This window comes from Delftia acidovorans NBRC 14950 (genome assembly GCF_001598795.1).
GTDB lineage: Bacteria > Pseudomonadota > Gammaproteobacteria > Burkholderiales > Burkholderiaceae_C > Comamonas > Comamonas acidovorans.
On sequence record NZ_BCZP01000038.1, the window covers coordinates 1 to 41,634 of the forward strand.

The following is a 41,634-nucleotide window of genomic DNA, read 5'->3' on the forward strand; positions in this document are numbered from 1 at the left end:
GGTTGGCCACGATGGCGCGCATGCCGTCGGCCTCGCGGTACAGCGTTGCGCACGCGCCCGAGGCCTCCATGGCGATGTGCTCGGCCTGCAGGTTGACCAGCGACCCGTCTGGCCGCGCCGAGACGATGCCGCGCGTGCTCATCCAGTGCGCGCCGTCCGTGCCGCCCGTGGCCGCGAGCCGATACCCGGCCTGCTGCTGCAGCGCGCCGTACGGCAACACCGCGCGCGTGGACTGCGCCGGCAGGCCACCGGCCAGGAAATAGGTCTTGTCCGCCATCACGAACACCCCGGCCTCCACGGCCGCGATGCAGGTGATGGGCGCCGGGAAGATCTCGAAGCCCCTCGACTCGTCGCGCAGGCCCGGGGTGAACGGCTCGCTGTAGATCAGTGCCGAGCCCACGGCCACCAGCAGCCGGCCGCTCTGGTAGGCGATGCTGCTGCCCGCAGGCATCTGGGAGAACTGCACATCGCCCACGACCTGCGGCTGGGCATCGAGCCAGCGCGGCGTTGGGCCGGGCACGGGGTGATAGGACCCGACGCGGATGCCGTCGGTGAAGTACACGGCCTCGTTGACCTCGCAGTACACGACTGGCGTGACCCGGCCGTAACCCGCTGCGACCTGGGTGCGCGTGGTGGTGCCGGCAGCGTTGACGTCAAGACGGAAGATATCGCCGCTGTCGCAGTACAGGCCATACGAGCCATCGAGCGGCGACCAGCCCGAATGGCAGTCGAGGCCCTGCTCAGCCAACGCATACCCGGCCCGCGTCTTGAGCGAGCCCTGGGCCGTCACATCGACGTTGAGCGCATCACGGAGCAGGTGGCCGGCACCCTCGGGCAGCCCGAGCTTGAAGTCGGGCGCGCGGTTGTCCATTCCGAGGGGGAACGGGCCGATAGGCTTGGGGGTGGATGGCATGGCCCGATGTTCGCGGGCCGGCCCTCATTGGTCGAACCCTCCTGGGGGGTCGTGCCGCGCCGCGTGGATTGCTTTGTCACGGGCGGGCCCATACGATCCCATCATGCCCGGCATCATCTTCTGGCTGCTGGTGATCGCAGCCATCCTCTTCTTCAAGCTGACCACGTCCGCCGAGCGCCGCTCGATGATCGAGACCTACTGGCTGATCATCATCGGGCTCGGCGCCGTGGGCTTCATCTGGCAGTTCCTGCGGCAGGGCACGCTCAGTTCGTGAGCCCGGCCACGCGCTCGGCAATCGCGTTGCGGCGCTGCTCAATCTCGTTCAGGCGCTCGCGCTTCGCTTCCGCCGACAACAGGCGATCCCCGTCGATCTTCTTCGCGCGCTGACCCAGCTCGGCCATCTGTTGCTTGGCGGCGCTGATGGCCATGCGGTTGCGCAGCTTCGGTCCTTCCTCTTCCTGGATGCTGCGCGCCAGCTCCACGTCGCCGGACTTGATCGCGGCCTGGTAGCTGGCCCAGGCCTGCTCCACGTCCTTGGCCTGCTCGTACATGGTGGTGACGTAGCGGCTGGAGCCTGTGGGCAGCTCCTCGACGAAGTTGCCAGCCACGAAGGTGTCGCGCAGGCGCATGGCCGGGCGCTCGCCCCGGTCAAGCATGGGGCGCGCGATGGCGTCCGTCGCACTGGTGCTGACCGTGGCCAACCAGCCGAAGTACCCGCGCAGCAGAAAGTCCACCTGCTTGGGGCTCAACCCGGAATACTCGCCCTTGGCAAGGCGCACCGGGTCCGGCAAACCCCAGGAGCCCAGCAGGCGCGCCACCTCCGAGGTGCGCTCGTTGTAGCGATCCTGCGGGCGCAGGCGCTCGTCGGCCATGCCCTCGATGGCCCGGCCGCTGAAGCTGTCCTTGTTGGCATAGACGTCCAGGAAGGGCTTGATGGCCTGGGGCGTGGGGTCCATGGCGAAGGTGTTGAACACCATGTCGCTGATGCGCTGGCCGAAGCGCTTGCCCGTCATCTCCTCGCTCATCATCAGCTCGGCCGTTCGCTCGGCCACCGTGCCGATGGCGCCCACCTCGAAGGGCTTGGGGATGCGGAAGGCCTTGTCGCCGATCTTGAACCACCAGAAGTTGTCCCGGTCGAAGTCCTCGCGCTTCTTCCAGTCGTCGTCATCGGCATAGGCGGCCAGCAGGCCCAGGCTGGCCATGGACACGGCGCCGGCCATGGCAGCGAAGCGGCGCGGGTCCTCGCCGGCAGCACGGCCCAGCTTGTACAGGCCCTGCAGGCGCGCGTTCAGGAATGGCACGGTCTGGGCCAGGAAACGCACCGTCTCCCATTTGCCGGACATGCTGAAGTCCATCAGGTCCCGGGCCTGGAAGCTGGCCTCGGCGTGGCTCAGGCCCTTGGCGCGCAGGCGCTCGTACAGCGCCGTGCGGTTCACGTTCTCGGTGCGGTCGCCGAATTCCTCGTACACCTCCCACAGCGAGCGCATCTGGTCCTTGAGCTTGTCGAAGCCCTGCTTGTCCAGCATGGTGCCGCCCAGGCGCTCGATCTGCCCACGCAGCTGGTTGGTGTTCTCCTGCGTGCCGAACTTGATGATGCCGCCGCTGGCCAGCATGGAGGCGTAGGTCTGGCTGTCCTTGGCCGTGGCCTTCCAGCCCTTGGCGACGTTCTCCAGCGGGTTGTAGCTCAGGTCGCTCTGGGCGATGGCCGAGAGGCTGTCGCGGATCAGGTTGCGGATCTTGAAGGTGGGGTTCACCGTCACACCGAAGGTGAGCAGGCGCTTGAACGGCGCCATGGCCTTGACGATGCCCGGTGGCGTGTAGCTCATGGCCGAGATGGCATCAACAAGGTACGGGTCCTCGACGGCCCAGTGCTCGGCCACGCCTTCGCGCATCACCTTCACGGCGCCCTTGGTGTCGGCGGGCACTCGGTACGCCACGCCCATTTTCTCGGCCGCGTCCATGGTCGCCTGGGAGGCCCGGTTGCGCGCGGCGGCGGCATACAGGTGGCTCCAGTTCATGAGCGTGTTCTGCAGCAGATCGGCGTTGAGCTGCTGGCTCCCGCCCTTGAATTTCTTCCAGGCCTGCTGGTTCACCAGCCCGGAGCTGAAGCGCGGGCCGCGCATGCCGCCGTCCTCCTCCATGAGGCGGTAGAACGGCACATAGGGCTGGTCCTTCATCAGGTCGTAGGCGGCCTGGTCGATCAGGCCCGAGTCCCGCGCCACCTTGAGGCTGGCCTCGTTGAAGGCATTCAGCTCCCGCAGCGCGGCGGCGTACAGCGGCATGCGCGCCGTGCCATCGGCCATGCGGCCGGCATCCAGCGAGCGCAGGGCCGTAATGTCGCGGTCGGTCAGCAGGTTTTCCTTGCCTTCGGCCTTCAGGCGCTGGGCACGCTGAGCGGCCACCCACTGGAAGAATCGGTCGTGCTCGCCCTTGAGGCTGGCCAGCACCTTGGCGAAGCCGCCGTCCTTGATGTCCACGTCATAGACGCCATCGCGCAGGTAGATCTTGCCGTAGAGCAGCGTGGCCTCGACGGCGCCGTCCGTGCCTTTGGACATGCGCGCCAGGATGTAGGCCTTCTCGCTGATCTCCTTGAGGGGGGCAAACTGGTCCACAAGCCCCTGGCGCAGTTTCGTGCCGATGTTGTGGCGCATGGCCTGTGCGCGCTCGGCCCAGGTTTGCTTCACCTGGACGCCGAAGGCATGCTCTGCGGCGCGGGCCTGCTCGGCGGTGTAGTCGCTGGCCGTGGGCGCGGCCGGCGCGGCGCGGCTGAACTGCACGCCCTGGCGGGCAGGCGCTGGCGCGGGCGCCAGTGCAGCCGGGGATGCAGCTGGAATAGAAGCCTCCTGGGCTGTGGCAGCGCCGTCCAGCTCGCCAGCGAACGCGGGGTTCTCCCGCTGCGCGATGCCGAAGGCCAGGTTCACCAGGTCCTGGCTGGCGAAGTCGCTGCGGCTGCCCGCGATCTTGGCCCAGACCTGGCGCAGCACCTTGCGCACTTGGTCCAGCCAGCGCGCCACGGTGCCAGGCTTGGCCAGGGCATTGGGGCGCACGCCCATCTCCAGCGCGACCTGCACGGCATAGGGGAAGAGCTCCTGAGTGGACAGCTCCGGGCCGGAGGCCTGCACGCGGGCCGCTGCCTCGTTGTAGACCGTTCGCTCCAGGCTGCCCTCTGGCGCGCTGGCCCAGCCGCCGATGGCGCCATGCAGCTGGTTCCAGCCCTCCTCGCCCAACACCGCTGGCCCGTGCTTGTGCATCAGCTCGTGCGCCACCACGCCCAGCTCGTCGCCGGCCACGATGTGGTCGGAGATGATGAACACGGTCTTGGTGTTGGGATCGTAGAAGCCCTGGGCCTTGCCGCCACCCTCTGCACCCATGGCCACGGGGCCGATCAGCGGCTCCCAGTTGGCGCGGATGTCGTCCGAGGTCGTGACCACGATGCGGCCCAGGCTGTTGGGCAGCATGCCCATGCCGCCGACCAGCTGGTTCACGGCCTGGCGCACAGAAGCGTTCGTGGCCGGATAGACCGGCGGGCGCAGTTTGCGGATCTCCCGGGCCAGTTCCTCGGGCATGTTGCGGCTGAATTCCTGGGTGCCGCTGGAGCCGGAATTGCGACTCTCAACCGACTGCGCTAAACTGAGCACGTCCTCTGCAGAGCGGCCCGGGGTTACACCGCGGGGTTGCGCGAGGGTCGTTTTAGGGTCGGCATCGCCGGCTATCTCGACGGCCCACTCCCGCTGCAGGGGATTTTTTGCGTCTAGAGCCAGCCCATCCTCACGGGCTGCTGCCTCCAGCCAGCGCTGCCCTGACGAGCTCTCACTGAGGTCCACCGCCTCCAGCGTGTAGAGCGGATTCGACAATCCCTCCAGAGCCATTTCCTTGACGGTCAGCTTCACCAGCTTGGAGCGGCCATCCACATCCATGGGCGCGAAGAAACGGTGAATGGCCACGATGTTGGGGTCGCCACTTCGATCTGCCTTGCTCCATCCGTATGTAGCTGCGGCGAACAGACGATCAGCATTGGCCACGGCGCGGGCCTGGATCGAAGGTGATTCCGACTTGGAGACGGCCTTCCCGCTCAGCATCTTGTCCAAGTTCTTGCGCGAAACAACTGCCTGCAGGCCAGTCTGTGCATTGGTCAGCGGCTGGCCCTGAAACGCCTTGGCCGCCAGGCGCGCCTCGGCGAACGTGGTGGCACGGCGCATTGCCGGCGGCTGCGCTGCAGCGGACGCCGTTCCTTCGCTGTCCGGGCCAGGCCCACGGCTGAATTGCAGGCTGGCCTGCTGCTGGCCGGCACGCGCCGCATCAGCAGCATCCACCTCAGCCAGGATCTGCGCCAGCCTCTTGCCCTTGGGATCTATTCCCAGACCCCGGGCCACGCGGCCGGCAGGTAGCGCGCTGGATCGCCAGTTGGCCGGGCGGGCCGCTGCCCCCTGCGCTTGTCCTTGCGGGCCTGGCGCCGCGCCGCCTTGCGCGCCATTGTTGAAAGTCGTGGTGCTGGCATTCGTCAGACCTTCCTGCGCTGCAGCAGCACCAGCAGCCGGCGCGCCTGGCGCTCCAGTTGCTTGCGGAGGTTGCGCGCCAGCTTGCTGGGCTTGATCGGCTTGCGGGGCAAAGGTGGCTCCTGTGGTTTGGGTCAGGGGGCCAGGCCCAGCGGCTTCCAGGGCGCCGGGTCCGGTTGGGGAAATGGCTGCTGGGGCGGCCACGGCGGCAGCCTGTGCCTGGGCACCTTGGGCATTTGCGATCTCCTGAGCCTGCAGGGCGGCCTGCTGGGCTGCATCGAAGCCGGCATCCACGGCCATGGCAGCGCCGCGCGACAGCGGGCCGTCTGCGGGGTTGATGCCCATGCGCTCGGAAGGACGCTGCAGCGGACGCTGGGGGATCAGCGCCTCCATGGCGGCGTTGTCCGCGAAGGGGTCCACGGCTGGTGCACGGTCGGCCGGCAGCGGCGCCGGCTCGCCCACACCCCGGAAACCCATGTAGGCATCCACCATGCGGCGCACGCGCTGCGTCTCGGCGGTGTCCAGCGGCTGCTCTTTGATCCGGGCCAGGCCCTCGTTCAGGCCGCCCAGCACCTGGGCCGTGTTGGCAGCACCACCGTCCAGCAGGTTCTGCAGCCCAGACAGGACGCGGCCGGTGCGGACACGCGCATCCACGGCGGCGATACCGGCATCCTCGCTGGCCTGCTGGAACTGGCCTTGCAGCTGCACGCCCATGGCGTCTGCCGCCTGCAGCCCAGCACCAGGGGCTGGTGCACCAGCAGGATCAGCGCCCACGTTCTGGGCCAGCCACGCGTCTTCCATGGCATCGCGCACCGTGTCCACCGTCTGCTGGGTGGAGAACTGCGTGCCGTTGCGCACGGCGGCCTGGACTTCGGCCACGTAATCGGGGCTCTGCGCAGGCTGCTGGCCGTCGCCGTAGTTCTCCCACCAGCGGCGGGCCTGCTGCGCGGCAGGGTCGTTCACCTCGCGGATCGACTGGCCCATGATTTTGGCCCGCACCTCCTCCCGCTGGTCCTCGGGCAGGTTGGCCAGGTAGCTCTCCACCTCGCCCACGCGGCCGACGCTGCCGTCAGGGAAGGAGATCAGGCGCTCGGGTGTTTGGTTGCCCAGCAGCAGCGGCGCCTGCGTGGCAGCTTCCTCGGCGGGGGCCTGCTGCTCATCCTGCTGTGGCTGCTGGCCGCGCGAGTGCCCACCCGTCAGCAGCGACGTACCGGCACCCGTGACGCCTCCCAGGGCCGCGCCCATGCCGGCCGCAGCCGCCACGCCCTTCGAGGGATCGATGCTCGGGTCGAACGGCATGGCCGCCCGCTGGCCCTCGTACTGGGTGACGCCTTCCTCGACAGCTTCCTGCGCCGCCTCGCTGGCACCAGTCTTCAGGGCGCGCGCAGCAGCACCGCCAGCAAAGCCCTTGCCGCCGGCCAGCAGGCGCTCGGCACCGAAGGCACCGCCAGCACCGCCGATCACGGCCGGCAGCACGCTGGCACCGCGCGCCGCAGAAACAGCCTGGTCCTCCGTGGCGCCGCCCTGCTTCGCCAAGTCGTAGGCCGTGCCAGCAGCATCGCCACCAGCCATCGCAGCACCAGCAGCGACACCGCCCGCGCGGCCCGCCATCTCCACCGCCTTGCCACCAAGGCCAGCAGCGCGGCCGACCAGCCCCGCACCCTTCACCGCCAGGCCAGGACCAGCGAACGAGCCCGCAGCCTGCGCCGCAGCCAGCAGCGGGTTCTGCGCCACGTACTTGCCCACGGCCGCCAGCTCGCCGCCAACACCATCAGCGTCCTGCACCTCCTGCCGGAACTGCTGCTTCGAGGCCTTGACCACATCGCTCTGCGCAGCCTCGCCGGCCTGGATGATGTTCTTGTCGATCCAGCCCGAGACATCGTTGCCGGGCTTCACGAAGTTCGCAGCAGCCGAGACACCGCCGGCCGCCGCGTTCGCAGCCTCGATGGCCGTGTCGTTCAGGACGGCCAGGGGGTTGCGGGACTTGGGCTTCTCGCCATCCAGGGTGCCGTTGAAAGGCTTGAGTCCAGAAGGGTGTGCTTCAGGTGGATCAAGCTCGCCAGTGAAAGGTTTGAGGGTAGCCATGCCCCCAGTGTTCCCACGCAGGGGCTGGGGCGCGAACCCTGGGCGGGGGCGTGAAGCCCTACACGGGAAGCGACGGTCAAGGCCTACCTCAGCGCCTCAACCCATGAGATGGGCACCAGCCATTTCAAGCATCTCTCTGTCGATCGCCAAGCCAGAGGCCGATCCAATCACCACGCTTGTCATCCCGCACTTTGGACAGCACGCAGTGGCACCGTCATCCCACCATTGGGTGATCTGCTCAGGCGGATAGACTTCACCGCAGCCTATGCAGCCGCAAGCTTCACTGCACAGCACGACATCTTTGTGGTCTTCAGCGGCTCGTTGGTAGGAATAGGGATCAATGCCTGGATCCCAGCTGCGTCCGCTCTTGAGGGTGATGGTCATAGCACTTCGGATTCTGCGCGATCCGCCAACGCGTACTGCGCAGTGCACAGGCAACTTCACACGGGCCGCGTCCGCACCTCAGCCGTCCAGGCAGACTGCCCTCTGGGCTGCAACGAGCCCTGATCCGTTGCAGCGATGTGGAGGTATTCGCCCTCTCCCAACGCGCGAGCCTGCTGCGACAGCTGCTCGCGCACGTCATTGGATTCAGCGCGGAGCTTGCTGATCACCATCTTGTTCACCTTCAGCTCGCGACAACAGCGGCAGGAAAAGTGCATCCACTTTCCATAGTCTTCGAGGAAGGCAGTGCACTGGAGGTTGCATAGGGGGCACGGGGCTTGGATGGAGTCTGGCATGGCTGCACCCTGAAGAAATACTGAGCGAAAGAAACTCTGAACCTGTTGTACCGCACCTGTGCGGTCCAAAACGAAATGACGAGGTAGGGGTTGGCCTAAGAGCGGCGGGCATGCTGATTGCCGCCTGTACAGCCTCACAGCCTGGAAGAAGATACATATTGGTACAAGACCCGAAAGAACGGTAGCATGCGCTCACATTTAACCAATAGAAAGCGTAGTGACATGCGAGTATCAATAACTCCTGCCGTTGCCAATTCGGCAGAGGGTCCACATGGATGAGTGCAAGCCGGGCCAGGACAGCGACCAACAACCCCAGTGGTCGCCTACGGGAGCACTGGCCCTGCTTATTTTGGGAGCGCTTGCGATAGCTGCGGCGATTTGGCTCATGGCAAAGCAGCACCGCACCCTGCCTTGGCAACTGCGAGCCGCAGCCATTGCCGCACCGGCAACAGAAGCTTCGCCGCCAGCCGCAGCTGCCGAAATGCAATGCCCAAATCAGAACTGGACTGCAGGCCAACGCACGTGATGAGCTTCTGGCGCAGGGCTGGGTCCAGAAACGACGAAGCCCGCGCGAGACACCCCCAGGATGGTGCCGCCCGGGTCCTGAATAGAATGGCGGCAATCAGCGGCCTGGCGCCGCGACGACTGGAGGGGATCCTGGCCGCGTATCAACTGCAACCGAAAAAACTGAACGTCTGGGCTGCACTGGTCTATTTCCTGCTTTTCATGGACCAGAGGTACATCAAGGCAGCGACCCAAAATTCCATTGAGGTGAGCATTCGTTCAGCCGACTATAAGCTGAAGCACGATGCTGGAATCTACCCTTCAGACGAGGAAGTAGAGCACCTCAACACATTCAATGCTTTTCAGCTGAAAAAGATGCGCAAGGAGTTTTGGTCCGCAGCGGCATGGACTCTGCTGATCATCGCCTTTTCCATCGGAGTGCTCGCCCTATTGTCGAAGGCCCCATGTGCCGGACTCACGGCGCCCAAAGTAGTTTCCTCAATCGGAGGAGCGTTGGCGGCATGGGGGACTATGTTCCAGTTGATCCGTGCGGATGCCACATTCAAAGCTGCGCAGGCACACGAATTGATGCGCCCGCCCCTCTTCCTGCTCCTGTTCGTGCCAGGCTCTGTGCTGGCTATCGCCGGCACGCTGGCGTAGGCCGGTGCCCGTCCGGGCGTGGAGTGGTACGCTCTTGGCACTGCCGCATAAGCAGCTCAGAAAAAAGCGCATTCGCCGAGTGCGCTTCGTTTTTGTTCACTGCCGCATAGGCAGCTCAGAAATGTGCTCTACGACACGGCCGTGCATGCTGTCGGTTTGCTGCCGCATAGGCAGCTCAGAAACTCCTCCTTCGAGTGCTTAGCCCTGCACCCAAATTCACTGCCGTATAGGCAGCTCAGAAATGTGATCTGTCGGCAGAAGCAAAAGGCAGGTGGTTCACTGCCGTATAGGCAGCTCAGCAACTCTCCGCCAAGATGCAGGCCGCTTGAGCCCTCTTCACTGCCGCACAGGCAGCCAGGCCCGCCCAGCGGGCCTTTTTCTTGGGCGCAGCTCACACGGGCCGCGTCCGCACCTCAGCGCTCCAGGGCGTCTTGCCACCGTGCTGCTCGGCCTGCTGACGCTGCAGGTGCGCGGACAACCTGGAGACTCAGCGCTTGGCCTCGTCCTCCAGCGTGTATGCGTAGAACATGAGGTGCTCCAGCGCTACAGCGTGCGGGTCACGACCTTCCAAGGGCGATTCCCTGGCAGAGTCGTCCGGCAAGAAGACCAGAAGCACGTCGCCACAGGCTTCGTAGTCTGCGCTGAACTCAACGCCGTTGTGGGTGAAGACGCATTCGTGCATGCGGGGCATTGTCACAGGTGCGAGCTCGTGGCACCAGCGCCCAGAAACGACGAAGCCCGCACGGGGCGGGCTTGGTTGGAGTGCGGATTGCTACTTGGCAGGCTGTGTCGCAACAGTAGCAGGAGCCGCCGGCGGAGGCGGGTTCTTGGCCAGGTCGTACTGCATGAGGCCAATGATGATTGCAGCTCCGCCAACTACTACGGTACCGACCACAAACTGGAGCATGTTGATCGAGGACTTCAGCCCATCAACCTTGCCTTCCAGGCCTTCGACTTTTCCGCCAACGTTCGCAACAGCCACGCCAGTGGCTGACATTTCCTTGGTGACGTCCTTCAGCATGTGCGCGAAGTCAGCACGCAGACCCTGCATCTCGGTCAGCATCTGCCCTTGCATGGTGGCCATCTGCGTGTTGAGCTGGCCCATGGCTGCGACGGTCTCCTTGGATGACTCGGCGATGGACGCGCGGACCTCAGCGCGCACGCTATCGAGCTTGGCGTCGAGGAGTTCACGGGTCACGTCGGTCATAGGTCGATTGTGCGCTGTTTCGGGTTGAAGTGGTGCCTCAGACTTGGAGGCGGTCGTGTGGTTTTTCAATTCCCCAGAAGAAGTATTGCCTCGCACGCTTCCGCTAGGTTCAGCTATATTGCGGCTTTGGGCAGTGTGGCGTGGGTACACGCCTTCAATGTGACTTCCGCCCTCAAGCGCCATATCACTTGTTTTCCGGATGGCATCCTCACGCGAATACCCCTGGCGCATCACCATGGAGGCGGCATCTAATATGCGCTTTTCCGAATCAAGTGCACTCGAGCTGCCAGAAAATTTAGAGGCCATTTGCCGTCCACGAGCAAGATGTTTCTCTTGCCGACGTAGGCTCTCCTCCAAGGACCTAACTGTTTCTGCAAACAAGCCCGCCACGGTGAAATCTGTGTAAGCGACGTCTCCAGCAACAGTGTTTCCCCCACTGATGGTTCGTACCTGTTGGGCAGGTTCCCGCTCGGTGCTCTCCGATTCCGCGCGAATCCTTACAAGTGCCAATTTTGGTCGAGGCTGAGAACTCATAGCTTCAGACATTTTTTGAAGCGTCAGCGGCAGGCGCCCCTGCGCTGCGCCGTTCGATGTCAGTTACAGCTATGGTCAGCATGTTCAAGAGACTTCTTGCACATGACGGGTGGATTGAGAGCGTTGCCAAAGCTCTCCGAACATACCTAATGCCATCTTCCCCAGCTGGAGGAGCGAAGGGTTCAACTTGATTCTCAAAAACACTCAGTATCAGACGCTCATCATCCGGACCAGATCCGACGAGGCCGAGAGTCAAAGAGTCTACGCGCAAGTACTTGAAGTCATTGGCCAACTCGATCGGCTCAAGATCCACTTTTTGCAGCTCTATGTTTCCTGGCTCAACGTTATTCATACTTGGTGCTATCGAGGATTGATTGATACTAAACATTACACCATCACAAAACGCTCTCGTCCAATGCGCCGCACCCTCATGCTCCCCGGCCTCATCCTCTCCGCCCTACTCCTCGCCGGCACCGCCCTCACCTCCTGAGTTCTCCTGCGCGGTAGTACACCTCGCTCCCCATACATGCAGCCTACTGCTACATTGCCGCCAGGAGGTTCCACCTATGAGCACCCCCGACATCAGAGCGATGGAGGACATGCTGGACCATCTGCGAGCGAAGAAGGCGTTTGCAGAGGCGCAGCTGCAGGCATCCGAAGCCGAGGACCCCGACCTCAAGCTGGACTTGCGCCGCATCGAAGGCCGAATCGATGTGCTCAAGGAGATGCTGCGGGAAGCTCGTGAGTGAGCACGGAAGGCCCTGATGCGGGCCCTGCTACATTTCCGCTCAGGAGGCTCTTATGAGCGAGAACACATCCCCCGACGCATCCCCCGACGCATCCCCTGAATTGATCGAACGGTATCGCCAACGGGCGCGTGAACTGCGTGAAGACGCCATTCGTATCGAGGACGAACTGCGGGCCGTCGAAGAGAAGAAGGCCGAACTCCAGACAGCCCTCGCGCGAGTCCGTGGAGCGGTGCAGGTGCTGGAAGAAATCATTGACGAGAAGACCAGATGATCCTCCGCGCTCTCTTCCTCGCCGCCGGCCTCTGTATCGCAGGCCCTGCTCTGGCCGCCAACATGGCCACATGCCTGCTGGACAAGCTCCCGGGCACACAGAACGATGTCGCGGCCCAGGCCGTGTTCCAGGTCTGCAGCGCTGAGCACCAGGGCGGGATTCAGGCCGTGCCCCAGGGAGATGGCCGGGGCATGCTGGGGTTCAAGTCCGGGCCAGAGTGCACGGTGAAGAAGGCAGGCGACACGCGCAGCAACAGGGCGGCGGAGCTGATTGGGGTTGCGTGTCGGCGGCTGTATGACGAGCCCATGAAGCTGCGCCCTTTCAATGGCCCGCTGGATGGCGAGCCTGCGCCTACTCGCCAATAAACCGATTGCCTTTGGCATCCTCGTAGACGGGCTTGCCGCCTGACATTCCAACCTGGCGCGACATTCCTGGCGGCACCTGCCCGCCACCCTGCCCCGGCTGCTGCACAAACAGCCCGCTCTGCCGATTGAACACCGTGGATGGGGTGTTGTAGGCCCGCTGGGACACCGGATCGATCTGCTGCCCCCCAGGCACCACCAGATACGGATCGGCCTGCGGCGTGCCGCCCTCGATATCCCGCATGTACTGCACCAGGCTGCGGCGCTTGGTCGGATCTTGTTCTCCGGCCACCTGGTTGCGCGCGGCCTCCACAAGCCGGTTGGTGCGGTTGCTGTATCCCTGCGTCTCGCGGTCCATGTCCAGGCGCTGCTGGGTCAGACCGGCCTGCATGCCGGCGCGCTGGTTCTGTCCCTGCTGCTCCATGGCTGCGCGCACGAGGGTATTGCCCTGGCGCATGCCCTCTGCCTGCAGGCCTGGGGCGGCCTGCTGCAGCGCCTGGTCCGTGGCCAGCATGGCCTGGTACTTCTGCACATCCGGGCTGTTCTCCGCGCCACGGCCGCCGAAGCGCCGCGTGTTGGTGATGGAGCTGGCCGACACCTCGGCATTGCGCAGCGCGTTGCGCGAGGCCCAGTCGTTGCCGCTGTGGGCAATGGCGGCCTGCACCAGGGGGTTGCCCAGCGAGGTTGACAGGCCGGGGGCGATGCCCTGCATCTGCGACCCTGGCACAGCACCAGCAGGCATCGAGTTCATGGTGCCGCCAGGAGGTTTGCCGTTGATGGTGATGTCGCCGCTGATACCAGCGGGGCCGCTGTAGCTATTGCCATCGCGCGTGATGTTGGCCGGGCCAGGAGGTGCGGCTGGTCCAGGCATGGGCGCAGCTGCGGCGCCAGGGGAGCCCGGAGCGCCGGGTGCGCTCGCTTGCTGCTCCATCGCGGCGGCTACCAGCGGATTGGATTGGCGCGTGATCGGGCTGGCAGGTGCTGGGCTCTGGGCACCAGCAGCAGTCGCCAGCGCAGCGCCACCACCCACCACGGGCGCATAGGGCGCTGCGGCCTGGGCGGCCTGGCCCAGCCCCGACATGGCCGGCTGCGATGCACCGAAGGCCCGGGAGATGAGGCCGGTACCGCGCAACGCGGCGCCAGGGATACCGCCCGCACTGGGCAGCGCGGCCAGGTTGCGGCCGAAGTCGTTGTTCAGGGGATTGCTCTGGGAGCCGTCGGCAGCGGGCGCCTGCGGATTGCCGCCCACCGGGATCTGGTTGATCAGCGCGTCACGCCGCTGGGCTGCTTCGAGAAGGGGATTCGTGGCCATGAGTGTTCCTTGCGGAGTTGCTCATGGCAGTGTGCGGATATGCTGTCGGCGCGTCGAACCCCAGTGGGGGCATCACATCATCAGAGAATGGAATGACAATCTTCAACTCGGCACATCTTCAAGTTTTGCAGCCCTGGGCATCTGTAATTGCTGCTTTCATAGCTGCGTCAGTAGCCATCATTTTTGGTGCAGCCCAGGTTTGGATTGCATGGCAGCAATCCAAAACGACAAGAAATAAGCTAAAACTTGACCTATTCGACCGCCGCCTTGAAGTCTACAAAGCTGCATCTGAAGCAATAGCTACTGCCATACAAACCAACGACTTCACAGCCTCCGACGAGCGAGCATTTTTTCTGGGAATTCGAGGATCACGCTGGCTGCTTGATGCGGTTGCCGACGACTACTTGCGAAGCGACCTATTTCACGCTTTTGATAGGCTTGAAAAAATTCGCCTCAATAAGGGGAAAGTAAAAGCCGATGAGCATCAAAGGCTCGTGTCCGAAGCCACCGACGCTGTCAGGAAGGAGTTGGCCCGGCTGGACTCTATGTTCGAACGATTCCTCCGCATCGACCACTAGGCGAGCGAAAACTCATGCCAGCGGCCCCGGCACACCCACCTCCCGCGACCTCACCCACTCCTCATTGCGACCACTGGCCTTGCGCCCGAACTCCGCTTCGAACTTGGCCAGGGCCACGGCGGCCTTGGCATCGTTGTGCATGTCGGTGTCTTCGCGACCATAGGCCCGGTACAGCATCCAGTGCACCAGAGCGAAGTGCAGCTCCGGCCGGATCTCGGGCTTGTCCACGCAGGCGCGCATGGGCTTGAGCGGTAGCCGCTGCACGGTCAGACGCAGTTCACCGTCTGCTGCAGGCCTGGGCCACAGGTGCAGCTTGCCGGTGGTCATTCCGGCCACCAGGCGCTGCGGCACGTCCTGGCGCTCCTGGAACTGCCAGCCCGGGTGGTAGCAGTCCATCTCGTCCACAGAGATCTCGCAGACCTCCTGGCCGTTGATGAAGGCGCGCAGGATGCGCACCACCCTGCTGTCCAGGTCCACCGTCTCGGCGCCGGCCAGGAAGGCGATGCGGCAGATAGGTGAGACCGAATCGCGCAGCAGCTGGCCACGGCGGCAGGCCTCGACCTGGGCCTCGTTGGCGTAGATGGTCAGGAGGTCGTCCGAGCAGTACGGCTTCTGGTCATCCAGGTCGAAGCAGTCCTGACGGTACTGCTTGATCAGGTCGTCGAGGGTCATGGCGGGCCTTCAGGTCAGGAGGCGAGGATCGAGCGCAGCCAGGCCTGGCCCAGCCGGTTGTCGTCGCGGTTCACCTGGAACGGGTAGCGCAGGCTGTTGATGGGCTGCACCACGTTCATGCGCTCGCCCAGGCGGTCGTCCAACTCCTGGTCGTAGCCGGTCTCCTTGGCGCGGGCCAGACGCTCGACGAACTTGCGCTTGACCACGATGGGGCGGTTGCGGCGGAACATCTGGATGACGCCGTTCACCGAGACCTGCACGAACGGTGCCTCGTTGTCGCGGCCGCCGGACAGCACCGTGACCATCACGGGCTCGTTCATGAAGGCTTCCAGCTCAGCGTCCTTGAGCGTCACCGGGGTGTCGATGATCTCAGCCGAGAAGTCGGGCACGATGCCGAACTCCATGGGAGGCGTGGCGCCCAGGTACTCGTTGGTGGCGTCCGTTTCGTTCTTGCGGGGGGTGGTGGCCATGTTGATGTCCTTGCGGGGATGTGAGGTGGCCCGGGGCGGATACCCCAAGGCCACGGGGGTGCGTCAGGTGCGCGCTTCGTAGACGCAGGTCTTGGAAGCCAGGACGGCCGCCAGAGTGGCGTTCTGCGACACGCGGAAGCCGCGTTCATCGACCGTGATGCCGTTGGCAGCGTCCAGGGTGCGGACGCCATCGGCACCGGTCTTGAGGCACGAGCCAGCGGCCATGCCCTCGAACCACTCGATCTGCACGCGGTCGGTGACGTTGATCCAGCGGACTTGGCTGGGCTTGAAGCCGGTCTCGACGCGGGTGGTATCCCCTGCGACGATGGCGGTGGCGTCGTAGACCACCTTGCCCTGGGCGGAACTCTGGGAGTCCTGCTTGTCGGTCTTGGTGCGGGTTTGGCCCGCGGTGTTGTCGGCCATGATGGGTTCTCCGTGGGAGTTGAGGTTCAGAGTGGAGGGAGGGCCGAAGCCCTCCCCGGCCTTACAGCGCGGTCACCCCGGCTTCGGCCACCGCCATCCAGCCCTCGTTGAGCATGGTGCAGGCCATGTAGAACTTGGCGCCAACGTAGCCGCGCTGGCCCAGCGGATCGCTCTTGTCCTTCACCCCGGGCGGGATGTAGGTCGGGTCGATGGAGTCCGAACCACGCAGTGCCAGCTGGCCCCAGGCGTCTTCGCCGACCATGATGAACGGGTAGACGTCCACGTTGGTCGCGCCCGTCAGGCCGGTGCTGCCGATAGCTGCGCCTGCGCCGGCATAGGGCGCCAGTTCCGCACTGGTGATGAAGCGGAAGTTCTCGCAGGAACCGATTTCCTGGGCGTGCACAGGCTTGCGGTTGCCGTAGGCGCTGACGTGCACGAAGCCCTGCAGGTCACGGATATCGGCCTCGGCATCCGTGTGCACGAAGACCAGGTAGCTGGCTTCCACGGGCTTTGTGGCGATCATTGCCGAGGGCGACAGGATGCCTGTGATGCGCTTGGCGTGGTTGGCCTGCAGATTGCGGCTGATCTTGCGCAGCAGGTTCAGGCTGATCTTCGCGTTCACAGCAGCGCGGCTGGCACCGCCACCGGCATAGAACACGTTGGTACAAGCCTTGAGCACGCCGTAGCGGATCATCTCGCGGACCAGGGCAATGCGCTCGCCGCACTGCTTCTTCATCTCGGCGGGCACGTCGTCCTCGTACGTGTCCACCGTCTGGTCGGTGAGCTGGTAGAGGCAGCCGTATTGCTTGATGGTGACCTGGATGTCCTGTGGGACCAGCGTGTCTGCGCCAGGCGTGACGCCTTCGGTCAGCTCGTGGGCCACCGGGTCCGCCTTGGGCCGGTTGCGGGTGTTCCAGTCCGTGTTCGCCGCACCCCAAGGGAGGTAGCGGCGGTGCACGATGGTCTTGCCCTGGTTCTTGGGAAGCGCGCGCTGCTGGCCGGTGATGCCCAGCACTTCGCTCGCCACGGCGTGGGCGAGGATATCGCCCTTGATCTTGCCGATCCGCGGCGCCGGGTTGCCGCTTTCGTATTGAGCCATGATGTTCTCCTTCGGGCCTGGCTATCTCAGCGCTGGCCCATGGTGGCCTGGAAGGCGGCCAAAAATTCTTCCTCTTCAGTGGGCGCGGCCTGGGGGCGCGGCGCGTTGCCGCTGGGCGTGACGGCCGCCTTGAGCCGTGCCTGCCCCTTCGCGGCCTTGTCGGCGGCGGTGGCGCGGGCGGTGGCCCATGCGTCGTATTTACCCAGTACGGAGCCCATGCTGTCGGCCGTGACCGCGTCAGCAAACTCCTGCTGCACCTGCTCCCCTTGCGCGGTGAGCCACAGGTTGAACTCCTGCGAGCCCACCTTGTCGCGCCAGCCTGTGTGCATGCGGTCCATCACGGCCAGCTCCAGCGCCATGGGGTCGTGCCCGGCCTGGACCTGCGGCGCTTCGCCCGTGGCCACGGGTTGCTGCGCTTCGGCTGGTGGGGCTTCCTGGCGAGGTTGCTGGTTGTGGAGACCGATCAACGCCCGGGCGTACTCGGCAACGTCGGGATAGTCCTGCTCGAACTGCTTGAGTTGAGGTGGCAGCTCGGGCGTCACTGCGGGCGCCGGGGCTGCTGGGGCCGCAGGAGCTGGCTGTTGCGACTTGCGTAGCAGATCGCCAATGCTCCCGTGTGCTTTGTCCAACTGGCGTTTGAGCGTGTCCACCTCGGCAGCGTTGCCCAGCAGGCGGCGCAGCTCACTGCGCTTGAAGCCGGCGAACTCGACAGGATCGTCGTCCTCGGTCGTGGCCGGCTGCTGCTGGGCGGGCTGCCCTTCAGCACCGGCGGCGGCCGTGGCCTCCTCCTGCTGTTGCTCGCTGGCTTCTTGCGTCACCGCCTCCTTGCCGCCGTGCTCGGCCGCAGCACTTACCGGCGCTGCAGTGGATACGGGCGGCTCGGTGCCGGACGTCTCAGCGAAGGCGCGATGGAAATCGGCCTCCTCTTGAGCACGGGCCTCGGCCTGCTGTTGAGCCTGCTGTTCCTGCTGTTGTTGCTCGTCCATGCGTCATGCGCTCCTGTGTGTCGTGCCGAGGTCAGTAGCCGGGGCCACCGATGTCGGCGGTTTGTGCCGGGTCTGGTTTGTCCAGTGCCAGCAGTTCTTTCCAGGCCGCGATGCGCCCACGCAGTTCGGTGGTGCGCAGCGCGTCCATGGTTAGGCTGTCGTTCTTCTTGCGCAGCGTGTCGATCTGCGCGTTGGCATGGCGCTCAATGGCACGCCATGTCGGTGAGGTGAAGTCCAGGCCTGGGTTTGTCATGGCTGCAGTTTCCAGAGGAACGCCCTCTGGAGCGAACCCTGGCCGGGGGTCAGCCCCGCGCGCCGTCAGCGGCCGGCGTCTCGATGCCCTGGCGCACGCCCAGCAGCGGGCTGTCGGGGCGCAGCGGCGTCAGCGGGTCGGTGTTGTTGGGCACGGCGCCAGGGTCGGGCTGCTGCTGGGGCGTGATCCAGCCCGAGGGCTGCGGAACGATGGGCGCAGCATCCTGGTCGACATAGCCGCCCGAGCGCAGCAGCCCGTCGGCGACTGGCGCCGCGCCGGGGTTCAAGGCGAGGACTTGGGCGGCCTGGGTGCCGCTGTACAAGGTGTCCACGTTCACGCCCACGGTCTGTGCACGCGCCCTGCCCGCCTCTGCATCGGTCTTGCCGGCCTGAGCCTCCAGCAGCTTGGCCTTGGCCTGCAGCGTCGGGTCCTGGCCCTGCTGGGCGCGCTGAGCCTTCTGCTCGTCCGTGTACTGGAAGTTGGTGGGGTCCAGGCGCTGGCCCTTGCACAGCTCGGCCGCCAGCTTCGCCGGGTCCAGCTCGTAGACGGGATTGGCCGACACCTGCAGCAGCGTCATCAGGAACTGCTGCTGGGCGTCGCGCTCCACCAGAGCCGAGCTGGCGCGCACGTCGATCTGGAAGTCGCCCTTGATGCTCTCGTCGTCAGAGTAGGTCATCATCCAGTCGAAGTACCGCTGGATGTGGGGCCGCGTCATGTAGTCGTCGAACCGCTTGGCCAGGCGCCGCAGCACGCTGGTGGCGTTGTTGTTCTGCATCTGCATGCCGCCCAGGGTGTTGGGCGCATCGCCGCGGATGCCCTGCAGCATGGCCGGCATGCCCGTGGTGTCCTCGGCCATCTTCAGGGCGAACTGAATGGTGTTCATCAGCGTGACCTGGGCGCTGGGCACTGTGAAGGCGTTGAATGCTCCGCGCACATCCGAAACGTCCGCATTCGCTTCGGCACGCCAGATCTTCCCCGGCCGCAGACTCCAGACGCCATCTTCCGGTGTCACACCGTTCCCGATCACCACCTGAGGCGCTGCTGACAGGCCGTTGTTGTCCATCATGGCGCGGGCTGCACCATTGAGCATGCGCTGTGCCGTGCGGACCTGCCGGCTGATGCCGACACCCCAGGGCATGCCAGGGCGGCGCTGCCAGGCCAGCACGTCATAGGGGAACTCGCCATCGTCCTGGGGACTGAGCACGACCTTGACCAAGCGGTCGTTGATCATCACCGCCATGGTGGGCACGCGGTCCTCGTCGCCCTCTTCCATCTCCACCCCCAGGCGCGCCAGGTGCTCGCGTGCGCAGTGGCCGTAGAAGATCCACATCTCAAACTCGTTCTCGCCCGGCCGGTAGACGGCTTCCGTGCCCTCGCGGGTGCGGGCCGGGCCTTCGCGCAGCACGGCCAGCAGTTCGGCAGTCTCGTAGCTGGGGTCGGCCAGCATCTCCTTGATCTGGCGCGGGCCGATGTTCTCGCGCTCCCACGTGTAGCTGCCGTTGTGGATGTTCTCCCCGCAGGACGGGTCCGGGAAGAAGTTCCAGGCGTCAATGCGCTTGGAGCCGGGTTTGATCTCATCGAACTTGACGAACTGAGTGGTCTGCGTCACGGGATCCTTGATGGCCATCCGGCTGGTGCGCATCACGGGATAGGGTCCCTTGAAGACACCGGAGCCGATTCGCGCCGAGTCCTCGATCAGCTGCCGCATTTCCCCGTGCCAGTTGCTCTCGACCAGCGAATCCTCGATCGCGCGCTGCATACCCTTGGCGGCTTCGGCTGCATTGCGGATCTGCTCCTGGACGAATTCCTCCACGGTCTTCTGCTTGTAGATCCCGCCCATGGCGTCCATCAGCCGCTGGCGCAATGCTGGGCTGAGCGTCGGCAAAGGCGTGGCCTTGATCTCCCAGGCCCGATCATCCGTGGGCAGCAGCATGTCCGCCACGCGGGCGCTGGCCGCATCCGTGTAGGGGCGCGTGATGTTAAGGAACACCACCGACCGGGCCGGGCCCTGCTGCCTGGTCTGCCCACCGATGACGGCCGCCTTCCTGCTGCGGTACAGCTGGTTGGCGTTCTGGAAATTGCGGTTGGCGTCGTCGATGCCCTGGTAGTGCTCCTCGTCCTCGGTCCACTCCTCCTCGATGCCCGAGCCGGCACGGCCGGCAATGGCCTCGCGGCGCTTGGACAGGAGCGTCAGGACGAACTCGGCGCGCAGGTCGCGCTGGGGCTCGCCGCTGTCGTCGTGCTGCTGGGCCAGCAGGCCCCCATGGTTGGTGGTGGCTTGCATGTCAGTACCCTATCTCGTTGTCCAGTGGCTGCCAGCCGCCGCCCCGAGGAGCGACGGGCCGCTGCTGCTGTGAGCGCAGCATGTGCTCGGCCGATTGAGCGATGTAGCGGAAGTTGTCGGCGCCGTGGCTGTACTGGTCGTGCAGCGGTCCCATGGCCTCGCCGGTCTTGGTGCTGACGTGGCGCTGATACCGCTTCAGGCATTCCAGCAGGCGCGCCGTCTTGGCGGCGTCGAAGTAGCAGCGCGGGAACAGCATGCGGGCGGCCTTGATGCCCTCTTCCACATCCAGCGGGGCCAAGCACAAGACCTGCCGGCGCCCCAGCTCGCGCAGCAGCATCTCTGCGTTCTTGCCGGTCTGCGGGTTCTTGGTCTTGCCGTCGTGCGGCAGGTAGTCGATGCCCCAGCGATACGGGCGCTTCTCCAGTTGGGTCACATACCAGTCATAGGTGTGGTGGCTGTCTTCCAGGTAGTCGATGACGCGCACGTCCTGCGGGCCGACCTGGACCATGGTGATGGTCATGGCGTCGTTCCAGCCCAGGTCCCAGACCGTGTGCACGGGCAGGCGCGGGTCGTAGGGGACGCGGCAGGCCCGGCCGTCGGCATAAAGGTGCTCCACCTCGTGGCGGTAGATGGCGCCGGCGGCCACCTTGCGGGCCTTACCCTCCCAGATGTGCTCGTAGTCGTCCTTGAGCATGGAGCGCTTAGCCTTCTGGCGCTCGTCCTCCAGCACGACTGGAAACCAGGGGTTGTCGCGCCAGTTGATCTGGCAGACCCACGTGTCCGGGCTGGGCGTGGCGATGAACCGCTGGTAGGTCTCGTCCGTCTCCATGTCCGGGTTCAGGGTCAGCCAGATCTCGGAGCCTTCCTTGCGGATGGTCGGGATCAGCACGTCCCAGGACTTCTTGCTGACGCCGTGGGCCTCTTCCACCCAGACGATGTCCACGCCCTCGAAGGACTTGATGGTGTCCACCGTGTGGGACTGCAGGCCCGAGAACAGGAACAGCGAGCCGTTGATGCCCCGGATCTCGGAGTCCAGCACCTCGAAGAAGGCTTCCAGGCCCAGGCGCGAGATGGTGTCCTTCAGCAGGCGATGCACCGAGTCCTTCATGGACCGCTGGATCTCGCGGGCGCACAGCACGCGCAGCGGCCGGTCGGCGGCCATGGCCAGGAGGACAGCAGCGACAGCCCAGGACTTGCCGCCGCCACGGCCACCGTGCATGACCTTGTAGCGCCTGGGCGAGAACAGGGGCTGCAGCTTCTCGGCCAGCTGCAGCTTGGTGAATGGGAGCTCGGCAGGCGCGTTCATGCGTCGTCGTCCTCCCGCGCAGCAGGCCGCACGAACTCGACAGCGATGCGGGCTACGCCGCCCTCCCCTGGCCCTGTGCCCACGGGATCGACCTTGTCCATGCCGAAGGCGGTTCGCTCCATGTCCACAACGATGCGCAGGCTCTCGGCCAGCACCTTCAGGGTCTTGGAGCGCTCAGGCAGGCTGATGACGGCCTCCAGCAGCTCGCCGTAGCGGTCGCGCCCGGGCTTTTCGCCAGGCGTCACCACGGCCGCAGCCAGCTCCTGCAGCTTGGCCAGCGTGGCCGGGTCGGTCTGCTGCTCCAACTCGTCCATGAGCCTGTTGGTGAGCTCGCGAACACGGCGCGCGTCCTTGCGATGGCCCAGCCGAACGTCAGCCACAGCCTGGGCATTGCCGTCGATGACAGCCCGTTCCCGGACTTTGGTATCCGCGGATACCTGGCTGGATACCGCCGCCCTGGATACCAGCGCATCAGCCTTGGCCTGGATCTTCTGGGACAGGTCGCGCTCCCAGCCATCCCGCTTGGCGCGCTTGTTGATGGCGCCGTGGGTGATGCCGTTCTCGTCGGCGATCTGGCGAAGTGTCTTGATGCCGGCCCGGTAGTCCAGCTCTATGCGCTCCCAGTCAGGGGAGCGGGGGCCGGGGGCTGCGCCCCCTGCGCTGGGGGCTTGGTCGGGATGCGGTGAAGATGCCATGCCCGGAGTTTCCCGGGCGCGTGTCTTTTAGGCGAACCCTAGCCGGGGGACTTTGGAGTCGGTATTTTCTCTGTCAGCTTAGTAACGACTTCTATCAATCCAAAACTCGCGCTATCACAGCCGTGTTGTGTATCGGCAGGGGTAAATAACTTCTGCGCCAACTGCCCCTTAATAGTATTCTTAGACTCTTCAGGCATTGCAGCAAGATAGGGCGTTATTGCATTTAGATCCATTGCCTTGCGTAGATAGGAGTGCTCTTGGGAACGATGAAGCGCAGATTGCTTGGCCGTGTATGCTGCAATAAATGTAAAAAAAGCTGCCACGGCCAAACGAACCAAGACATGTTGAGTCGTCCGAAGATCAAATTCCAATATCACAAACAACAAAACCGAGAAAAATCCAATACCACACATAGTAATTAAAGAAACTCGTCGATAAAAATCCGCAGCCTTCTTTTCTATGGTTGCATTTTTCATATACTCCATCGTCAATCCACTGGAAGCCATCTCAGAGATCAAAGCATTTAAATGCTCCGACGATGCAAGGACACCTGCTCTGTATTGTTCTATTTTCTCTAATGCTTCATCATTTTTATTTGATGCATTTTTCTCTAGCCTTTTCATTAAAGCGTCGAGACTTTTATCTGCATTATTGCTATATTCTTCGTATTTAGCTCTCCAGCCAGCGGCTTTCGACTCCAGCTCATCGATACGACTTAAAAGATTTCTTATTTTACCATCTGCAACAATCGGAAAATTAATTGCCCCCAAGAATGACTCACAAAATTCTCTGAGTTGCTTCGCAGATTCAAATAGGCCACTTTTTTCAATATCAGCATTCAATTTATTACTTTTGGAAAACAGCCTTTCAATTCCAGAACAAAAATTCATTGTATTGTGGACTAATTCTTTCTCCAAAATCCCCCTTGCATCAGAACTATTCCGCTCATGATCTTTCGATAGAGATTTTTTTAGATTCAGACCATAATTAACATTCTCATGAAAATCACCAGGCAACCCCCTCAATTTGTCGAGTATTATATCAATTTGACGATGTAAAAATTCCTTTTCAGTATCACTTAGAAATTTATCGTTTGACATTTATCAACCTCTCTTTTTTACGAAAGCATAGCTCCAATACCTCATTGTAAAGAATGAAGCCAAACTGCGCAGCCAAATGATCGCAATGGATGCGACAGCTAGTCCCCTGTTAATTGATCGTACCTGTAGGGACTGTTGAATTTCGTGTCGACTGGATCATTGCACCAGCCAGCAGGTCCATCTGCGGGCTGGGCTCCACCCGGCGCCCCTCCAGCGCCTTGAGCTTGCCTTCCAGCTCCTTGATGCGCGCGGCCATCTCGCGGCGGGTGGCGGCCTGCTGGAGCTGCAGTTCCTGTGCCAGCAGGCCGACGTCGTGCTGCAGCTGAAGGTTGCTGTGCTGCATGGCGTTGCCCTGGGTGCGGAGGGCGATGATGCGCAACTCGCGGGGCCAGATCCGCAACTGCTGGTCGCCAACCTCGATCAGCGTCATGCCGTCATCGAGGTCTGCGAAGTAGACCGGACGCGGCGCCCCGGGACCCTTGACCAGCTCGTACACACCATCGGTGGTCCGCCGCAGGATGCCCTCGACATCGATCATCCGGGAGACGTGGTCGTCGATGATGTGATAGCTCTTGCCGGTCAGGTCCATGAGCCGCTGTCGTGTGATGTTCTGGCCGAGATGCGCCATCTCCAGGATGTGATCCCAGATGATTTCGCGTGTGGTGCGTTCGTCGTGCTGTGGCGTGGTGGTGGTCATGGCGTTCTCCCGGTAAACTGTTGCTTGCTCAGGACATCAGTCCGGGATCGCCCGCCTCGCGCGGGCTTTCCTTTATCCGGGCCGGATCTGCCGGAACTTCAGCATCTCCTTCATCGACCAGTGCGCGGCCTCCACGGCGATGCCGTTGCGGTCGATCTCCAGCAACTGGTCGAACACCTGGGTAGCTTGCAGCGCGATTTCCAGCTCTGGCTGCGTCAGCTGCACCTTCCCCCAGCGTGCCCAGCGGGCGCACACCGGTTCGTACAGTTCCAGCTGCGCATTGACGGTCTGGGCGGCCTCCTCGGTCAGCGGCTCGCCGTCCTGCTGGAGCAGCCACATCATTCGGCTGTAGGTCGTGCCGGTCTCGATCCAGTCGAGTAGGTGCGCATAGGTGGCGCCTCCCTGGGCGATAGTCTGCAGCAGGTCGTGGTGCACGAGTTTGGCTTCGACCTTCGTGGACTCGGCCAGCTTGGGTCGCCAGAACTTCGGCAGTGGGGCCGGCGCGCGGTGTTGGTGATGGCGCTTCATGGCCGGTCGTCCCACGGTTTGAACACCACGCCGGCCTCGGTGCCGAAGGCATAGAGCCATTCGACGAAGCCCTTGGCCAGCTTGTTCGAGAACTTCTTCGTGGGCACGCCCAGCATCACGACCTCACCGCGCAGGCCACGGCCCATCCGCATCTCGCCCAGGCGTACCCACTCGTCGCGAAACTGCACATCGTCCAGCGTGTCCACGCGGAAGGCGCTGATCAGGATGCGCTTGGCGTCCTCCACGTTGGCGAGGTCGCCACCCAGCTGCTGGCTGATTTGGCGGATCTGGCTGTGGAAGTGGCGGCTGTGGCGCTCCTCCCTGCACTCGGGCCGGATCTCCAGCACCAGGCGCTTTCCCTCGCGCAGCCAGCCTTTGATCTGCCGCCAGGCGCTGAGGATGGCGATATGCCCCTGCTCGGGCGTCTTGAGCAGGACGGTGAGGTGTTCGCTCATGCCAGCGCTCCCAGCAGGTCACCCTGCTCCGGCACGGGCGCGGTGGCCACGGCCAGCGATGTGATGGTCACGACCAGCTTGCCGCCCTCCACGGGCTCGCCACGCTGGGCGTTGATGCTGCGCACCCAGCGGTCGTCCTCGATGGCCACGCCCTTGAGCGCGTCCAGCAGCACCTTCTGGGCGTTGTCCAGGTCGATGCACTGCACGGTGTCGTCCCATGCCATGGGGTCGCGCTTCGCGCGGCGCGCCCAGTCCTGGGGCCGGTGCGGGTGCAGGGTGTAGGCGATGGCCACGCGGCCGGCGATGGGGCTGCGCACGCCCGCGGCCCTGGCCAGCCAGCCCACCTTTTCCTTGAATTCCTTCGCCTCGGTCGAAACGTAGGTCATGGCCATGCTGGCCGAGCCCTTGCGGATCACGCGGGTCTGCCAGTAGCGGTTCGCGCTGATGGGGTACGGGAGAGTGAGGGTGATCATGGATGGGGCTTTCACTCGAAGTCGGCCGAACGGCCAGGGGTGGTGCTCGGCTTCTCGCCGTTCCAGTTCTCGAAGCGGACCAGGTGGCCCGTGTACTTGAGGTTCAGATCGCCCGTTGCGCCGCCGCGCTGCTTGGCCACACGCAGGCAGGCGTAGTACCGCCAGGCGTCGCCCAGGCTGGGCTTCAGGTGGATGGGGCGGTGCGGAAAAATGATGATGTCGGCGTCCTGCTCGACGTCGCCACACTCGCGCAGGTCGGACATCATTGGCATCTGGTCCACGCGCTTTTCGACCTCGCGGTTCAGCTGGACCAGCAGCAGCACGGTGATGCCCAGCTCCTTGGCCAGCTTCTTCAGGTTGCGAGAGATCTCCCCGAGTTGCGCCGTCCGGTTGTCCTTCGGGTTCGTGGGCTCCATCAGGCCCAGGTAGTCCACGATCAGCAGCCGCAGGCCGTGCCTGCGCTTCAGGGCGCGGGCCTTGGTGCGCAGCGTGTTGATGTTCAAGCCGGTGCGATCGTTGACGTAGAACGGCAGCTTTCGAATACGCTCGGCCGCAGCGGTCACAGCATGGAAGTCGTTGTCCAGCATGCGCCCCTTGGGCCTGCGGATCAGGCTCAGGGAGACCTCGGACTCCATTGCGACCTGGCGCTCGTACAGCGATGCCCGCGACATTTCCAGCGAGAACATGGCCACGGTCTGCCCCAGCTTGGCTGCGTGCATGCCGATGGTGGCCGCCAGCGCAGTCTTGCCCATCGATGGCCGCGCGCCGATCACGACGTAGTCGCCAGGCCGTGTCCCGCCATCGAGGATGTGGTCCAGATCGCGGAGGCCCGTTGGGAGGAACGGCTCCTCGATGCCGACACAGCGCTCGTCCAGCTCGCTCAGGAACTCGACCATGCCGGCGTCGGAGCTGACCCACTCGTCTCCTGGGCCGTCCTGCACCAGGCCTGCCAGCTGCGCCGACACCTGCTCGATCCGGTCACCGATGGGCACAGCATGGTCGCGCGCCAGCTCGCGGGCCTTGTCCACCACGCCCAGCAGTTGGCGGCTCAGCGCACGCTCCCGGACGATTTCGGCGTAGCGTCGGGCCGAGGAGCCCGAGACGGAGCCGGCCTCCGTCAGGTCGTGCAGGTACTTCAGCTCCACCGCGCAGCGCAGCTGCTCGTGCACGGTCAGCGGGTCCACAGCCTTGGCGGCCACGGCCAGCGCGGAGATGGCGCCGTAGATCGCGCCGTGGGTCTCGTCGGCGAAGTCCGCAGGCTGCAGGATGTCGCCCACCACGTCGTACAGGGCGCTGCTCAGCAGCAGGGAGCCCAGGACAGCGTGCTCAGCCTCGTAGCTGGCCAGCGGCACCGCGACGGCGCCGTCGAAATCTTCGTCCAGGGGGGGCATGGAGCGGGCGTTCATGCTGTGGTCCTCGTTTTTTCGATGACGTGCTTCATGCCCTTTTCGCTGAGCAGGAAGTCGAGATCGCACTGCCAGCTGGCGTGCTCTCCGCTGCGGTAGCCGCGGCCCATAAGGAAGTCGTTGTCGCGGGCACGGCCGAAGTACTCGCGGAACCAGGTCACAGCCTGCTCAGCGGTCTCCGCGCGGGGCGTGTTGTCGGATTTCTTGCTTGTCAGGACGAACTTCCAGAGCTTGCCCACGGCCTTGCGGCGGCCATCGTTGAGCAGGCGAACCTTCGGCAGTTCGGGCAGGACTTCGTGGTAGAGGTCAACCAGGTCCTGAACCGGGCAGTTCGGCAGTCCAGGCTTGCCAGGTGCGGTTTCGCCGGGCTGGTCGTCGGCGCTGCCGACAGAGCCGTTAGGCTCTTTCTTTTCCTGTTCCTGTTCCTGTTCCTGTTCCTGTTCCTGTTCCTGATTAGGCATAGCCTTCGGGGAAGCCTTTCCGAAAGTCTCATCGAAAGCCTTCCCGAAAGCCTCTCCGAGCGCATGAACACTGGCTCTCAGGTGCTCCAGGGCCTCGCGCTTCAGGTCGCATTCGGGGATCAGGTCGAATTCAGCAGCCCAGCTCTTGACCACGTTGGGGGACTCGGGCCGGTTGTGCTTGATGGCGTTCGGAACCCACATGACGCGGGCTTTGAAGTCGGCTTTCACCATCCCTTGTTGGAAGACTTCCCGGAAGGCTTTGTCAAAGGCTTCCAGATCCCAATCCAGTTCCTCGGCCATAGCAGCACGGCCAGCGCGGAACAAACCGGGAATGGGGCCTGTGTGGGGGCCGGTGATCAGAAAGAGCCACAGGCCCTGCCCGCAGGGCGGCATCGCTGACAGGCGGCGGAATTTCTCGTCGCCCCAGGTGCGCACCTCGACCTTGCGGTAGCGACTTGGCGCGCGGGCGGCTTTGGGGATATCGGTATCGATCACTGCGCGCGCCCTTCATAGGCGGCAGCGAAGGCCTGGCCAGCGGGTGTCGTGGCTGGCCAAGGGCATGCCTGTTCCAGGGGCTGGCCAGCAGCGCGCGCGGCAGCCGCCAGGGCCTTGATGCGGTCGAGGCTGACGACTTCAGACATTGCCGCCCTCCTCGCCCCGGGGAGCCGATGCCGCGCTGAATGGATTGCTGGGCACGCGGGCCATCGTGATACTGGACCTATGCCATTGCTCAACAGCCCAGCAGTTCAGGATCTGACGAATCACCGCGCCGCGGCTGGCGTCGGGGTCCACGCTCTCGTTCAGGTTGCGAACGTAGGCCTCGATCACGTCCAGCGTGAACGTGCGCACCGAAGCCCGCACCTCGACATAGTCGCTCTCGACGTCCCGGCCCGGGCGCAGGCGGACCTGCACGACTTCGAAGGGGTTCTCGGGCACCAGGCCCACCTTCATCTTCGATTCGTTCCAGCAGCGGTTGGCCCAGTCGTCCAGGACCTCGGTGATGATCTGGTTGCGGCTGGTGCGCGGGTCGGCATAGCGCAGGCGGCTGTGCAGTTCGGCCTCCAGCATGTTGGCCGTGAAGCTGTGCAGGTTCACGCGCATGTGCGTGAAGTCCAGCTCTGGATTACGGCTGCGCGCGTACTGCGGCATGGGGTAGTTCTGGTTCATGTCTTTGTCCTGGCTGTGGTGGTCGTGGAGGACGAGGCCCTGGACGACGAATGGGACGTCAGCCGCAGGGAGCTGGATGCGTTGCTGTATGGGCTGGCGCAGCGGCGGGCCGGCAGCGAAGGGGTGCCCGCCACCTCTCGGGGCAGAATGGAAGTTCTTACACAACCATTCCCGAGAGGGGCGGACATGAACATTCCAGAGTTACTGGTTGCCGCGAAAGGCGCATACGAGCTTGTGGCCGTGGGCATCGCAGCACGCGACGATGCGAAGGTCAGCGAAGCAATGTCGGAGCTTCGGCAGAAGCTGTGGGATGCCTCAGCCATGGGCTTTTCCCAGATGGAGAAGCTGCACGGCCTCGAATTCGAGGCGCAGGCACTCCGAATGAAGTTGGCCAATGCGGAAAGAGGTCTTGAAGACCTGAAACGCCAGATCGCTGATGACGCCAAGTACGACTTGGCCGAAATACCAATTGGCAAATGGGTGCAGGTTCGTATAGAGGACGCGGAGAAGCCGGTGGAGCGCCGCCCCAACTTTTGTAGCTCGTGCCACAGCGCGGGCCGCAAAACGCCACTTCAGTACAAGGAGGCGACGGTAAGTGAGCCGAGCCGCCTCTACTGCCCTGTGGAGAGCAAGCACTCGATTTACTTTGGAGAACGGCTTCCGCAGGCCTCGACTCAGCCACTTCTCTACTGAAGCGCAGGCCGTTAGCATCTGGCGCCACGCGTCATGCATGGCCCGCCTCCTGAGTGCCTGGCTGGGGGGCGGGTACTGGCAGGGGCTCTCGCCCGTAGACCTGATCAAGGCTCACCACAAGCCCGCGACCAAGGGAGAAATCAATCAGCCGAAGCGCGACATGCACGGGCATGGACTGCTGCCCGGATTCGTAGTTGGCGATGTTTCCTTGGCTGCATTCGATGCCAACGCCAAGCTCTTTTTGGGTCACCCCCAGGAGCGACCGGATGGGTTTGAGTGTCTGCATGACGCTCATTATCAGCGCCGCTGGTTTGACAGTCAACCAGCGGCGCTGATCGATCAAAACCAGCGCGCCTGATACTTGAGCCATGAGTAGCAAGAAAGCCATAGTCACGGACGAGCACCGCGAAGAGGCGCGGGCCCTGCGTGAAATCTGGAACAGGGTCAAGCCCAGAAACCAGAAGGAGTTCGGCGCAGAGTTCGGGATCGGCGGGCAGACCGCCGTCAGCAACTTCCTGAGCGGCACATCGGCCCTCAGCCTGAAAGCGGCGGCGGGCTTCGCTGCTGGCTTGGGCTGCCGCATCGAGGACTTCAGCCCCCGTCTGGCAGCCCCCGCAGCACAGATCGCCGAGCTGACGCCTCCCCCACCGCCATCAAGCGACGAATACACGTCAGTTCGATATGCAAACGTGCGCTTCGCAAATGGTTCGGGCAAGGTGGCCTACGTCGCTGCCGACAAGCCCGCCCTGGTGTTCCGCACCGACTTCCTGAAGAGAGCGGGTGTCTCCCAGGCAAATGCCGTCGTGGTGGATGCCAAGGGACACAGCAACGAGCCGAAGATTCCCGACGGCTCTATCGTCTTGGTGGACCGAGGAGACAAAGAGCGTCTGAACGGAGACTTCTACGCGTTCCGTGCTGACGGCGAATTGCTAATCAAGCGCCTACAGAACGTTCCCGGGGCAGGCGTCCTTGCGATTGCTGAAAACCCGAGCTTCAAACCCAAGCAGGTCATGTACCAAGAAGGCGATGATTTCGAGGTAATTGGGCGGGCTGTCTGGGCCGGCATCATGCTCTGAACCTACCGCCCCACTCGTTCCACTCCAGCTCAAAAGACCCGCACCTCGCGGGTTTTTTTTCGTCCATTCGCAAGAACTACCAGCGCACAGGAAATAAAAATCAGCGGCGCTGGTTGACACACATACCAGCGCCGCTGATAATAAATCCCAGCAGCCCACACAGCGCATCAGCGCCAGGGCTGTTGGGCACCACGGCATCGACCGGCGCGCTCTGGCTCTTGCAGCAAGCACGGCTGGGTAAAGACAGGGCACCGCGGGCATGGCGCGGATGGATTCCTAAACCTGCCGGTGCGAAGGCTAGTAGCGCTCTGCCCCTGGATGGGATCAGGCATCGCGAACGAGATATGGCGCCGCATGTATGCCGGACTTGAGCCGGCAGCAGGCGAGCTACCGCTGCACTGCGAACCGCCTCCTGGGTCAAGAAAACGGGAGTGAGGCATGAACTGGGATGCCAAGAAAAGAAAAGCCCAGATCAACGCCCTCCCCGAGCGCATCGGGGCGAAACAAAAGAGGCTTCTCGATGCGGGAGGCCTTTTCTGTTTCCGCCACCACCACAGGAGAGACCACCGTGACCGTTTCAGCTCCCACAGGCCTGCGCCAAGCACAGGCCGCCCAATCCGCCCTCGCTACAGCAGGCATTGGAGCGCTCTATGAGGGCACCCAGGCAGCCGCCATTCCAGTCAGTCAGGTCGAAGCCGCGCTCAGCCGGATCGATGCAGGCATGGAGGACTTGCAGAACACTATCAGGCGCATTTCCGGCCGGTTGGAGCCTGTGCTGTCGGCGGCCGGCGTCTCTGCCGAGGGCAGTGCGCACGAAGCCGAGCCTGCATCCCCCACTCCTCTGGTGCGCCGACTCAATGACCTGGCCACCGAGTTGCGCGAGGACTGCGCGGCCCTGCAGGACCTGGAGCGGCGCCTGGCGCTGTGATAGGGATGGCCAGGACCACCACCGCGCCCACCGGGCAGATTGCCCCGCTCGGCCTGCGCATGCTGCCGAAGATGCGGGAGCGAATTGAACAGGCGGCGCGGGAAAGCGGCCGCAGCCTCAACGCCGAGATCGTCCACCGCCTGGCCCAGACCCTGGGCGAGGACTTCGCCGCAGAGCAGCCGGAGGCGCAGCCGGTGCTGGCCGAGATGGCCGGCTACCTGCGAGAGCTGCGCGACATGGCGCGGGCGCAGGCTGAGCAATCCCGACAGAGCGCATTGACAGCGCTCGATTGATACACCCCTCGGCCACGCGCCGAGGCCCATCACGCAGGCGCCCTGCCCCCAGGACGCCGCCGCGATGGAGCTGGAGCCATTTGGCAAATCAACCTAGGAGTGGGTTCTGACCCGGCTCCATCGACCTTCACCACCCTTTTCCAGCCGGGCCCTGGGGGACTATCTCCTCCCTCCCCTTCCAACTCCCCAGGCGTGCCAGCAATGGCGCCGGCTTTTTCCATTGGCCCGCAGCTTCACCGCTCCGGGCCTTTTTCGTTTCTGGCCTGCGGGCCGCAAGGAGGTCGCATGGACGACAAGGAATTGCAGATGCTGGCGGCCAAGGCGGCTGGCGTCGAGTTGCACGGCGAATTCTGCGAGGCGCTGGGATTCCCAGCGCGCCAGGAGCAACGCGGCTGGTGGTACCCGCTGGCCGACGATGGCGATTCGCTGCGGCTCGCCGTGAAGCTGCAGATGTTCATCTACAACGACCACATCATGTCGGGCCAGGTGTTCGTGCGTGTGGGTGAGGAAACATTCGATTCAGTGTTCACTGGCTCCGATGACGGCAAGCCGGTGGAGACCGAAGGGGTGATTCCCAGCGACTACGCCAACACACGGCGCGCCATCGTGCAAGCCGCCGCAGAGATCGGAAGGGCCATGCCATGAACGCCCGCCCCCAATGCCTCGATGCCCTGGCTGTGGACGCCCACGTGCAGCGCCAGGGCGACGACGAGGCTGCCAGCGACTACTGGTCTGTCCAGGCTGATCGCGAGATCCGCGCCGGCCTGCGTCTCAAGAAGCCCGCCGACTGGTTTGAGACCCGCATATCCGGCCCGCACGGCGGCTGGTCGCCCGACGAGCTGCTGCTGCACGCCCTGGACTGCGACAACGAGCCCGTGCGCGCCGTGTTCTCGCGGCTGATGGTCGGCCAAGCCAGCGCCGCCGAGCTGCACACCGCTCTGGTGGACTTCGCGCTCGAGCACTGCAGCGAGGGCGTGGCCGCCGCGCTGGAACAGGAGGCCCGCAATGCAGGTTGACCCCGCCCGCGCCGCGGCGAACCCGGCCATTGCCGAGTACCTGATCGGCGAGCAGCAGGCCGAAATATCCCGGCTGCTTGCTCTGGTGGCCAGCCTCACCCCCGCCGCGCCGCTGGCCCCCGAAGCCCTGCGCGCCGCGCTCGCCCAACAACCCCAGGCGCTGGAGTTCAGCGCTGACGCTATCTGAGGACGCCATGGCCCACAGCCTGAAGGCATTCAAGGACCGGATCAGCCGGTTCTCCCTATGGCTTGCTGAGCGCGGCGCGCAGGTGCAGGCCACCACGAACGAGTGGGAGCTGATCCGCTTCAAGTCGAACAGCAAGACCAGCATCGTCTATAGGACTGCCGCTGGCGCCCTGACGTTTACTGGAGAAGCTGAAGCGGCCTGGAAAAGCCACCTGTCCGCAGGCAGCTGGCGCGGATGCGATTCCACGAAGCGCAGCAAGAAGACGACCACCGAGGTCCGCTCTCTGCTGGCACGCGATGGCGATTGCTGTTTCCTCTGCGGCCAGCCGCTGGGCGACGACATCACCGTGGAGCATCTGGTCGCTGTCGCGCACGGTGGGCCCAACCACCTGTCGAACAAGGCGCTAATGCACCGCGCATGCAATGTGCGAGTGAATCACCTGTCTGTAGCGGAGAAGGTTCGCATGCGCGATGCGGAGAGAAGCAAAGCACAACCCCAGGCGCTCCAGCACTGCGCCGATGCAATCTGAGGAGAGGTGATGACTGAAGAACAGATGAAAGAAATCATTTCGCACGAGACGGGTTTCGAGTGGCTGCCTGGGGAGTTGATGCCCATGAGCGGTGACGAACTGCTCCGCATTGCCATCGCGATCGCCGCGCTGGCTGCAAAGGAGTGCCCATGAAAGAACGACCGATCCTGTTTTCGGCAAGTATGGTTCGCGCCCTGCTGGCTGGCACGAAGACCCAGACGCGCCGGATCTGCAAGCCAGCGATGGCCCACAACTTGAGCCACGTTGTCGAAGTGCCAGACCCACAGGAGCGCGGCCAGGTCTACAACGGAACCACCTTCGGCGACGAAGAAGGCGCAATTCAGTTCACGTCGCCCTATGGAGGGATGCGCGACAGGCTCTGGGTGCGGGAGACCTTCTATGCCTGGGGCCGCTGGGAGACTCGCTTCAGCGCGAGGAAAGCCCGCGACGAGTGGCACTTCGTGGACATGACGCTGGAGTGCGGCAAGGCCTACCAATATGCCGGTGACCGTCCTCAGCCTCTCGCGGGCAAACGCGACGGCGGCACCCTGCCCAAATGGTTTAAACGACCAGCGATCCACATGCCCCGGGCTGCCAGCCGAATCTCGCTGGAGATCACCGGCGTGCGCGTGGAGCGCCTGCAGGACATCAGCGAAGCAGATGCTGACGCCGAGGGCTGTGAAAGGCTGGAAACGGAGCGCTACGAACGGGACTGGAAGCTGTGCCCGAAGTGTGGCGGCACCCGGTTGCACAACGCGCTGGGCGGAAATGGCGGCGTGATTCTCGATGTGGACTGTTGGGAGTGCGACACCTACGCGAAGCGCTACCGCCACCTGTGGACCGCCATCAACGGCCCCGACTCCTGGGTCCAGAACCCCTGGGTCTGGGTAGTCGAGTTCAAGCGTGTTCAGCAGGCCTCCTCCGGGAGGCCTTCTCAATTGGAGGACGCCCCATGCAGCGCGTGACCCCGGCAGAGCCCTTCAACCCCGATCCCGACGCCCGCTACCTGCGCGAGTGCTCGACCCCTGGCCCGGTTTACGAGCCGGATGCCGATGGCGTGCCAGGCGGCTGGCTGCTCATGGTGCTGGCCGCACTGCTCCTGCTGGCCCTCACAGGCTGCAGCCAAGCCGAAGCGCAGCAGCCCCAGCCCACGGCGCAGGAACAGCGCCTGGCGCGCGCAGCAGCACGGGCCTGTGAGGGCCTCACCCCTGTTTTTGATAACGGCAGCTTGGTCTGCCACAAGGAGATTCCATGAGCAAAAAACTCAAAGACGGCGGCCCCGTCCATCCGGTGCGCCTCCCGATTCCTGGCGCACTCCACGCCTGCGGTGATCCCATCCCGACAGAACTGCACACGGGTATCAGCCTGCGCGACCACTTCGCCGGCTTGGCCATGCAGGCCGATGCAACCAGCCAAGACGCCTCCGAGGAGTTCTCGTTTGACGAGCGCGCTGAATGGGCTTACCAGCAGGCCGACGCCATGCTGCGCGCTCGCGAGAAGGAGCCCAGCTCATGAAGCGCGAGCACCCCAACACCGACGAACTGCTGCGCATGGCCGAGATCAACGGCGGCCTCGCGCTCGCGCTCCAGCGCCTGCTGGAGGTCGCCCAGAGCAGCACAGGAATCGTCGGCTACCTCGGCAACCCAGAGCCCATGTCATGGGGGCATTTCTGGGAGGTCGATGTGGCCGAGAAGGCACTCAAGAAATTCATGGGAGAAAAAGCATGAGCAAGTACTACGCCGACGACGACATCCAGCTGCTGGCCAATGGGGCAGTGAACCACCTCCTGCGCAACGTCTACATGTCCATCACCTTGCGCAACGGCCAGCAGCCCAAGGGCTTCCCTGTGCCCATCAAGCGCGTGCACGGTGAAGGCCACCTCACCCAGGAATACCGCCCCCTGGCCGTGCTGGAGTTCGTGCAGGACGTGGTCGCCAAAGAGGACGCGCAGCGTGTGGCGGCAGCCAAGAAGGCCGATGCGGAGGCCGAGGAGCAGGCCACGCCATGAACGCCCTGCTCCACCTCTTCCTCTGGCTCGGCCTGAGCGCCATCTGCGCAGGCCTGGCCGGCATCGCGGCGGGGCTGGCATGACCATGCTGGCCGACGCCCCCCAGTTCATCGTTCACTACAGCGCCCAGGGCACGGACGAATGGAAGCGCGACCGGGCCGGCGTCATCACGGCCAGCATGTTCTCCACGGCGCGCGAGCGCGTTGGGGGCCTGACGGAGCAGCAGGCCGCCCTGGTGGCAGGTATGCGCGCCGGCATGGCCCTGGATGCTGCGGCGGCCCAGGCCGGCTACAAGACCCGCCCCAAGCTCACCGAGACCGTGCAGCGCGCCATCGCGGGTCTGCCCATCGGCGACTTCAGCGAGGCCGCCAAGAGCTACGCCCTGCGCCTGGCCATCGAGCGCGGAAGCCGCGAACCGCTGGACGAAGGCTTCGAGACCTACGCCATGCGGCGCGGGCACGAGCTGGAGCCCATGGCGCGCGCCGCGCACGAGGTGCATGCCGGCGTCGAGGTGCTGCCCTGCGGCTTCATCACGACGCCCGACCGCTTCTTCGGGGCCAGCGCCGACGGCCTGATCGAGCCGGACGGCGGCGCCGAATACAAGTGCCTCATCGACCCGCTGCGCCTGCGCGCCAGCCTGCTGGACAACGACATCAGCGAGTTCATGGACCAGGTGCAGGGCGGGATGTGGATCACCGGCCGCCGCTGGTGGGACTTCTGCATCTACTGCCCGGCCCTGGCCCCCGTGGGCCGCGACTTCACCCGCTGGCGCGTGCCACGCGACGACGACTACATCGAAACCATGGAAGCCGAGCTGCTGCAGTTCAAGCAGCTGGTGGACCAGTACGAAACCGCCCTGCGCGGCAACACCCAGGAGCATGCATGACCACCAACATCCCCCCGGCGCCCGCTGCCAACAACCCAGTCCCGGCCGCGCCGAAAGACGCAATCGCCTATCACCTGAAGAAGCGCGGCGCCGAGATCGCCAAGATGCTGCCCAAGCACCTCAACGCCGAGCGGCTGCTCAAGGTTGCCCAGATAGCCGCCACCACCACACCCGACCTGGCGCGGTGCGATGTGGCCAGTCTGGTGGGCGCCATCGGCCAGTGCGCGCAGATGGGCCTGGAGCCAAACACTGTTCTGGGACACGCCTACCTCGTGCCCTTCAATACGAAGCGCAAGGACAAGGTCACGGGCGTCGAGCGCTGGGTCAAGAGCGTGCAGGTGATCATCGGCTACAAGGGCCTGATCGACCTTGCCCGGCGCAGCGGCCAGATCATGAGCATCGCCGCGCATGAGGTCTGCGAGCAGGACACCTTCGACCTGGTCTATGGCCTGGACGAGAAGCTGGAGCACCGGCCGGCCATGGGCGAGCGCGGCGAGGTCATCGGCTTCTACGCTGTAGCCAAGCTCAAGGACGGCGGCCACTGCTTCGAGTTCATGAGCCGGTTGCAGGTCGAGCAGATCATGCGCGGCACCCAGAGCAAGGGCAACTATGGCCCCTGGAAGGACAACTTCACGGAGATGGGCCGCAAGACCGTCATCCGCCGCCTGGCCAAGTACCTGCCGCTGTCCATCGAGTTCCAGACCGCCGCCGCGCTGGATGGCATGGCCGAGGCCGGCAAGGACCAGAACCTGGACACCAGCACGATCATCGACGGCGAGTTCACGATGATGCCGGACGACATGCCGCACAGCGACGACCAGCAGCAGGACGGCGTGATCGAAGCAGGCGCCGACCCCGCGCCCGCCCAGGCCCCAGCCCAGCCGGCCGCCATCGGCTACAGCGCGCCCGAGCTGCTGCAGCAGATGCTGAAGGCCAAGACTCCCGAGCGCCTGGACGAGGTGGCCAGCTTCATCGGCGACCTGCCCGACCAGGAAGACCGGAAGAACCTCAACGCCAAGTACGAGGCCCTGCGCGCGGAAATGCCCGGGGCATGACCGCCGCCACCATCCCGGCCGCCGAGTTCGCCGCTCGGCTGGCTGGCCTGATCACGGGCCTGCCCATCGGCGCGGACAACTTCACGCATGAGCAGGTCGCCCGCGCATTCCTGCGCGTCTCTCTGAAGGCCGAAAAGCTCGGCCGCGAGTACGCCGCCCAGGCCCTGGGCCAGCCCATCCATGTTTCCACCACCACCACCGAGGACCACCATGGCCTTTGAAATCGAAGAGTTCACCAACGCGAAGCTCACGAACGTGAACGTGCGCAGCGAGAAAAACGGGCCGAACCAGCTGAATCCAGCTACCGACCTGTTCTTCAAGATCGATGCGCCCAACAGCATCCTGAGCCAGTTCGACGAGCACCTGCTGTCCGCCATCTACCACCGCAGTGCTGCTGCAGTTGGCGACGGGGCGCAGCAGGCGCTGGAAGGGATCGAGCAGGTCTCGGATCTGCCGAACCTGCGTTTCCCCAGCATGCGGCCCATCGAATGGAGTTGGGATCTGGAAGGCTACACGCTCACCATCGGCCATGGCCTGGGCGGCGCGAGCGACATTCCGCTGGCCGACTGCAAGGTGGACCGGTTCAAGCTCACGCCGCGCGAGGGCGGCACCGTCGAGGTGAAGTTCCGCGTCCGCTGTTCCAACCACCTGACGGAAAAGGCCATGGGCAAGCTGGCCCTGCTGGTGCAAAACGAGGTGCCCATCATGCTGACCGCACCCGAGTTGGCCGGCGAGCAGCAGCCTCTGGACAACCCGTTCCCGGTCCAGGGTCGCGACGAGCCGCCTACCGATCCGTTCCACCCGGTCAACCAGCAGACGCCCGAAGACGCCTTCGCGGCGGCCGTGACCGGCGAACCGGCCTGAACCATCCACTGAACCACCCACGGCGCCCGCGCGGCGCCACGAAAGGAAATCCATGACCACCTATCAAGACCTGCTGCAGCAGAAGGCCACCCTCGACGCCCAGATCGCCCAGGCACAGGCCGAAGCCAAGGCGAAGGCTGTGGCCGAAGCACGCGCGCTGATCCAGGAACACGGCCTGACCGCTGCCGATGTCTTCCCCCAGGGCAAGGCCAAGGGCAGCGTGGGCGCCCCGAAGTATCGCGACCCAGCCTCCGGTGCGACGTGGACCGGCAGGGGCAAGCCGCCGAACTGGATCGTGGGCAAGGACCGCGAGCAGTTTCTGATCGAAACAGCCAAAAGTTAGGCGAGGAGCTGCCGATACAACAAGCAAGGAGGTGCGCGCCAAGTCTAGGCGGTGCCTCAAGCCCCTGGGTGCGCGCCAGGGGCTTTTTCTTTTCATGCAGCCTTTAAACTGCATCTCGCTTGGAGGCATGGTTCCAAGGAATCGCCTTAATTCTGCTTTGTGTAAAAGCTATTTCCGCTGTGGAGGCAAGGGCTGGGGCCCAGGAATTCCGCGATAAAACGACAGGCACCGACAACGCTTTCGGTGCCGCCCAGGGGCTTTCCTGTCGAGTCCCATCCGGTCCAGGTAAATCGTCCGGCCAGGATGCCATACTCGTCAACCCGGAGGTTCTCTATTTTGTAGGAGCTAATACCCGGGCGAGAAGATGGGGCATCGCAGGTAAGGCTACCCGCCGAATTTAGAGACTGCCCTGACATCTCAAAGTTGCCTTCATAAAAGCATAGGCGACCGTTTTCAAACACCTCATTCATCCGGAAAATTCCATTTTTTGCATAGATGAAGATCGATCGTGGCTTCACCTTGTAGACCATCTCCCGGGTAGTCAAGTAGCTGAATCCATGTTCAGTGAGGCGGCTCAGATGGTCTTCGAAGCGAAATCTCTTCATGACTTGAGTGGCTTCGCCAGGGAGTGTGATGGACGCTGATGCCTCGGTGTCGAAGACGATGCGAACAGGGCCCACGACTTGGACAACTTCGCCGTTCTGCGCCGGCCCTCCCAGCACACGACCGCCCTGGTATTCGGTCAACTCCCCCTCGAAGATCTTTTCGTCCTTCAACTGGCCTGCCGCTTGCAGGAAGAGTGCCGACCCGTCCGTCCTATAGCCGTAGTAGGTGACGATGACATTCAACCCGCTTTGCCTGTCAATCTGAATTCCGCGCCCTGGCTTGCCGTTCAGCTCTCCATCAATCGCCCACATACCCGAATCAGGCAGCGCCGCCATTGCAGGAGCAGCCAGACAAGACGCGAAGGCAGAAAATACCAAACTACGAACAAAGCGATTCATCACAACTCCATTGATATTTGAGCTACACAAAGTCGCCTGACTATAGCTGGCAACCCACGCAATCCGATATCTGATTTCAAACACCTCAACGAATCGGATCTAAGCAACCTATCCGCCTGCCAACTCCGACAGAGCGAGTTAGGTCCTCCCCCGAAGCCCTCCCGGTCATGCCGCGAGGGCATTTTTTTGGTCCAAATTAGAGGAGCCGCATGCTCACCAATCAATTTCTCCTGCCCCTCGCGGCAAAGCTGGTGATCGACCTGTTTGCCGGCGGCGGCGGCGCATCGACAGGCATCGAGCAGGCCATCGGCCGACCCGTTGATGTCGCCATCAACCACGATGCTGACGCCATCGGCATGCACGAGGTCAACCATCCGCAGACCAGGCACTACCGTTCCGACATCCGAGAAGTGGACCCCCTCGCTGTGACACGCGGCGAGCTTGTGGGCCTGCTTCACGCATCGCCCGACTGCACGCACCACAGTCAGGCCCTGGGCGGCCAGCCCCGCAACGGGGAAGTCCGGTCGCTCGCATGGATCGTCATCCGCTGGGCCGGCAAGACCCAGCCCGATGTCATCACGCTGGAGAACGTCGAACAGATGATGCAGTGGTCCCCGCTGATTGCGAAGCGCGACCCCGCCACGGGCCGCGTCATCACGCTGGACCGCATCACGGACCCTGCCACGGGCAAAGCCACCTTCCGCGTAGCCGAACCCGGCGAGGTGGTGCCGCGCGGCAATCAGTTCCTGGTGCCAGACCCCAAGCACAAGGGCCGCAACTGGCGCCACTTCATCCAGGCGCTGCGCGACCTGGGCTACAAGGTGGAATGGCGGGTGATCTGCAACGCCACCCTGGGCTCTCGCAGCACCCGCACACGGCTGTACCTGATCGCCCGCCGCGACGGCCTGCCCATCGTGTGGCCAGCGCAGACGCACTGGAAGCATCCGAAGGCGGGCCAGAAGCCATTCCGCCAGGCAGCCGAGTGCATCGACTGGAGCATCCCCGGGCAAAGCATCTTCGGGCGCAAGAAGGAACTGGCGCCGGCCACCATGCGGCGGATCGCGCATGGCCTGGACAAGTTCGTGCTGAACAGCCCCCAGCCGTTCATCGTGAACATGGCCCATGGCGGGAAAATCGAAAAGCTCGACCGACCCATGAGCACCATCGCCACGGAGAAAGGCGGGTGCCGTGCCCTGGTGTCACCGACCCTCATCCAGATGGGCTACGGCGAGGCCAAGGGCCAAGCACCGCGCGTGCTGGATCTGTCCCAGCCCCTGGGCACGGCCGTGGCCGGCGGCATTAAACACGCCGTCAGCTCGGCATACCTGGTGCAGGCCGGGCACGGCGAGGGCAAGGACGGCGGCAAGCGCTGGAGCCATGGGGCCAACGACATCCGGGGGCCGCTGGGCACCGTGACGGCCAGCGGCGGCGGGCAGAGTCTGGCATCCGCGTTCATGGTCCAGGCCAATGGCGGATTCAACAGCACGCCAGCACGCGACCTGCGCGACCCTGTAACGACCGTGACCACCAGCGGCAGCCAGCAGCAGCTGATCGCCGCCCACCTCACGGCGCTCGGCCAGAACGCGATAGGCAGCGATCTGCGAGACCCTGCACAGACAGTCCTCGCTGGTGCGACACGCTTTGGCCTGGTCCAGTACCACCTGTCGCCTGAGCAGGAAGCCGGCGCCCTGCGCTGCGCAGCCTTCCTGATGCGCTACCACGCCAGCGGCGGCCAGTGGGCGGACCTGCGCGACCCGATGACCACCATCACCACGCGCGACCGCCTAGCGCTCGTGACGGTCTGGCTCAAGGGCGAGCCCTGGGTGATCGTGGACATCACGCTGCGCATGCTGGTGCCGCGCGAGCTCT

54 protein-coding genes and 1 CRISPR repeat array are annotated in these 41,634 nt (G+C 64.2%); of the genes, 28 read left to right on the plus strand and 26 right to left on the minus strand.

Annotated features, from left to right (window positions below; genetic code table 11):
• The coding region (locus DA1_RS27205; protein ID WP_062794186.1) for a hypothetical protein at positions 1 to 913 on the minus strand (913 nt) is incomplete at its 3' end.
• A 103-nt stretch (positions 914 to 1,016) separates the two neighbouring features.
• Between DA1_RS27205 and DA1_RS31090 the strand changes: the two genes are divergently transcribed.
• Entirely contained in the window at positions 1,017 to 1,187 is a 171-nt protein-coding gene (locus tag DA1_RS31090; RefSeq protein WP_169807226.1) for a hypothetical protein, read from the plus strand.
• On the opposite strand, the gene DA1_RS27210 is transcribed toward DA1_RS31090, so the two are convergent.
• From DA1_RS27210 to DA1_RS27215, 3 genes are all read right to left on the minus strand, one after another.
• On the minus strand, positions 1,177 to 7,494 hold the full coding sequence (locus DA1_RS27210; protein WP_230590869.1) for an LPD38 domain-containing protein: 6,318 nt from the start codon (positions 7,492 to 7,494) through the stop codon (positions 1,177 to 1,179). The genes DA1_RS31090 and DA1_RS27210 overlap by 11 nt on opposite strands.
• A gap of 96 nt (positions 7,495 to 7,590) precedes the next feature.
• A complete protein-coding gene (locus DA1_RS30090; RefSeq protein WP_198488089.1) occupies positions 7,591 to 7,878 on the minus strand; it encodes a cytoplasmic protein in 288 nt (95 codons plus the stop codon).
• Positions 7,879 to 7,934: 56 nt separating this feature from the next.
• Complete coding sequence (locus tag DA1_RS27215; RefSeq protein WP_230355567.1) at positions 7,935 to 8,153, minus strand: hypothetical protein; 219 nt, start codon at positions 8,151 to 8,153, stop codon at positions 7,935 to 7,937.
• A gap of 690 nt (positions 8,154 to 8,843) precedes the next feature.
• Here DA1_RS27215 and DA1_RS27220 point away from each other — a divergent pair.
• Entirely contained in the window at positions 8,844 to 9,395 is a 552-nt protein-coding gene (locus DA1_RS27220) for a hypothetical protein (protein ID WP_155294282.1), read from the plus strand.
• Between the two features lie 40 nt (positions 9,396 to 9,435).
• Positions 9,436 to 9,697: a CRISPR direct-repeat array (repeat unit 23 nt; unit sequence CTGCCGCATAGGCAGCTCAGAAA).
• Positions 9,698 to 9,882: 185 nt separating this feature from the next.
• Here the strand turns inward: DA1_RS27220 and DA1_RS27225 are convergent.
• Complete coding sequence (locus tag DA1_RS27225; RefSeq protein ID WP_034394462.1) at positions 9,883 to 10,086, minus strand: hypothetical protein; 204 nt, start codon at positions 10,084 to 10,086, stop codon at positions 9,883 to 9,885.
• A gap of 81 nt (positions 10,087 to 10,167) precedes the next feature.
• Entirely contained in the window at positions 10,168 to 10,602 is a 435-nt protein-coding gene (locus tag DA1_RS27230) for a hypothetical protein (RefSeq protein WP_034394465.1), read from the minus strand.
• Positions 10,603 to 11,323: 721 nt separating this feature from the next.
• On the opposite strand from DA1_RS27230, the gene DA1_RS27235 reads away from it, so the two are divergent.
• The 4 genes from DA1_RS27235 (at position 11,324) to DA1_RS27250 (ending at position 12,521) form a co-directional block, all read left to right on the plus strand.
• Positions 11,324 to 11,626 (plus strand): hypothetical protein, encoded by a 303-nt coding sequence (locus DA1_RS27235; RefSeq protein WP_034394468.1) that lies wholly within the window; start codon positions 11,324 to 11,326, stop codon positions 11,624 to 11,626.
• Positions 11,627 to 11,702: 76 nt separating this feature from the next.
• A complete protein-coding gene (locus DA1_RS27240) occupies positions 11,703 to 11,885 on the plus strand; it encodes a hypothetical protein (protein ID WP_034394471.1) in 183 nt (60 codons plus the stop codon).
• A gap of 52 nt (positions 11,886 to 11,937) precedes the next feature.
• Positions 11,938 to 12,156: a hypothetical protein gene (locus tag DA1_RS27245; RefSeq protein WP_034394474.1), complete on the plus strand. Its 219-nt coding sequence runs from the start codon at positions 11,938 to 11,940 to the stop codon at positions 12,154 to 12,156.
• A 62-nt stretch (positions 12,157 to 12,218) separates the two neighbouring features.
• Complete coding sequence (locus tag DA1_RS27250; protein ID WP_230590872.1) at positions 12,219 to 12,521, plus strand: hypothetical protein; 303 nt, start codon at positions 12,219 to 12,221, stop codon at positions 12,519 to 12,521.
• Here the strand turns inward: DA1_RS27250 and DA1_RS30095 are convergent.
• Positions 12,508 to 13,830 (minus strand): hypothetical protein, encoded by a 1,323-nt coding sequence (locus tag DA1_RS30095; RefSeq protein WP_080736914.1) that lies wholly within the window; start codon positions 13,828 to 13,830, stop codon positions 12,508 to 12,510. The two genes, DA1_RS27250 and DA1_RS30095, sit on opposite strands and share 14 nt — an antisense overlap.
• Positions 13,831 to 13,922: 92 nt before the next feature.
• Here DA1_RS30095 and DA1_RS30740 point away from each other — a divergent pair, with 92 nt between their 5' ends.
• The gene (locus DA1_RS30740; protein ID WP_155294283.1) at positions 13,923 to 14,408 is read left to right on the plus strand and encodes a hypothetical protein; all 486 of its coding nucleotides are present in this window, start codon (positions 13,923 to 13,925) and stop codon (positions 14,406 to 14,408) included.
• A gap of 12 nt (positions 14,409 to 14,420) precedes the next feature.
• Here DA1_RS30740 and DA1_RS27260 read toward each other — a convergent pair whose 3' ends face one another.
• The 18 genes from DA1_RS27260 to DA1_RS27335 form a co-directional block, all read right to left on the minus strand.
• Complete coding sequence (locus DA1_RS27260; protein ID WP_034394478.1) at positions 14,421 to 15,080, minus strand: phage adaptor protein; 660 nt, start codon at positions 15,078 to 15,080, stop codon at positions 14,421 to 14,423.
• 14 nt (positions 15,081 to 15,094) lie between these two features.
• The gene (locus tag DA1_RS27265; RefSeq protein WP_034394481.1) at positions 15,095 to 15,550 is read right to left on the minus strand and encodes a hypothetical protein; all 456 of its coding nucleotides are present in this window, start codon (positions 15,548 to 15,550) and stop codon (positions 15,095 to 15,097) included.
• 63 nt (positions 15,551 to 15,613) lie between these two features.
• Positions 15,614 to 15,973 (minus strand): hypothetical protein, encoded by a 360-nt coding sequence (locus tag DA1_RS27270; RefSeq protein WP_034394484.1) that lies wholly within the window; start codon positions 15,971 to 15,973, stop codon positions 15,614 to 15,616.
• A gap of 61 nt (positions 15,974 to 16,034) precedes the next feature.
• A complete protein-coding gene (locus DA1_RS27275) occupies positions 16,035 to 17,072 on the minus strand; it encodes a N4-gp56 family major capsid protein (protein ID WP_034394487.1) in 1,038 nt (345 codons plus the stop codon).
• A 26-nt stretch (positions 17,073 to 17,098) separates the two neighbouring features.
• On the minus strand, positions 17,099 to 18,058 hold the full coding sequence (locus DA1_RS27280; RefSeq protein WP_034394490.1) for a hypothetical protein: 960 nt from the start codon (positions 18,056 to 18,058) through the stop codon (positions 17,099 to 17,101).
• A gap of 31 nt (positions 18,059 to 18,089) precedes the next feature.
• On the minus strand, positions 18,090 to 18,311 hold the full coding sequence (locus DA1_RS27285) for a hypothetical protein (protein WP_034394493.1): 222 nt from the start codon (positions 18,309 to 18,311) through the stop codon (positions 18,090 to 18,092).
• A gap of 49 nt (positions 18,312 to 18,360) precedes the next feature.
• Entirely contained in the window at positions 18,361 to 20,595 is a 2,235-nt protein-coding gene (locus tag DA1_RS27290; RefSeq protein WP_034394498.1) for a portal protein, read from the minus strand.
• A 1-nt stretch (position 20,596) separates the two neighbouring features.
• The gene (locus DA1_RS27295; RefSeq protein WP_034394501.1) at positions 20,597 to 21,901 is read right to left on the minus strand and encodes a PBSX family phage terminase large subunit; all 1,305 of its coding nucleotides are present in this window, start codon (positions 21,899 to 21,901) and stop codon (positions 20,597 to 20,599) included.
• Complete coding sequence (locus tag DA1_RS27300; protein ID WP_034394504.1) at positions 21,898 to 22,596, minus strand: hypothetical protein; 699 nt, start codon at positions 22,594 to 22,596, stop codon at positions 21,898 to 21,900. Before DA1_RS27300 ends, DA1_RS27295 begins: the two co-directional genes overlap by 4 nt.
• Positions 22,597 to 22,634: 38 nt before the next feature.
• Positions 22,635 to 23,696 (minus strand): hypothetical protein, encoded by a 1,062-nt coding sequence (locus DA1_RS30745; protein WP_155294284.1) that lies wholly within the window; start codon positions 23,694 to 23,696, stop codon positions 22,635 to 22,637.
• Between the two features lie 109 nt (positions 23,697 to 23,805).
• Positions 23,806 to 24,393 (minus strand): hypothetical protein, encoded by a 588-nt coding sequence (locus tag DA1_RS27305; RefSeq protein WP_034394507.1) that lies wholly within the window; start codon positions 24,391 to 24,393, stop codon positions 23,806 to 23,808.
• 72 nt (positions 24,394 to 24,465) lie between these two features.
• A complete protein-coding gene (locus DA1_RS27310) occupies positions 24,466 to 24,921 on the minus strand; it encodes a hypothetical protein (protein WP_034394510.1) in 456 nt (151 codons plus the stop codon).
• Positions 24,918 to 25,376 (minus strand): recombination protein NinB, encoded by a 459-nt coding sequence (locus DA1_RS27315; protein ID WP_034394513.1) that lies wholly within the window; start codon positions 25,374 to 25,376, stop codon positions 24,918 to 24,920. Before DA1_RS27315 ends, DA1_RS27310 begins: the two co-directional genes overlap by 4 nt.
• Positions 25,373 to 25,849: a RusA family crossover junction endodeoxyribonuclease gene (locus tag DA1_RS27320; protein WP_034394516.1), complete on the minus strand. Its 477-nt coding sequence runs from the start codon at positions 25,847 to 25,849 to the stop codon at positions 25,373 to 25,375. The genes DA1_RS27315 and DA1_RS27320 overlap by 4 nt, the downstream gene beginning before the upstream one ends.
• Before the next feature lie 11 nt (positions 25,850 to 25,860).
• Positions 25,861 to 27,255, minus strand: a complete 1,395-nt coding sequence (locus DA1_RS27325; protein ID WP_034394521.1) for a replicative DNA helicase — start codon at positions 27,253 to 27,255, stop codon at positions 25,861 to 25,863.
• Positions 27,252 to 28,211, minus strand: a complete 960-nt coding sequence (locus DA1_RS27330) for a hypothetical protein (RefSeq protein ID WP_051940865.1) — start codon at positions 28,209 to 28,211, stop codon at positions 27,252 to 27,254. Before DA1_RS27330 ends, DA1_RS27325 begins: the two co-directional genes overlap by 4 nt.
• On the minus strand, positions 28,208 to 28,357 hold the full coding sequence (locus DA1_RS31095) for a hypothetical protein (protein ID WP_016449961.1): 150 nt from the start codon (positions 28,355 to 28,357) through the stop codon (positions 28,208 to 28,210). Before DA1_RS31095 ends, DA1_RS27330 begins: the two co-directional genes overlap by 4 nt.
• Complete coding sequence (locus DA1_RS27335) at positions 28,350 to 28,883, minus strand: hypothetical protein (protein ID WP_034394524.1); 534 nt, start codon at positions 28,881 to 28,883, stop codon at positions 28,350 to 28,352. The genes DA1_RS31095 and DA1_RS27335 overlap by 8 nt, the downstream gene beginning before the upstream one ends.
• Before the next feature lie 24 nt (positions 28,884 to 28,907).
• Between DA1_RS27335 and DA1_RS27340 the strand changes: the two genes are divergently transcribed.
• The 20 genes from DA1_RS27340 to DA1_RS27430 all read left to right on the plus strand — a co-directional run bounded on the left by DA1_RS27340 (position 28,908) and on the right by DA1_RS27430 (position 38,761).
• Positions 28,908 to 29,576, plus strand: coding sequence for a hypothetical protein (locus DA1_RS27340; RefSeq protein ID WP_155294285.1), 669 nt, complete (start codon positions 28,908 to 28,910; stop codon positions 29,574 to 29,576).
• Positions 29,577 to 29,613: 37 nt separating this feature from the next.
• Positions 29,614 to 29,934 (plus strand): hypothetical protein, encoded by a 321-nt coding sequence (locus DA1_RS30750; RefSeq protein WP_155294286.1) that lies wholly within the window; start codon positions 29,614 to 29,616, stop codon positions 29,932 to 29,934.
• Between the two features lie 10 nt (positions 29,935 to 29,944).
• Positions 29,945 to 30,652: a S24 family peptidase gene (locus tag DA1_RS27350; RefSeq protein ID WP_051940867.1), complete on the plus strand. Its 708-nt coding sequence runs from the start codon at positions 29,945 to 29,947 to the stop codon at positions 30,650 to 30,652.
• A 568-nt stretch (positions 30,653 to 31,220) separates the two neighbouring features.
• Positions 31,221 to 31,580: a hypothetical protein gene (locus DA1_RS27355; RefSeq protein ID WP_230590874.1), complete on the plus strand. Its 360-nt coding sequence runs from the start codon at positions 31,221 to 31,223 to the stop codon at positions 31,578 to 31,580.
• 5 nt (positions 31,581 to 31,585) lie between these two features.
• Positions 31,586 to 31,873: an Arc family DNA-binding protein gene (locus DA1_RS27360; protein ID WP_034394533.1), complete on the plus strand. Its 288-nt coding sequence runs from the start codon at positions 31,586 to 31,588 to the stop codon at positions 31,871 to 31,873.
• A 285-nt stretch (positions 31,874 to 32,158) separates the two neighbouring features.
• Positions 32,159 to 32,518 (plus strand): hypothetical protein, encoded by a 360-nt coding sequence (locus DA1_RS27365; RefSeq protein WP_051940870.1) that lies wholly within the window; start codon positions 32,159 to 32,161, stop codon positions 32,516 to 32,518.
• Positions 32,515 to 32,889, plus strand: coding sequence for a hypothetical protein (locus DA1_RS27370; protein ID WP_034394536.1), 375 nt, complete (start codon positions 32,515 to 32,517; stop codon positions 32,887 to 32,889). Before DA1_RS27365 ends, DA1_RS27370 begins: the two co-directional genes overlap by 4 nt.
• Positions 32,879 to 33,076, plus strand: a complete 198-nt coding sequence (locus DA1_RS27375; RefSeq protein ID WP_034394539.1) for a hypothetical protein — start codon at positions 32,879 to 32,881, stop codon at positions 33,074 to 33,076. Before DA1_RS27370 ends, DA1_RS27375 begins: the two co-directional genes overlap by 11 nt.
• A gap of 7 nt (positions 33,077 to 33,083) precedes the next feature.
• A complete protein-coding gene (locus DA1_RS27380; protein ID WP_051940872.1) occupies positions 33,084 to 33,605 on the plus strand; it encodes an HNH endonuclease in 522 nt (173 codons plus the stop codon).
• A 9-nt stretch (positions 33,606 to 33,614) separates the two neighbouring features.
• On the plus strand, positions 33,615 to 33,758 hold the full coding sequence (locus DA1_RS30755) for a hypothetical protein (RefSeq protein ID WP_155294287.1): 144 nt from the start codon (positions 33,615 to 33,617) through the stop codon (positions 33,756 to 33,758).
• Entirely contained in the window at positions 33,755 to 34,570 is an 816-nt protein-coding gene (locus tag DA1_RS27385; protein WP_051940875.1) for a hypothetical protein, read from the plus strand. Before DA1_RS30755 ends, DA1_RS27385 begins: the two co-directional genes overlap by 4 nt.
• Positions 34,558 to 34,860, plus strand: coding sequence for a hypothetical protein (locus DA1_RS27390; RefSeq protein ID WP_034394542.1), 303 nt, complete (start codon positions 34,558 to 34,560; stop codon positions 34,858 to 34,860). Before DA1_RS27385 ends, DA1_RS27390 begins: the two co-directional genes overlap by 13 nt.
• Positions 34,857 to 35,120: a hypothetical protein gene (locus tag DA1_RS27395; protein ID WP_034394546.1), complete on the plus strand. Its 264-nt coding sequence runs from the start codon at positions 34,857 to 34,859 to the stop codon at positions 35,118 to 35,120. Before DA1_RS27390 ends, DA1_RS27395 begins: the two co-directional genes overlap by 4 nt.
• The gene (locus DA1_RS27400; protein ID WP_034394549.1) at positions 35,117 to 35,332 is read left to right on the plus strand and encodes a hypothetical protein; all 216 of its coding nucleotides are present in this window, start codon (positions 35,117 to 35,119) and stop codon (positions 35,330 to 35,332) included. Before DA1_RS27395 ends, DA1_RS27400 begins: the two co-directional genes overlap by 4 nt.
• Positions 35,329 to 35,613 carry a hypothetical protein gene (locus DA1_RS27405; protein ID WP_034394552.1) on the plus strand — a complete coding sequence of 95 codons (285 nt, stop codon included), beginning with the start codon at positions 35,329 to 35,331 and terminating at the stop codon, positions 35,611 to 35,613. Before DA1_RS27400 ends, DA1_RS27405 begins: the two co-directional genes overlap by 4 nt.
• A 79-nt stretch (positions 35,614 to 35,692) precedes the next feature.
• The gene (locus tag DA1_RS27410) at positions 35,693 to 36,499 is read left to right on the plus strand and encodes a lambda exonuclease family protein (RefSeq protein ID WP_034394555.1); all 807 of its coding nucleotides are present in this window, start codon (positions 35,693 to 35,695) and stop codon (positions 36,497 to 36,499) included.
• Positions 36,496 to 37,554 (plus strand): recombinase RecT, encoded by a 1,059-nt coding sequence (locus DA1_RS27415; protein ID WP_034394558.1) that lies wholly within the window; start codon positions 36,496 to 36,498, stop codon positions 37,552 to 37,554. The genes DA1_RS27410 and DA1_RS27415 overlap by 4 nt, the downstream gene beginning before the upstream one ends.
• Positions 37,551 to 37,775 (plus strand): hypothetical protein, encoded by a 225-nt coding sequence (locus DA1_RS27420; RefSeq protein WP_034394561.1) that lies wholly within the window; start codon positions 37,551 to 37,553, stop codon positions 37,773 to 37,775. Before DA1_RS27415 ends, DA1_RS27420 begins: the two co-directional genes overlap by 4 nt.
• Positions 37,765 to 38,418 carry a hypothetical protein gene (locus DA1_RS27425; RefSeq protein ID WP_034394564.1) on the plus strand — a complete coding sequence of 218 codons (654 nt, stop codon included), beginning with the start codon at positions 37,765 to 37,767 and terminating at the stop codon, positions 38,416 to 38,418. Before DA1_RS27420 ends, DA1_RS27425 begins: the two co-directional genes overlap by 11 nt.
• 52 nt (positions 38,419 to 38,470) lie before the next feature.
• Positions 38,471 to 38,761 (plus strand): H-NS histone family protein, encoded by a 291-nt coding sequence (locus tag DA1_RS27430; RefSeq protein WP_034394566.1) that lies wholly within the window; start codon positions 38,471 to 38,473, stop codon positions 38,759 to 38,761.
• Between the two features lie 146 nt (positions 38,762 to 38,907).
• On the opposite strand, the gene DA1_RS27435 is transcribed toward DA1_RS27430, so the two are convergent.
• Positions 38,908 to 39,765 (minus strand): hypothetical protein, encoded by an 858-nt coding sequence (locus tag DA1_RS27435; protein ID WP_034394568.1) that lies wholly within the window; start codon positions 39,763 to 39,765, stop codon positions 38,908 to 38,910.
• Between the two features lie 209 nt (positions 39,766 to 39,974).
• Here DA1_RS27435 and DA1_RS27440 point away from each other — a divergent pair.
• Positions 39,975 to 41,634, plus strand: a 1,660-nt coding sequence (locus DA1_RS27440) for a DNA cytosine methyltransferase (RefSeq protein WP_062794185.1), incomplete at its 3' end; no start/stop codon positions are given.

Coding starts and splice junctions, on each gene's coding strand:
- DA1_RS31090 (WP_169807226.1), top strand. CDS start 1,017: ATGCCCGGCATCATCTTCTGGCTGCTGGTGATCGCAGCCATCCTCTTC.
- DA1_RS27210 (WP_230590869.1), bottom strand. CDS start 7,494: ATGGCTACCCTCAAACCTTTCACTGGCGAGCTTGATCCACCTGAAGCA.
- DA1_RS30090 (WP_198488089.1), bottom strand. CDS start 7,878: ATGACCATCACCCTCAAGAGCGGACGCAGCTGGGATCCAGGCATTGAT.
- DA1_RS27215 (WP_230355567.1), bottom strand. CDS start 8,153: ATGCACTTTTCCTGCCGCTGTTGTCGCGAGCTGAAGGTGAACAAGATG.
- DA1_RS27220 (WP_155294282.1), top strand. CDS start 8,844: ATGGCGGCAATCAGCGGCCTGGCGCCGCGACGACTGGAGGGGATCCTG.
- DA1_RS27225 (WP_034394462.1), bottom strand. CDS start 10,086: ATGCCCCGCATGCACGAATGCGTCTTCACCCACAACGGCGTTGAGTTC.
- DA1_RS27230 (WP_034394465.1), bottom strand. CDS start 10,602: ATGACCGACGTGACCCGTGAACTCCTCGACGCCAAGCTCGATAGCGTG.
- DA1_RS27240 (WP_034394471.1), top strand. CDS start 11,703: ATGAGCACCCCCGACATCAGAGCGATGGAGGACATGCTGGACCATCTG.
- DA1_RS27245 (WP_034394474.1), top strand. CDS start 11,938: ATGAGCGAGAACACATCCCCCGACGCATCCCCCGACGCATCCCCTGAA.
- DA1_RS27250 (WP_230590872.1), top strand. CDS start 12,219: ATGGCCACATGCCTGCTGGACAAGCTCCCGGGCACACAGAACGATGTC.
- DA1_RS30095 (WP_080736914.1), bottom strand. CDS start 13,830: ATGGCCACGAATCCCCTTCTCGAAGCAGCCCAGCGGCGTGACGCGCTG.
- DA1_RS30740 (WP_155294283.1), top strand. CDS start 13,923: ATGACAATCTTCAACTCGGCACATCTTCAAGTTTTGCAGCCCTGGGCA.
- DA1_RS27260 (WP_034394478.1), bottom strand. CDS start 15,080: ATGACCCTCGACGACCTGATCAAGCAGTACCGTCAGGACTGCTTCGAC.
- DA1_RS27265 (WP_034394481.1), bottom strand. CDS start 15,550: ATGGCCACCACCCCCCGCAAGAACGAAACGGACGCCACCAACGAGTAC.
- DA1_RS27270 (WP_034394484.1), bottom strand. CDS start 15,973: ATGGCCGACAACACCGCGGGCCAAACCCGCACCAAGACCGACAAGCAG.
- DA1_RS27275 (WP_034394487.1), bottom strand. CDS start 17,072: ATGGCTCAATACGAAAGCGGCAACCCGGCGCCGCGGATCGGCAAGATC.
- DA1_RS27280 (WP_034394490.1), bottom strand. CDS start 18,058: ATGGACGAGCAACAACAGCAGGAACAGCAGGCTCAACAGCAGGCCGAG.
- DA1_RS27285 (WP_034394493.1), bottom strand. CDS start 18,311: ATGACAAACCCAGGCCTGGACTTCACCTCACCGACATGGCGTGCCATT.
- DA1_RS27290 (WP_034394498.1), bottom strand. CDS start 20,595: ATGCAAGCCACCACCAACCATGGGGGCCTGCTGGCCCAGCAGCACGAC.
- DA1_RS27295 (WP_034394501.1), bottom strand. CDS start 21,901: ATGAACGCGCCTGCCGAGCTCCCATTCACCAAGCTGCAGCTGGCCGAG.
- DA1_RS27300 (WP_034394504.1), bottom strand. CDS start 22,596: ATGGCATCTTCACCGCATCCCGACCAAGCCCCCAGCGCAGGGGGCGCA.
- DA1_RS30745 (WP_155294284.1), bottom strand. CDS start 23,696: ATGTCAAACGATAAATTTCTAAGTGATACTGAAAAGGAATTTTTACAT.
- DA1_RS27305 (WP_034394507.1), bottom strand. CDS start 24,393: ATGACCACCACCACGCCACAGCACGACGAACGCACCACACGCGAAATC.
- DA1_RS27310 (WP_034394510.1), bottom strand. CDS start 24,921: ATGAAGCGCCATCACCAACACCGCGCGCCGGCCCCACTGCCGAAGTTC.
- DA1_RS27315 (WP_034394513.1), bottom strand. CDS start 25,376: ATGAGCGAACACCTCACCGTCCTGCTCAAGACGCCCGAGCAGGGGCAT.
- DA1_RS27320 (WP_034394516.1), bottom strand. CDS start 25,849: ATGATCACCCTCACTCTCCCGTACCCCATCAGCGCGAACCGCTACTGG.
- DA1_RS27325 (WP_034394521.1), bottom strand. CDS start 27,255: ATGAACGCCCGCTCCATGCCCCCCCTGGACGAAGATTTCGACGGCGCC.
- DA1_RS31095 (WP_016449961.1), bottom strand. CDS start 28,357: ATGTCTGAAGTCGTCAGCCTCGACCGCATCAAGGCCCTGGCGGCTGCC.
- DA1_RS27335 (WP_034394524.1), bottom strand. CDS start 28,883: ATGAACCAGAACTACCCCATGCCGCAGTACGCGCGCAGCCGTAATCCA.
- DA1_RS30750 (WP_155294286.1), top strand. CDS start 29,614: ATGGCCCGCCTCCTGAGTGCCTGGCTGGGGGGCGGGTACTGGCAGGGG.
- DA1_RS27350 (WP_051940867.1), top strand. CDS start 29,945: ATGAGTAGCAAGAAAGCCATAGTCACGGACGAGCACCGCGAAGAGGCG.
- DA1_RS27360 (WP_034394533.1), top strand. CDS start 31,586: ATGGCCAGGACCACCACCGCGCCCACCGGGCAGATTGCCCCGCTCGGC.
- DA1_RS27365 (WP_051940870.1), top strand. CDS start 32,159: ATGGACGACAAGGAATTGCAGATGCTGGCGGCCAAGGCGGCTGGCGTC.
- DA1_RS27370 (WP_034394536.1), top strand. CDS start 32,515: ATGAACGCCCGCCCCCAATGCCTCGATGCCCTGGCTGTGGACGCCCAC.
- DA1_RS27375 (WP_034394539.1), top strand. CDS start 32,879: ATGCAGGTTGACCCCGCCCGCGCCGCGGCGAACCCGGCCATTGCCGAG.
- DA1_RS27380 (WP_051940872.1), top strand. CDS start 33,084: ATGGCCCACAGCCTGAAGGCATTCAAGGACCGGATCAGCCGGTTCTCC.
- DA1_RS30755 (WP_155294287.1), top strand. CDS start 33,615: ATGACTGAAGAACAGATGAAAGAAATCATTTCGCACGAGACGGGTTTC.
- DA1_RS27385 (WP_051940875.1), top strand. CDS start 33,755: ATGAAAGAACGACCGATCCTGTTTTCGGCAAGTATGGTTCGCGCCCTG.
- DA1_RS27390 (WP_034394542.1), top strand. CDS start 34,558: ATGCAGCGCGTGACCCCGGCAGAGCCCTTCAACCCCGATCCCGACGCC.
- DA1_RS27395 (WP_034394546.1), top strand. CDS start 34,857: ATGAGCAAAAAACTCAAAGACGGCGGCCCCGTCCATCCGGTGCGCCTC.
- DA1_RS27400 (WP_034394549.1), top strand. CDS start 35,117: ATGAAGCGCGAGCACCCCAACACCGACGAACTGCTGCGCATGGCCGAG.
- DA1_RS27405 (WP_034394552.1), top strand. CDS start 35,329: ATGAGCAAGTACTACGCCGACGACGACATCCAGCTGCTGGCCAATGGG.
- DA1_RS27410 (WP_034394555.1), top strand. CDS start 35,693: ATGACCATGCTGGCCGACGCCCCCCAGTTCATCGTTCACTACAGCGCC.
- DA1_RS27415 (WP_034394558.1), top strand. CDS start 36,496: ATGACCACCAACATCCCCCCGGCGCCCGCTGCCAACAACCCAGTCCCG.
- DA1_RS27420 (WP_034394561.1), top strand. CDS start 37,551: ATGACCGCCGCCACCATCCCGGCCGCCGAGTTCGCCGCTCGGCTGGCT.
- DA1_RS27425 (WP_034394564.1), top strand. CDS start 37,765: ATGGCCTTTGAAATCGAAGAGTTCACCAACGCGAAGCTCACGAACGTG.
- DA1_RS27430 (WP_034394566.1), top strand. CDS start 38,471: ATGACCACCTATCAAGACCTGCTGCAGCAGAAGGCCACCCTCGACGCC.
- DA1_RS27435 (WP_034394568.1), bottom strand. CDS start 39,765: ATGAATCGCTTTGTTCGTAGTTTGGTATTTTCTGCCTTCGCGTCTTGT.